At 60.4% G+C, this 40,407-nt stretch carries 42 protein-coding genes and 1 pseudogene; 16 read left to right on the plus strand and 27 right to left on the minus strand.

Translation table 11 applies throughout. The features are described from left to right. Positions 1-102: 102 nt before the first annotated feature. The 8 genes from FS320_RS13305 to FS320_RS13345 form a co-directional block, all read right to left on the minus strand. Positions 103-465 carry an HU family DNA-binding protein gene (locus tag FS320_RS13305; protein WP_152712251.1) on the minus strand — a complete coding sequence of 121 codons (363 nt, stop codon included), beginning with the start codon at positions 463-465 and terminating at the stop codon, positions 103-105. Positions 466-1,384: 919 nt separating this feature from the next. After that, positions 1,385-2,371 carry a tyrosine-type recombinase/integrase gene (locus tag FS320_RS13315; protein ID WP_152712253.1) on the minus strand — a complete coding sequence of 329 codons (987 nt, stop codon included), beginning with the start codon at positions 2,369-2,371 and terminating at the stop codon, positions 1,385-1,387. Between the two features lie 366 nt (positions 2,372-2,737). Further along, on the minus strand, positions 2,738-3,478 hold the full coding sequence (locus FS320_RS13320; protein WP_152712255.1) for a glycerophosphodiester phosphodiesterase family protein: 741 nt from the start codon (positions 3,476-3,478) through the stop codon (positions 2,738-2,740). Between the two features lie 30 nt (positions 3,479-3,508). Next, positions 3,509-4,399: an ABC transporter permease subunit gene (locus FS320_RS13325; protein WP_152712257.1), complete on the minus strand. Its 891-nt coding sequence runs from the start codon at positions 4,397-4,399 to the stop codon at positions 3,509-3,511. 8 nt (positions 4,400-4,407) lie between these two features. Beyond that, on the minus strand, positions 4,408-5,415 hold the full coding sequence (locus FS320_RS13330; RefSeq protein WP_152712259.1) for an ABC transporter permease subunit: 1,008 nt from the start codon (positions 5,413-5,415) through the stop codon (positions 4,408-4,410). After that, positions 5,399-6,706 (minus strand): extracellular solute-binding protein, encoded by a 1,308-nt coding sequence (locus tag FS320_RS13335; RefSeq protein ID WP_244627120.1) that lies wholly within the window; start codon positions 6,704-6,706, stop codon positions 5,399-5,401. The genes FS320_RS13330 and FS320_RS13335 overlap by 17 nt, the downstream gene beginning before the upstream one ends. A gap of 155 nt (positions 6,707-6,861) precedes the next feature. After that, positions 6,862-7,809, minus strand: a complete 948-nt coding sequence (locus FS320_RS13340; RefSeq protein ID WP_152712261.1) for a sugar-binding transcriptional regulator — start codon at positions 7,807-7,809, stop codon at positions 6,862-6,864. 7 nt (positions 7,810-7,816) lie between these two features. After that, positions 7,817-8,494 carry an HAD family hydrolase gene (locus FS320_RS13345; RefSeq protein WP_152712263.1) on the minus strand — a complete coding sequence of 226 codons (678 nt, stop codon included), beginning with the start codon at positions 8,492-8,494 and terminating at the stop codon, positions 7,817-7,819. A gap of 390 nt (positions 8,495-8,884) precedes the next feature. On the opposite strand from FS320_RS13345, the gene FS320_RS13350 reads away from it, so the two are divergent. The 6 genes from FS320_RS13350 (at position 8,885) to FS320_RS13375 (ending at position 15,794) form a co-directional block, all read left to right on the plus strand. Next, the gene (locus FS320_RS13350) at positions 8,885-9,250 is read left to right on the plus strand and encodes an MbcA/ParS/Xre antitoxin family protein (RefSeq protein ID WP_244627121.1); all 366 of its coding nucleotides are present in this window, start codon (positions 8,885-8,887) and stop codon (positions 9,248-9,250) included. Then, positions 9,234-9,959 (plus strand): RES family NAD+ phosphorylase, encoded by a 726-nt coding sequence (locus FS320_RS13355; protein ID WP_338105327.1) that lies wholly within the window; start codon positions 9,234-9,236, stop codon positions 9,957-9,959. Before FS320_RS13350 ends, FS320_RS13355 begins: the two co-directional genes overlap by 17 nt. Before the next feature lie 671 nt (positions 9,960-10,630). Beyond that, complete coding sequence (locus FS320_RS13360) at positions 10,631-11,485, plus strand: hypothetical protein (protein WP_152712269.1); 855 nt, start codon at positions 10,631-10,633, stop codon at positions 11,483-11,485. A 107-nt stretch (positions 11,486-11,592) separates the two neighbouring features. Further along, a complete protein-coding gene (locus FS320_RS13365) occupies positions 11,593-13,497 on the plus strand; it encodes an N-6 DNA methylase (protein WP_152712271.1) in 1,905 nt (634 codons plus the stop codon). Positions 13,498-13,877: 380 nt separating this feature from the next. Next, positions 13,878-14,603, plus strand: a complete 726-nt coding sequence (locus tag FS320_RS13370; RefSeq protein ID WP_152712273.1) for a DUF1281 family ferredoxin-like fold protein — start codon at positions 13,878-13,880, stop codon at positions 14,601-14,603. 414 nt (positions 14,604-15,017) lie between these two features. Next, entirely contained in the window at positions 15,018-15,794 is a 777-nt protein-coding gene (locus FS320_RS13375; protein ID WP_152712275.1) for a hypothetical protein, read from the plus strand. A 349-nt stretch (positions 15,795-16,143) separates the two neighbouring features. Here FS320_RS13375 and FS320_RS13380 read toward each other — a convergent pair whose 3' ends face one another. The 10 genes from FS320_RS13380 to FS320_RS13425 all read right to left on the minus strand — a co-directional run bounded on the left by FS320_RS13380 (position 16,144) and on the right by FS320_RS13425 (position 22,767). After that, positions 16,144-16,455, minus strand: coding sequence for a hypothetical protein (locus FS320_RS13380; RefSeq protein ID WP_152712277.1), 312 nt, complete (start codon positions 16,453-16,455; stop codon positions 16,144-16,146). Between the two features lie 27 nt (positions 16,456-16,482). After that, positions 16,483-16,716 (minus strand): hypothetical protein, encoded by a 234-nt coding sequence (locus FS320_RS13385; RefSeq protein ID WP_152712279.1) that lies wholly within the window; start codon positions 16,714-16,716, stop codon positions 16,483-16,485. 2 nt (positions 16,717-16,718) lie between these two features. Then, the gene (locus FS320_RS13390) at positions 16,719-17,522 is read right to left on the minus strand and encodes a metallophosphoesterase (RefSeq protein WP_152712281.1); all 804 of its coding nucleotides are present in this window, start codon (positions 17,520-17,522) and stop codon (positions 16,719-16,721) included. Between the two features lie 6 nt (positions 17,523-17,528). Further along, complete coding sequence (locus FS320_RS13395; RefSeq protein WP_152712283.1) at positions 17,529-17,903, minus strand: hypothetical protein; 375 nt, start codon at positions 17,901-17,903, stop codon at positions 17,529-17,531. A gap of 14 nt (positions 17,904-17,917) precedes the next feature. Then, on the minus strand, positions 17,918-19,486 hold the full coding sequence (locus FS320_RS13400; protein WP_162002966.1) for an AAA family ATPase: 1,569 nt from the start codon (positions 19,484-19,486) through the stop codon (positions 17,918-17,920). A gap of 90 nt (positions 19,487-19,576) precedes the next feature. Next, positions 19,577-19,924, minus strand: a complete 348-nt coding sequence (locus FS320_RS13405; RefSeq protein WP_152712287.1) for a hypothetical protein — start codon at positions 19,922-19,924, stop codon at positions 19,577-19,579. Next, positions 19,924-20,250 carry a hypothetical protein gene (locus FS320_RS13410; protein WP_152712301.1) on the minus strand — a complete coding sequence of 109 codons (327 nt, stop codon included), beginning with the start codon at positions 20,248-20,250 and terminating at the stop codon, positions 19,924-19,926. Before FS320_RS13410 ends, FS320_RS13405 begins: the two co-directional genes overlap by 1 nt. Next, positions 20,250-20,573, minus strand: a complete 324-nt coding sequence (locus FS320_RS13415; RefSeq protein ID WP_152712303.1) for a hypothetical protein — start codon at positions 20,571-20,573, stop codon at positions 20,250-20,252. The genes FS320_RS13410 and FS320_RS13415 overlap by 1 nt, the downstream gene beginning before the upstream one ends. Positions 20,574-20,818: 245 nt before the next feature. After that, complete coding sequence (locus FS320_RS13420) at positions 20,819-21,118, minus strand: hypothetical protein (RefSeq protein WP_152712305.1); 300 nt, start codon at positions 21,116-21,118, stop codon at positions 20,819-20,821. Next, positions 21,115-22,767, minus strand: a complete 1,653-nt coding sequence (locus tag FS320_RS13425) for a replication initiation protein (protein WP_192926281.1) — start codon at positions 22,765-22,767, stop codon at positions 21,115-21,117. Before FS320_RS13425 ends, FS320_RS13420 begins: the two co-directional genes overlap by 4 nt. 970 nt (positions 22,768-23,737) lie before the next feature. Between FS320_RS13425 and FS320_RS13430 the strand changes: the two genes are divergently transcribed. The 7 genes and pseudogenes from FS320_RS13430 to FS320_RS13465 all read left to right on the plus strand — a co-directional run bounded on the left by FS320_RS13430 (position 23,738) and on the right by FS320_RS13465 (position 28,709). Then, a complete protein-coding gene (locus FS320_RS13430; protein ID WP_152712309.1) occupies positions 23,738-24,139 on the plus strand; it encodes a hypothetical protein in 402 nt (133 codons plus the stop codon). 340 nt (positions 24,140-24,479) lie between these two features. Continuing rightward, positions 24,480-24,878: a hypothetical protein gene (locus FS320_RS13435; protein ID WP_152712311.1), complete on the plus strand. Its 399-nt coding sequence runs from the start codon at positions 24,480-24,482 to the stop codon at positions 24,876-24,878. Between the two features lie 234 nt (positions 24,879-25,112). Beyond that, positions 25,113-25,595: pseudogene (locus FS320_RS13445) on the plus strand (DUF4262 domain-containing protein). After that, on the plus strand, positions 25,592-25,924 hold the full coding sequence (locus FS320_RS13450; RefSeq protein ID WP_476738983.1) for a hypothetical protein: 333 nt from the start codon (positions 25,592-25,594) through the stop codon (positions 25,922-25,924). Before FS320_RS13445 ends, FS320_RS13450 begins: the two are co-directional and overlap by 4 nt. A gap of 425 nt (positions 25,925-26,349) precedes the next feature. After that, on the plus strand, positions 26,350-26,700 hold the full coding sequence (locus tag FS320_RS13455) for a hypothetical protein (protein WP_152712317.1): 351 nt from the start codon (positions 26,350-26,352) through the stop codon (positions 26,698-26,700). Positions 26,701-27,165: 465 nt separating this feature from the next. Then, the gene (locus FS320_RS13460) at positions 27,166-27,948 is read left to right on the plus strand and encodes a hypothetical protein (RefSeq protein ID WP_152712319.1); all 783 of its coding nucleotides are present in this window, start codon (positions 27,166-27,168) and stop codon (positions 27,946-27,948) included. Then, positions 27,945-28,709, plus strand: a complete 765-nt coding sequence (locus FS320_RS13465) for a hypothetical protein (protein WP_152712321.1) — start codon at positions 27,945-27,947, stop codon at positions 28,707-28,709. Before FS320_RS13460 ends, FS320_RS13465 begins: the two co-directional genes overlap by 4 nt. Positions 28,710-28,973: 264 nt before the next feature. Here FS320_RS13465 and FS320_RS13470 read toward each other — a convergent pair whose 3' ends face one another. The 4 genes from FS320_RS13470 to FS320_RS13485 are packed head-to-tail and all read right to left on the minus strand — an operon-like array spanning position 28,974 to position 33,473. Then, complete coding sequence (locus tag FS320_RS13470) at positions 28,974-29,774, minus strand: enoyl-CoA hydratase/isomerase family protein (protein WP_244627122.1); 801 nt, start codon at positions 29,772-29,774, stop codon at positions 28,974-28,976. Continuing rightward, the gene (locus FS320_RS13475) at positions 29,771-31,411 is read right to left on the minus strand and encodes an AMP-binding protein (RefSeq protein ID WP_152712323.1); all 1,641 of its coding nucleotides are present in this window, start codon (positions 31,409-31,411) and stop codon (positions 29,771-29,773) included. Before FS320_RS13475 ends, FS320_RS13470 begins: the two co-directional genes overlap by 4 nt. Positions 31,412-31,451: 40 nt before the next feature. Continuing rightward, the gene (locus FS320_RS13480) at positions 31,452-32,228 is read right to left on the minus strand and encodes an enoyl-CoA hydratase-related protein (RefSeq protein WP_152712325.1); all 777 of its coding nucleotides are present in this window, start codon (positions 32,226-32,228) and stop codon (positions 31,452-31,454) included. 30 nt (positions 32,229-32,258) lie between these two features. Beyond that, a complete protein-coding gene (locus tag FS320_RS13485) occupies positions 32,259-33,473 on the minus strand; it encodes an ABC transporter substrate-binding protein (protein ID WP_244627123.1) in 1,215 nt (404 codons plus the stop codon). A 142-nt stretch (positions 33,474-33,615) separates the two neighbouring features. Here FS320_RS13485 and FS320_RS13490 point away from each other — a divergent pair, with 142 nt between their 5' ends. Then, positions 33,616-34,389: an IclR family transcriptional regulator gene (locus FS320_RS13490; protein WP_152712327.1), complete on the plus strand. Its 774-nt coding sequence runs from the start codon at positions 33,616-33,618 to the stop codon at positions 34,387-34,389. 558 nt (positions 34,390-34,947) lie between these two features. On the opposite strand, the gene FS320_RS13495 is transcribed toward FS320_RS13490, so the two are convergent. The 3 genes from FS320_RS13495 to FS320_RS47020 form a co-directional block, all read right to left on the minus strand. Beyond that, positions 34,948-35,760 carry a hypothetical protein gene (locus tag FS320_RS13495; protein WP_152712329.1) on the minus strand — a complete coding sequence of 271 codons (813 nt, stop codon included), beginning with the start codon at positions 35,758-35,760 and terminating at the stop codon, positions 34,948-34,950. Between the two features lie 209 nt (positions 35,761-35,969). Then, a complete protein-coding gene (locus FS320_RS13500) occupies positions 35,970-37,049 on the minus strand; it encodes an IS630 family transposase (RefSeq protein WP_152712331.1) in 1,080 nt (359 codons plus the stop codon). Between the two features lie 230 nt (positions 37,050-37,279). After that, positions 37,280-38,017 carry a hypothetical protein gene (locus FS320_RS47020; RefSeq protein ID WP_202882856.1) on the minus strand — a complete coding sequence of 246 codons (738 nt, stop codon included), beginning with the start codon at positions 38,015-38,017 and terminating at the stop codon, positions 37,280-37,282. A 342-nt stretch (positions 38,018-38,359) separates the two neighbouring features. Between FS320_RS47020 and FS320_RS13510 the strand changes: the two genes are divergently transcribed. After that, complete coding sequence (locus tag FS320_RS13510; RefSeq protein ID WP_152712333.1) at positions 38,360-38,737, plus strand: hypothetical protein; 378 nt, start codon at positions 38,360-38,362, stop codon at positions 38,735-38,737. 269 nt (positions 38,738-39,006) lie between these two features. On the opposite strand, the gene FS320_RS45145 is transcribed toward FS320_RS13510, so the two are convergent. Continuing rightward, the gene (locus FS320_RS45145) at positions 39,007-39,174 is read right to left on the minus strand and encodes a hypothetical protein (RefSeq protein ID WP_153885302.1); all 168 of its coding nucleotides are present in this window, start codon (positions 39,172-39,174) and stop codon (positions 39,007-39,009) included. A 12-nt stretch (positions 39,175-39,186) separates the two neighbouring features. Then, positions 39,187-39,366 (minus strand): hypothetical protein, encoded by a 180-nt coding sequence (locus FS320_RS13515; RefSeq protein WP_152712335.1) that lies wholly within the window; start codon positions 39,364-39,366, stop codon positions 39,187-39,189. A 45-nt stretch (positions 39,367-39,411) separates the two neighbouring features. Between FS320_RS13515 and FS320_RS13520 the strand changes: the two genes are divergently transcribed. Continuing rightward, on the plus strand, positions 39,412-40,365 hold the full coding sequence (locus tag FS320_RS13520) for a DNA cytosine methyltransferase (protein WP_202882857.1): 954 nt from the start codon (positions 39,412-39,414) through the stop codon (positions 40,363-40,365). The last annotated feature ends 42 nt before the right edge of the window (positions 40,366-40,407 follow it).

Below are 40,407 nucleotides of genomic sequence, written 5' to 3' on the forward strand. Positions count from 1 at the left end.
CCGTCATGGCGGGTGTGGCACGGTGCAATCGTGGCAGGGGTTGGTGTCAGCAACCAAATCCTACGACACGTCAGTCACTTAGGCTACACTCGCCAACCCTCTTCAGCCGCATCGTGCATAAGATGGGCTAGCAATGTCAGCAACATACGATGCCATGAATGCTGTTCTGCTCTGGTACCGGAGCGATGTGGGATTGAGGCGTTGATGCATTTCTTTGGCAACCTTAAAGGCCGGAACAACCTTTTCTGGGACGGAAACTGGAGTTTTGGTGCGCGGGTTGCAACCCATGCGCGCCGCATACTTGCGCAACGCGAATGTTCCGAAGCCGCGCAGCTCTACCCGGTCGCCTCGGGCCAGCCCATCGCGAATGACGTGAAGGATGGCATCCACGACCTTTTCGAAATCATGTCGAGACAAATGCCGATCATGCTCGGCGAGCTTTCGGACCAGTTCGGACTTGACCATGATGGCGGAGTTCTTCGCTGTAGCGTCGTCCAGTCAGAAGACTGTCAGAGCACTGAGTGACCGTCAAGTCATCATCCGTAGCCATAAGATCTCATGCTCCCAGCGTCAGTCTGGTCGATGTGCCTTGTCTCCGTGCGATGAGCCTTCATCCCTACTCATTATGCCTACGAGGATTATTGACTCGGTCTGAGCGTCGTGAACTCCACCGCGCGGCGGGCTCTCCAAATTGGGTCCTGTGTCCGGCGCCGTCAGCTAACCTCAAAAGTGAAGCGATGTCGACGGCAGCATCAGTCTGCTCGATGCCAAGACAATCAAAGCTGGGAACGGGCAGCACATTGACAAGCACCTCAGGCGCTACGGCCCGACTCGATGAGATCATGACGATGGAGGATGTGCTCGAGATCCTCCCCATTCAGGCGACAAGTTCTTCTTGTTCCATTGCCTGTTCCGCCGGAGAGCCGCATAGACCCGCCCAGTTGCGGCGGATCACCGTGGCTTACGTTGGCTCTGGATCGTCGCCGCAATCTCCGGCCTGTGCTCCGCCAGCCAGTGCATGGCATCAGACTGGTTGACGCTGCAGGTGAGCCATCCCAGGTGGGGTCTTCGAGTGACTCGTCCCGAAGTCGGGTGGCGGCATAACCGACCAGTTGATGAAGACCTTCATAGCCGGGACGTGTTTCGAGGGCATCGGCAACCCACGTGCTGGACCAACTCTGCCCGGCAAGGTGGAGAATGCTCTGCCCGTCGGCCTCGCAGAACCATGGCGTGGCATCAAACTCGAACGCCAAGGCACTGTCGGCGGTGTGGCACGAGGCTCGGATCATCACGCATCTCCCAGATCAGCGTCCCCGAGAGCAAGTCTACCACACGCGGGTATCAGGATTGTACTGACACGACCGTGTGTTGATACCGGAGTGATTCAATCGGCATTGGCAGCCGTGTTCACAAGCAGTGTTGCATACTCGTTCGGATCCTCATTGAGCGGGTGCAGGTCCTGAACCATCTGGTGGAGGCGAGACGTATCCAGATGAGTGTAGATCTGGGTTGTCTCAATGCCGGCGTGGCCGAGCAGTTCCTGCAGCACGCGTAGGTCGGTGCCGCCTGAATGCATGTGGGTGGCAAAAGCGTGCCGCAGCACATGTGGCGAGACCCGCTTAGGGCTGGAGAGACCCGCGGCCACAGCAGCCTCCTTGATCTCGAGCAGGGCTGCCTGGCGCGTCAGCGCCTTCGTGCCATTGCGCACCGAGTGGAACAGCCATGGGCTCAGCTTGCCTCCAGAATAGGCGCTGGCCAGCTTCTGCCACTGCACGATGGCTGCAATGGCTCGCTCATGCAGCGGCACCAGCCGCTGCTTGTCGCCCTTGCCGCGCACCAGCAGCATGCGGGTGCCAGGAGGTGCTGCATCGGAGGGCAAAGACAGGGCCTTCCTGATGCGCATGCCCGAGGCATAGAGGGTCTCGAACAGAGCCGCCCTGCGGGCATAACCGGCCTGACGATACAGCCCGACCGAAGGGTCAGCAGCAAGCGCATGAGCCGTCTCCAGGAGCGCCTCCGTCTCGGCAATCGACAGAACGAAGGGCAGCTTCCGGGACCGGCGCATGCTCGACAAGTTGCTTGTGGGATCTCGGGAGCCGAGTTCCTCGGCGATCAGGAATTTGTGCAAGCCGCGCGCCACTGTGATCCGCCGGGCCATGGTCGATCCGGCATAGCCGCGCTGATCGAGGGTCGCAATGTAGTCTCGGATCTGCTCCAGGCCGACTTCGTTCAGGCCGAGGCTGTTCTCCTCGAACCAGGCGAGATAACAGTTGAGATCATCGGTGTAGGTGTCGATGGTGCCTGCTGCGGCACCCAGTTCCGTCGCCAAAGCGTCGAGCCAGAGTTGAGCCAGCCGCTGGTTGGTGCGCATGAGTTCCTCCTGAAGGAGGAGCCTGCCATGGCACCAGTTACAAACTTCTTGTCAAAATGTTTGTTGCCGGTCTTTTCTATGTAGCCGCAAAGTTAGAATGTCCTGATCCCACAAAGTAGGAATGTCACACTTCCCGGCCGACCGGTCTCACTCAGTTGAACGCGTACGAGGTCGAGGGGACACTGGCATCATCGTGAGGCTTGTGACCGAGCTGTCTAAGAGGGATGAACATCTGCGGACCCGCAAGGCAACCGTGCACATCAACCGGGCCGCCCAGCTGGACGCCATCATTCTCGCCAATGTGAAATAGTTCACTCTGCCGATCGATAGCCCGAGCGTCGCGCGGGACAGGCGTACAGCCATGGCTCAACCCTTCCGTGCGGTGCGCAGGTGCAAGGCAAGGTCGGGGCGATCGCTGGTGATCTGCGAGATCGGCTGGCTGAGCCAGTAGTCCAGCTCGCGCACCGTATTCGGGACCCAGACGCCGAGCTTGTCGCGCCCGACGATCTCGACGGCGCGGTCGACCGTCAGCCGCAGCAGCGATTGCTCGACGGCGACGATGCAACCGAGATCGACGAAACGCCGCAAGGTCCGGTCGATGCTGCCGAAGGCTTCACAGGAGCGGCGGTCGACAGAGGCGAGCCGGCGCATGCCCGGCGCCTTGGCCCGGATCTCCTCAATGACCTCCGGGACGAAACAGGTTAGGACCACACGAGACGACATGTCGTGGGCTTCGACGAGCGCGATGACCTTGTCGAGCAGGCCCGGATAAGGATTGCCGAAGGCATCCGTCTTCATCTCAATTTCGAGTTCAATCCCGGTCGGGCCGAAGACATCAAGGACCTCTGGCAGTGTCGGGATCGTCTCGCCGAGCGTGTCGTTGACCCTCACCCTGGCGAGGGCGTCTCGCGACAAGTTTCCGACAGGCCCCTTGTGGTCCGTCGTGCGGTCTAGCAGCGGGTCATGGATCACCATAATTTCCCCGTCGCTCGACAGATGTACGTCGAGCTCGACGGCATCGACGCCGAGCCCGCAGACGTTGCGGAAGCCGCTCAGGCTGTTCTCCGCCCAGATGTTGCGCGCGCCGCGATGACCGATGATCCGCATGTGGATGAGCCTTGATTGTTTGTGGGCCGGTTACTTGCCGCTGTCCACCAGCCCCTTCACGAACCAGCGCTGGAGGATGAGGATGACCAGGGTCGGCGGCAGCATCGTCAGGAAGGCCGCGTTCATCAGCAAATGCCAGGTCGGCAGGGAGTCGCTCTGCGGCATCAGCTTCTTCAGACCAATCACCGCATTGGCCATTGCGGGCTCAGTGGTGAGCAGCAGCGGCCAGAGATACTGGTTCCAGCCCATCAGGAAGAGGATGATCGCCAGCGCCACGATGTTTGATCGCGACAGCGGCAGCAGGATCAGCCGGAAGAACTGCCACGGGGTGGCGCCGTCGATGCGGGCGGCCTCGCAGAGCTCGTCCGGGACGGTGAGGAAGAACTGGCGGAAGAGGAAGGTCGCCGTTGCGAAAGCGATCAGCGGCAGGATCAAGCCTGAATAGGTGTTGACCAGATTCCAGTCGAGATCGACCAGCGCCTGGATGCCGAGCCAGGAGCCGAGGATGTTGAGCGGCAAGGCGACGTTCGCCGCCGACTCGTACGTCGGAACGATGCGCACCTCGATCGGCAGCATCAGCGACATGAAAATCAGCCAGAAGACCGTCATCCGGAAGGGGAAGCGGAAATAGGTAACGGCGAAGGCCGCGATCACCGAAACAGCCAGCTTCCCGACCGTGATTCCCGTGGCGATGATGAAGGAGTTGAGCAGCAGCTGACCGAAATTAGCATTGCTCAGCACGGTCTGCATATTGGCGAAGAACTGATTGCCGGGTAGCCAGGACATCGGAACGCGCATGATCTCCGGCTGCGAGAGCGAGCCGGTGACGAAGACGAAATAGATCGGCAGGCAGACGAGCACCGCGCCCACCAGCAGGATGAGATGGCAGACGGCATCGAGGATCGGCGTACGTTCGTTCATCGCCGGCCCTAGACGCTGTAATTCACGCGGCGCTCCACAAAGCGGAACTGCGCGAAGGTCAGAAGCAGCGCGAGCGCCATCAGCACGACGGATTGCGCGGCGGAGGAGCCGAGGTCGAGCGTGACGAAGCCGTCCAGATAAACCTTGTAGACCAGGATGGAGGTCGCGCCGGCCGGGCCACCCCGGGTCATGGCGTCGACGATGGCGAAGGTCTCGAACAGCCCGTAGACGAAGTTGATCACGATTAGAAAAAACAGCGTCGGCGTGATCATCGGCAGCGAGATGCGCAGGAAGCGCTGGATCGGCCCCGCACCATCGAGATAGGCGGATTCGAGGATGGACTGGGGCACCGAGAGCAGCGCCGCGACGAGGAAAATGTAGTTGTAGCAGATGTGCTTCCACGAGGCCGCCATGACGATTAAGGCGAGCGCATGCCAGGAATTGCGGTTTGGATCCCAGTCCAGTCCGAGCCCCTGCAGCATGTGGGCAACGGGACCGACACGGGGATTGAACAGGAAGGCGAGCATAATGCCGGCGATCGCGGGGGCGATGGCATAGGGCAGCAGCAGCACGGTCCGGTAAGCGCCACGGCCCCGCAGGATATGGTTTGAGGCAAAGGCGAGCAGCAGCGCGAGCGACAGCGTCAGCACGTTCTGGACGATGGTGAAGATCAGTGTGACCTGCGCCGAGGACCAGTAGACGCCACTGCGGAACAGTCGTTCGAAATTCTGGAAGCCAACCCACTGGATGGTTGCACCGAACGGGTCGGTGAGCTGGAAGGCCTGGATCAGAGCCCTGATCGAGGGGATGAAGAAGAACAGCAGCAGGATGAAGAGCTGCGGCGCCAGCAGCCAGAACGGCAGGCGCCATTCCCGGAAATGCGCACGCTTCAGCCCACTTTCGGACTGTGCGTCTCCGGTGCCCTTGACGAAGAGGCGCCTGAGCGGCCAGCGGAGACGCAAACCGCCACCGCCAGCCGCCGCGGGGAGGGCAGCCGTGTTATTTCTTGCCGGCATTGAGCTGCTCGTAGCGGCGCAGCGCCTCGTTGCCGCGAGCCACAGCATCGTCAAGCGCCTGCTGCACCGGCTTCTTGCCGAGGAAGGCGCCCGAGACCTCTTCCATGATCGCGACGTTGATCTGGTTGCTGTTGCCGATGCGGAAGCCGAGCGAGTTGTCGCTGGGCGTGCCGCGCATCAACTGCACCACGGCAATCTCGCGCGTCGGGTTCTTCTGGTAGTAGCCTTGCGCCTTGGCCGCTTCATAGGCCGCAGTCGTGACCGGCACATAGCCCGTCGCCTGATGCCACCAGACCTGCGTGTCGGTCTTCGCGAGGAAATCGTAGAAGGCGGCGACCGCCTTGTACTTCTCCGGCGTATGCCCCTTCAGGGTCCAGAGAGCGGCGCCGCCGATGACGCTGTTCTTCGGGGTGACACCCTGCTCATAGGGCAGCTCGGCCGCGCTCCAGTCGAACTTCGCGGCGGCGACGACTGCGGCGTGCGAGGCGGTTGAGGCGATGATCGTCGAGCATTCACCGGAGGTGAAGAGCTGGATCGGAATGATGCCCTGGCCGGCGAGCTGCATCACACCGGAAGATACCAGCCGCTTCATGCGCTCGACCTGGCCGACGAGCTTGCCCTTGTTGAAGACGAAGCTGGTGTCGAGGCCATCCATGCCGTTGCGCTTGGTCGCATACGGGATGTCGTTCACCGCGCTGTAGTTCTCGAGGAAGCTCCACTCATAGTCGCCGGGAAGCACCATCGCGCATTTCGAGACGCCCTTGGCCTTGATCGCGTCGAGCTGCGGCTCGAGCTCCTGCCAGGTCGCGCCGGGCTTGTCGAAGCCGGCGGCTTTGAAGTGGTCGCGGTTGTAGAACAGGATCGGCGTCGAGGAGTTGAACGGCATCGCCTGGAGCTTGCCGTCGATCGCGTAGTAGCTGACCACCGGGGCGATGAACTTCGAGACGTCGATCGGGTGGCCCTGCTCCGCCATCAGCTCGGAGGTCGAGACGATGGCGCCGGAATTGACCATCGTCAGGAAGGGGCGCTCGTTCGACTGCACGATCTCGGGCTGGCGCTTGGCGCGATAGGCCGCGATCGTGCCGTTCAACACCTCGTCATAGGTGCCCTTGCCGATCGCCTTGACGACGTATTCCTTCTGGGAGTCATTGAACTTCTTGACGAGTTCCTCGACGCGCTCGCCGAGCGCGCCGCTCATCGCGTGCCAGAACTCGATTTCCGTCGCCGCCTGCACGGGGGAGAGCCCCGCCAGCAGCATTGCGCCCGCCAACGTACCGTAGAAAGGTCGCATGTAAAGCCTCCCTCATTAGGTTATGTGAGCATATGCTCTTTATTGAAGCATATGCTCGCACACTGGCTTGTTATGTCAACCGCTGATGACGGATGGATGACAGCCGCGCGCCGGCTTGCGCGCAGAGGGTGATGGAGCAAGCTTGGTAAGCGGGGTCAGTCCGCGAGGAGGGCGCGGGCCGTATCCTCGTCGGTGACGAGGCCATTGACGATCCTCCCGCTCAGCGCGGCGCGTAGAGGCGCGACCTTGGCCGGGCCCTGGCCAATGCAGATGCGCCGCCGGGCGCTGCCGGGCTCCGGCGGTACGCTGGTCACGCGCAGGTTGGTGCCGCGGTCGAGGAATCGGCCTTCGGCATCGAAGACCCAGCCGGTCACCTCGCCGACGGCCCCGTGGCGGACCATGTCGAGCAGCTCGCCGCGCGTCATGAAGCCGTCCCGATAAAGTACGGCATCCTCGCCGATCTGGCTAATGCCCATCACCCAGAGGTCGGCCTCGCTGGCGATGGTGCGGATGCGCCTGATCGCCTCGATCTCGATGAGCTGAGCGCGCTCTTCGGGGCTCGACACATAGAGTGGCAGCGGCATGGGAAAATACTGCGCCCGGGTGATTTCGGCGAGCTTGACCAGCGTATCGAAGGGGCTGGCCGAGCCATCGGGCGAGATGGTCCCGACCAGCGAGACGAGACGGTGCAGCGGGCAGGACATCGGCGGAACGCGCTCGATGCTGGCCCGCATCGAACGGCCGGTGCCCAATGCCATGACCAGCGATTTGCGCGAGCGCAACCAGCGCTCGATTAGCACGCCGCCGAGCGCGGCGACGCCGGCCGCGCCCGTCTCCGCCGAGCCGTCGGAGGGGGCAATGTCACAATGCAGCAGCTCAAAGCGATCGCGCAGCCGCGCTGCGAGCTCCATGCAGGTGCTGATCGGGTGGTTCATGTGGAAGCTGATCAGCCCCTCGCTGCGACAGAGTGAGACGAGACGCTGCGCCGCCGGGCGCGAGATGTTCAGGATCTGCGCGATGTCGTCCTGCGTACGACCGGCGATATAGTAGAGCCAGCCTGCCCGGGCGGCGTCGTCGAGGCGGGCGCTGTCGTTGTCAGCCATCGGAAACTCAGCTGGTTGCGGGCATCGGTGCCAGATCCCGCCAGGATTCGAGCACCTTGTCGGCACCGGCATCCAGAAGCGCCTGTCTCTGGTCCAGGACTGCGAAATGACTGCCGGCGGCCAGGCCGTAGGCTGTCATTCGAGCCGCCTTCGCAGCAATGACGCCGCTGACGCTGTCCTCGATCACCAGGCAGCGCTCTGGCGCCACGCCGTGCTCACTGGCGGCCAGCAGGAACAGGTCGGGCGCCGGCTTGCCGCGCCGCACGCGCGTCGTGCTAAAGATCCGCCCCTCGAACAGATCCCACAGCTCGGCTTTCCGGAGGCAGATCTCAATGCGCTCCTCATCGCTGGACGAAGCCACGCAATAGTCGCTTGCCAAGGCCTCGACCACGCTGCGAACGCCTTCGACTGGCTGGAGCTCGTGAGCGAATGCGGCAAACAGACGGGCGCGCCAGTCCTCCGTGAAGTCGGCTGAGGCCGGTCGGCCGGTCATTCTCTCGTAATCCTCGACGACTGCGCTGGACGGGCGTCCGAGATAGCGGCGCATGACCGTCTGCAGATCATAGCTCGGATCGAGAGGTGAGAGAATATCAACCAGGGTTCGGCAGCTGATGACTTCGCTGTCGACGAGCACGCCGTCGCAATCGAGAATGACCAGGTCGAAGGGCGATCTTTGGACGGGCATGGGACAGCAACAATCTTGAGCTGATGCTCGCATGAAGAGCATCTACCCAATTATCTGTCAAATCCAATCCGCTTCACTGAATGAGTTGCCTGAGCAAGTTACAGGGATGCCGGCTAGGACCACAAAGTTCTTGTCAAAACGTTTGTTATGCGAAATGTTATAATAGCTATTGTTGGCTTATCCGTAAGATCTTAATAGCAGGGACAAGCTAACTTACTCCCCCTGTCGTTCATCAGCCGAACTTAAGACGTCTCTCGACGGCACCCCCAGATAATGATCTCCGCTGTGAAACACCGGAACCTACTTGCAGATCCGCAGTTAATGCCCTAAGTTGTGCAAGATTGCAGGGGGAGCAGTATGAGCGGAGCTCTACATGCTGTTGCCGAGAGAATGCCCGTCGACAGACAGCGACTGGCGCTTGAGGGCTTCTTCAGCATCATGGAACACTGGGGTGTCGACAATACCGTCGCCCGCAGACTTCTCGGCTCGCCTGCCGAACGAACCTTCTATGAGTGGAAAAAAGGTAAGGCCGGGCGCTTGCCTGAAGATACACTCCGCCGGATCGGCTACATCGCCGGCATCTGGAAAGCCCTTCAGATCGTGTACTCGCAGCCGGATCTTGCGGATAGCTGGGTCAAGCGGCCGAACGCCTTCTTCGGAGGCCAGACCCCACTCGAGCGCATGGCCGCCGGCGACGTGACTGATCTTGCCGCCGTCCGCACCTACATCGATGCTGCCCGTGCTCCCTGGTCTTGAGATCGCCGAGGCCGCCGTCGATTGGGCACAGGCGTGGCGTATCATCGCCTCGCGCTTTCCACCAATCCATCTGTTTGAGCGCGTTTCGCCCAATACCGCAGTATGGGAGGCGCTGATCGAACTTGAGGAGCTCACGAACCCCCGTGTGCGGGATCAAGTTGGCCAGATCAGCCTGGTGCCGCCGGAGCGGCGCATCAGTGGCATCAATGCCTCATGGGTGATGGCGTCCTTCACCCATGTGAACCCAAAAGGTTCGCGCTTCTCCGATGGTACATATGGCGTGTACTACGCAGCAGACAGTCTTCAAACGGCCATCGCCGAGACTGTGCATCATTTCGTGGCGTTTGCACGAGATGCGAATGATCCGCCCCGGCGCGAAGACATGAGGGTGCTGGTCGGCCCCATCTCAAGTAGCTTTCATGATGTTGAAACCCTCCTGCCGGAAGAGCACCGCGCTGCGGTGATGGATCCAAGCTCCTATGGGGCAAGCCAAGCCTTTGCGCGTTCCCTGCGGGACCAGCAAAGCAATGGTTTGCTTTATCCAAGCGTGCGACGTCGACAAGGCCACTGCGTGGCGGCTTTCTGGCCCGACGTCGTCGGGATCCCACGTCAGGAGCGTCATCTTCAATACGAATGGAATGGCCGGTCAGTCACACGCTACTTCGACTACAGCCTTAGTGAGTGGCTTCCATTGCCGACAGAGGCGTAAGGACCCCCTGCCCCACTCCCACCTGAGTGCCGTCACTGCGTCTGCAACGCATACCTGTTCTATGTGTGCAGCGCGCCGTCTAGCGCTCAGCCAAATTTACACCCAGCGGTCCATCAGTGCCCCTGCTGGCTCGCCTTGAGGCGCGACTCGATCCACTCCTGTGCCCTGTGCATCAGTGTGTCCCGGTCCTCCGCCAGCGAAATGCCGCACACCGATCGAGACCATTGGTGACGCCCGTCCATCCGCGCGCGGTTTGCTGGGGATGGATTACGCATCCGTGGATCTCGAGCATTGAGAGCCGAAGTCTCAGGGTCTACGCGACGATGATGCTGATCCGTCTCGGCGTTTCAGCGGGAAGCGCTGACCTAAGGCCCTTGAGACATTTCCTTCGAACCCGGTCGCTGGTCGCATCAAGAGGGCTATAAGCGACCCAAACTCAGCGAAAACCATGCGTAAGTATTCGCTAAGACCAATAGGGGCAAGGAAATATTTTTCCGCCATTGATATAAAAGACATTTTCGATTTGGTCTCATCTATTGCCCCATTATCAATAGTATCTATAAGCTCTAATGAAAGCATTCATCACCGATATCCTTAAAGTACACTTCTGGAATCTGCTATCATGGGTATACGCGATGCGATTTTGCTCGCGGTGATGGAGACATCTACTCATGCCTTCCTGCGCAGATCAGAAGAACAACATCGGCTTTCGGCTGGCCAAACAGGCACCCATTCCAACATCCAAGCCTGACCCAGCCCATCGTTCAGTGCCACCGCTGCCCATCAGCGTTGCTGGGCACAAGCTGCGCGATGTGACCAATGACACCCGCTGGCACGCCTATTGCGGCCCCACGGCAGTCGCCGCCATCACAGGCGAGTCTCTCTCGCGCATTCGCGACGTGTTCCGGACAGTGCGCTATGGCAGTGACTGGACGACCTTGGAGCGGGCCCCTGCCGTCAAAGGCACGAGCACCCACAACGTCCAGCAGGTCCTCCGGATCTTTGGTTATGAGAGCCGCTGGCACACGATCGAGGGCAATCCGACTCTGCGCGCGTGGCTCGAGCGTTGCACCGGTGCGATGAGAACTCATCCCGGCGTCGTGATGGTGACAGGACACTGGATTGCCTTCAGCGGATGGACGGTTTGTGACACGTTCAGCGAAGGCGAGGTTATCGATGCCGAGGACGCGCGTTGCCGCCGCTCCCGCGTCAAAGGCGCTCTTCTGATCTCTGGCCGCGTTCCCCCGCGCGTAGAGGTTCTTGATCTGCAAGCAGCACAGCTCGCGCAGAAGACCAAGGTGTCCAATCATCGGGTTGCGTTCGCTCGCCTCGCCAAGCGGCTGAACGCCTCGGTCTCACGTGACGACATGTACCTGTGGGTCGAGATGCCGTCGGGCATCTGCCTTGCCATGCGTCATTGGGATTGGACGGAGAGCTATTCCAATCTCTCATCCTTTGCCGAGAACCCAGATCTGAGCCGCCTTGAGCGCGCCGATGACGGCAGCATCTATTGGTTCCCAAGGTAATTCCCTCCTGGCCGGCTCGGCCCTCTGAACTCCAGCCGGCCTTCTCCCAAGCGTCACAACCAAGAACTCCTCAAGTGCCACTGCGGGCACAGCACAAGGTTAGTCTCATGCCCACCCTCGCCAACAACGTCATCGTCAACTCCGTACCCGCCCTCGACATCACATACGCCCACCTTCATGGCTTCTCCGCCGGTTATCCCGCAAGTGATCTGAACTTTGACTTCAAACGCCTCAGGCTCACCACGGGTGAAGCCACAGTCGAGGCCGCACGCGCTGTTGCGCGTGCGGCGGCTGCCGGATGGTGGAATGCCCTTCTGCTGAAACATTCGTCTCCATCCGGAGCGATCCGGCCGGCCGAGGCTCCGGTCGAGAGTGTCATCAACGCAGATGTTCACGAGAAGGCCTGCGCATTCGGAGCAGAGTTGGCAAAACTGCGCCTCGAGGACAGCGTTGCCCGTCTCGGGCAGCTCTATACTCGGCTGCTGCCGAAGCAGCATCGTTCGAGCAACGGGATCTTCTATACTCCTGTCCCGCTCGTGCAGCATTTGGCGAACCGGGCCTCAGCGGCTGGGATGGACTGGCTCCGCGGCAAGGTCATCTCGCCAGCCTGCGGCGGCGGCCAGTTCCTCGTCGAGGATGCCCAGCGCATGATCACTGCCATGGGGGATGCCGACCCGGCGATCGTCATCGCGTCGGTCGGAGCCCGATTGCGCGGATGGGACAGCGATCCGTTCGCCTGCTGGCTATCACAGCTTGCAGTCGAGGCCTGCCTTCTCCCGCAGGTTATTGCATCGGGAAAACGGCTGGCATGCATCACAGAGTGCCGCAACAGCCTTCTGGACGACTGGTCGGACCATGAGGGTACATATGACCTCGTCAATGAGAACCCTGCCTTCGGCAAGGTCAAGGACAGCCCTGAGTTCAGGCGCCTCTTCGGCCGAAGCCTCCATGGACACCCGAATGTCTATGGGATGTTCATGGATCTGGGTGCTCACCTGGCGAAACCAAACGGCGGGATCATCGCTGTTGTAACGCCTACCTCATATCTCGGAGGGCAGTACTTCAAAGCGCTCCGGGGAACGCTGGCAGCGGTGGCGCCGCCGGTCACCATTGATCTCGTGGAAAGTCGCCGCGACGTCTTCCCGGATGTCCTCCAGGAGGTGGCGCTCTCCATCTTCGTTCGAGGCGCTCCCAGGAGAGCGACGGCCTGTTCGGTCGTGCAGGTGATGCCCGACGGCATACAGATTTCGGATACCGGCACGATTCAATTGCCCACCTCCCCCACAGCCCCGTGGTTGATTGCCCGATCACCCAAGAATGTTCGCCTAGTATCATCCATGCGCGCCATGCCGACCCGGCTCGCGGACTGGGGGTATTCGGTTAGCACCGGGCCACTGGTCTGGGATCGCGCTGAGAAGGCTGGCCGATTGCACGGCAACGCAGGCGCCGGCCGCGTTCCCGTCGTGTGGGCAGAAGCTGTGCGCAGAGCCGGACGCTTTTCCCCATCGTACGAGCAGCGGGCGGACAAGGCCTTTTATGAGCCAGAGCCAGGCAAGACCGCCAACCTCGTCAGCGAACCCTGCCTTCTGCTCAAGAGGACAACCGCGAAGGAGGAGGATCGGAGGCTTGTCGGAGCAGTCCTGCCGGAGGATTTCCTCAGGGCCCATGGCGCCGTGGCAGTTGAAAATCACCTCAACATGGTAAGGTCCAAGACCCAGCCGCCGAAGGTGCCGCTCCAGACCCTGGCCGCCTTTTTCGCCAGCGACATGGCCGATCGCATAATGCGCTGCATCAGTGGCTCCGTCGCTATATCAGCAACGGAAATCGAAGCGATGCCTCTTCCATCCGCTGATGACCTCTACACAGCCATGGCCAGCCAAGATCCTGAGGCCGCACTCCGCGACCTGTATGGTAGCGAAGATGTCGCGGCCGCATTGGCTGCCGCACGATACGGCCGGTCATCATTCCGATCCATTGCTCCCGGGGGAATCGATCCCGGGAGCACACCTTGATTGAGGCAGGATCGAGTCCTTCGCTCTTGGGAAGGACTCGCATGCGATGATCGGTGTCGCTCCCCCGCGACACCGCTTGCCACGATCAGCAGGGTGCCCGCCGCTGGCTTGCGCCGCTCATGTGATCGACTCACCATCAAGTTAGACAAGGAGGTCACGATGATCGCACGGAAGCCTTTTCAGCTCTCCAACACTCGTTACACAAGCCGCGATGCGCACCACTTCCATACCGATGATGGGGCGTCCCTTACCACGGTTGGGTGCACTTCGGACGCCGATTGGAACTCATCTCACGGCGGGCCCAAGCATACTGCCTGCCCCCCAAGCCCTGCACAACATCAGCAGGGTGAACCATCAACCTACTGAACGGAGACTCGTCCATGCCCAATCATGTCGGATCCAGCCTGATGATCTCAGGTAGTTCATATGAAATTCAACGCTTCTTGGCGAAGTGCTTCAGCCCGGACCCCGATCGACCGGGACAAAGGATTTTGGACTTTGAAAAAATCACTCCATCACATCCGACAGTATTGGCGCTAGAGAGTCTTCCTGATCAGATCTGGCTCAATGGAAAAATCTTGCTCAGGAGAGTCGGAGTCGACGCCGAAGCAAACAGCCGCAGTTCGCGCATTTCTAGTACGAAGCAGCTCCGTCGTATGAGCCAGGACGATATCCGAAGCATGCTCGAAGGCGGAAAGAGAGATGATCTGGATCCCTTCTGCGTTGGAACTGCCCGACTGATCCTTGAGTGCCGGTGTGCCACTGGCTGCTACAGCCCTTATGACTGGTCCCTGAGGAACTGGGGCACGAAATGCAATCCGCTCTACACAGAAATCATTGAGATGTGCCCGGAAGAGATGGAAGTGAGGTTCGACACAGCATGGAGTGCGCCGCTTCCCATCTTCCGGAAGCTTGGTCGTATGTTCCCCGAACTCGAATTCAGCATCGCTACGACAGATCCTGACATGGATTGGGCCTTGGCAGGGTCGGTCAAAGGATCATATTCCGACTTCTGGGATGCAGATGTCGACGAGATCTACGAGTCGGTTTATGGCGAGCCTCGACCTGATCCGGAGGATGAAGATGGCGACTGGGACGAAACCTAGTGATGTCACCTTCGTAACCTATTCCATCTCACCCCAACGTCCATCGGTGACAATCCTCCCGCGGGGGACTCATCGATGAGTGAAAGCGATTCCGGGTCCGACCACCTCGCCAACCCTTTACCAGCGGGAACCGCCCGGTCGGCGGCAACGAGCAATCACTCCGCAGTACAGACTGATGACCTTGCAGAGATGCTCAGAACCCGCGCGCAGCGCAGCCAGAGTCTTCCCGCCCGCCTCCGCGAGCAGCGTCAATCCTGCTGTGCTGAAGACATCGTGCACAGGGGACCCGTTCTCTGCCTCCAGATAAAGCATACCTGCTCGCGATCGGCCAATTCGCTGACACCAACCGTCACCCGGGGACTTGCAACCACCTGAAAGCGGCGACAGCATTGATATCAGCACACGGAGGACTCGATGTCATTACGCCCATTCCTTGAAATATCAGCAGTGCATCTTAACGATGGAGACGTCGAACTTCTCGAGAAAGGTGCAGCACCCATGGAGTGCATCAAGTGCGATGATGGTTTCATCGTCTGTACCCAATCCTTGCTATGCGAGGAGGAGCGAGAGGATAAAGCCATCGCACTACCCGAGATTGGCTTCTCCGAAGCATTTATCGCGCTCACGGTCCATGCAGCAAGAATAGGCGCATTCCTGATTAGGTTCGTGTCCGGCGAGGAGGCTGATGCGATGCTTCCCATCGACCGCCCCGATATCATAGATGAAATCAGCAAAAGCAACGGTACCCAGCTTGACCTCTTCGAAGCCAACCACGGCCTTGATCTGATGGCTGGACGATACTTGGAATGTCAATGGGCGGAGTTTGCCTTCATCTACGAAGCATTGCCTTCTGAGGACAGATACTGGCGGGTGATCGGGATTGATGGCTGCCCAAATCAATTGTCAATTATTCGCTGGGTTCTGGATCTCGCAACGATGGAAATCGTTGTGCTCCAAACCATCGATGAAAGGACAATGTTCTGGGAGGCTTCGAATGATGTCCAGCGGAAGCTCGTGTCCGCCGAGTTGCAACAGCTTCGCTCATCCTTTGCAGTACACACGGCGCTTGGTGTCCTTGGTCAGCACACCGCGATTCCTGCTTGGGCTCACCCATGCCCACAAGGCGAGAATGCCGACGAGGCTTTCTCTGTCGCCTTCGTCAGCCATCCAAACCTATCCTATCTACATTAAGGAGAGTCCCTGGGCGAGGCACTTGTCGATCAAGCCGCCAGTGATCTGAGCCCGAACGCAATTGACAATGCGGTCCCTGGTCGAAACGCCCACGTTACGGCGCACCAAACGATCATCGGACAGCACAGTCTGAACTGCTGTGATTGCTTCGGCGAGAAATGTCCACTCGGCCGTGAGCCCCACTAAAGTCCGACGCAGGCATTTCACCGTAATGCACAGCGCGGTGGAAAGTTAACCCCTAACAAGTGCTGTCACGAGCGACACGTGTGCGCCCTTTTTGCGGAAAAAAGCGCTGCATTAATAGGTCAGCATCCGTTTTGCTTGGATGAGACAGGCGATATCAGTGGCTCTATCCATGGTTCGCCTCCACCCGCTCCAGCAGTGCCTGCCACCGTTCGCGATCCTTCTTGTAGGCCCGCGTCAGCAGATCGTCTCCCCCGCCTCCTCGCTCGACGGGTCGCAGGATGATGCCGAGACCTACTCCGATCCTCGCAGCCTCCGGACTTCCTGCATCAAGGATCACGGCAAGCTCGAACCCAGTCTCCGCCGATCTCTCTCGAAGGACGCGCAGAAGTCCATCGCCCACCCCGGGATCGCGGCCATGGAAGCGGTGCACGGCGTCGAGTACCTGGAGAAGGATGCCTTGCCCGAGCAGGGTCACATCTCCCCCGCGATCATCAGCAGCGCCTCAGTTTCCGCGATTGACTGCCTGTACGCGCTGATCCGCTGGCGCAGCATCCGTGGGATACCCTCCGGCGACCGGACGCCCATCCGACAGCCTGACGAGGGCTGCGACTGTGTCCGATTCCCATCCGCTCCACAGCAGGGCGCATGCGCCGACGATCTCGTACTCGTCCACGCCGTAGGTAGTCCGTACGTACTCTGCGAGGCTTTTTTTCTCGTCCGGCGACAGCGTCGTCATCGTCACCTCCTCGGGACCGTGACAACTAGCCCGGGTTTGAACGCGGGGTTTTCGTTCCGGTACCCGCGCGGATTACAGACGATCCAGGTCTCGCCGACAGTGTATGCCGTCGAATGATGCACGTGTCCGTGGACCCAGAGTTCCGGCTGGTGATCCCAAATGGTTGAGGACAGGTCACTCGCGAAAGCCGGATTCAGAGGACTGCCATCGTACTGACGATCGATCGAGGCCGGGTGCGGTGCATGGTGCGTGACGACGACAGTCGGCCCATCGTGCCCCTTGCGCAGGGCAGAGTGGATGAACGCGCGAGACCGACGATTCGCGGTGAGTGCGTGCTCCGGCTGCCACCTCTCGAGCATGTCATCCTCGATCGCGATGGCGGTGTGATCCATCAGACGACTGCCGGCCATGTTCATCGCGTGGGCGATGTCGAGGTCGCGCTGCCTTCCAGAGATCGGCTCGGCGCCGAGGGCGTAGTCCGTCCAGAGGGTGCTGCCGATAAAGCGGACGCCACCGACGTGCGCGACGTCATCGTTAAGCAAGCAGACACCATCGACGGACGCGGCGGCTGCGCGTCCGCGCTTCATGCAGCCGGCGACCGATCCGCCGTAGTACTCGTGATTTCCAGGCACAAAAATGACGGGCATGTGGGGGGCGATATGATCCGCCAGCCACTGCACCGACTGCCAGATCGGGCGATGGATGTCCCCGGCACAGACGGCGACGTCCGCGTCGGGGAAGGTCAGGAAGGACTCGGCCTCGGGATGGGCGTCGAGGTGAAGGTCAGAGAAGATCCAGAGCCTCATGATCGCTCACCCCCTGTAGTCCACGTGCTCGTCACAGCGCACAGTGAGCCAGCCTGAGTTGCGCAGCCGTCCCCGTCCGCCACAGACGTCACAGGTGATTTCAGAAGCGTTCTCGGCGCTGTCGATGAGCGCATCAACGCGGTCATTTCCATTGAAAACGTGGCACCTTAACGTACCCAGCTTCTCCTTGATCTGGGTTACTTGGAAATCCTGCCTCTCCTCGTCTGACAAAGTCGCCGCCATGCGTTGGAGCAGGTCGTCAAGCAGAAAACGCCAGCCCCCGCCACATTCGAAACTCAAGCCGTGTCGGCCACCCATCCATCCGAAGCGCTCGTTCAATTCTTCGCGCCAGGTGCTGTCCTTGATCTGATCTGCGCTCAACAAGATCCTCTCCCTCAATTCCTCGATGAAAACTTCGGCCGCGCGTCGAGCACGACCTCGACGAGCTTTTGCAGGTTGCGGATGCTCACGGTGTCCCCGCACGCCCGCTGGATTGCGTCCAGCTCCTCCCCGTCGAGGGGTGGCTCAGACCACTCCTCCCAAATCCCGCGCTCACGGAGCAGATCGCGGAGCACGCCGTTGGCGAGCGCGGGGATGTGTTCCCTGGAAGGCAGCGGCACCCGCAGTACCCGCAGGCGGTTCCGCAGTGGCCCCGGGATGCCCTTCAGGTCGTTGGCCGTGAAAAGCCAAATCACGTGGGAGAGGTCGACCTCGGCATCGACGTAAGCATCCCTCCAGCGTTTCGCCGTAGATTTCTCTAGCAGGGACAGCAGCGAGTCATGCATCGAGCCGGCCGTGCTCCTGCCCGCTTTCTCGATCTCGTCTACGAGGATGCCGACATTTGCGATTTCCTCCGCGTGGATGGCCGTGATCGGGAAGGACGGATGTGACCCTGACCACCGACGGGGAGTGCCGGAGAACGCCTGGTCGGCGGACGTCCCAGCATCATACATCGAGACGGGCACCTGCATTGCGACGAGGCAGCGGCGAACGAGACACGATTTCCCTGCGCCGGGAGCGCCGACGAGGACGGTTGGGCGCACCCAGGCGGGTTCCCCGGGGCGCAGGTCTTTCAGCAACTCCGTGATCACCCCGTGAGCGTGTGGGAATTCTTCCCAGAGCATTTCCCGAGCCATCTGGATCTCATACTTCGACAGGCGCACGAGCGGCAGCGGCTTGCCGAGGATGGACTCGAGGGCTTTTGCGGCGTCGCGTCCACCGGGGGAAGCCGGCGAGCCAACCGTCGGCAGCACGACCACACCCGCGGCCTCCGGCGGCTTCGTGGCGCCCATGTCACGAGCCTCGACAGCCTCGGACGGGAACGGTGGTCCCTTGTCCTCGTAGGCGGCGATCCTCTCGTCGATCTCGGCCCTCGCCTGGGCCATGCGCTTCAGTTTGCGGATGCCTTCCTTCTCGCCGACCCTCACGCCCTGCTCGAAGGCCGTCCGGAAAATGGTCGACCACAGCATCGCGTCGACCTGTGCAGCGACCCTGTCGGCATGCCCTGAGGATCCCGAGTGCAGATCGGGTGCGCGCCGGCCGGCCGCGACGGCACCCCATCCGATGGCGGCATTTGACGCGGAGCGCAGGCGCTCATGGAGCCTTTCGATCTCCTCGTGATCCCCGATGGATTTCGCCTCGCCGGCATGGCGGTGCAGCCAGTCCGCGATCTCTGCGGCGAGTGCAGCGTACCGGACAGCCACAGCGTCGATCGCTTCCGGAACCCCGGCGCATGCGCACGCGAGCCACACGTGGTCGTGCCACTCGTGGTCCAGCATGTGGAAAAGGTCGCGGCGCCACCGCTCGGCGCTGCGCAGATCCTTCGCCTCGAGCGCTCCGTTGAGGCGATCAAGGAGGGTCACCTCGGCGTCCGAAATGTTCGCGGAGACCGCTTGCAGGAGAATGTCGCGCGGCTGGTGCGCATCGAGGAACTCGAGCGGGCGCAGCTTCGTGATTCTCTTCAAGGCTTCTTTCATCGTGCACCTCTGTTGGCAGGGACGCCGGACAGGAGGTGTCCGGCGGTCAGTCGGCGGGCGTGCTGGGTCGTATGAGCGTCACTGCCTGTCCTCCGGGGCGGTCTCGCCTTGACGTAGGCCGAGGGCGTAGAGGCGGCTGCGCGTACGGGCGTAGCCGCGGGCTTCGTTGATCACCTCGACGTCAGAGGTTTGGGACAGCCGGAGCTGCGGAATGTGCGGATGGCCTTGGATAAGCCCTACGAGGCTCGGAACCTTCCGCTCAACGACGATCCACTGGTCGATGCTCGGCGCCATCGCCAGTTCTGCCGGGGACGGATGCTCACCGCGGCGAAGGCGCAGCAGGTCAGCGAGGAGCGCTTCAAGTCGAGCGATCTCCGTGTCGAGGCCGTGGCTGTTTAGCAGTCCGGACTTTGATGCCATGATCATCAGTGAAGGTCCCTACCGATGCGGCTGTACTCGATCGTTTCCTGACCGAGGCGGTACCAAGCGGTCTCGCTGCGCGCCACGCCACGCGTGCGGTCGAGCAGCACCAGTGGATCGGTGATCGCAATCATCCCCTGCGTGGATGACATCAGGCACAGACGCTGGTCGAGCGCATAGTCCCAGTCATGGAGGATGGCTGCCTCATCGCCAAGCAGCGGAGCACCGTGCCTGAGAAGGCGGCGCAGATCGCGGGCCAGCGTCTCAAGGCGCCTGATCTCCTGCTGTACGAGCGCGGTATCGAATGCCCCGTTGGGCCCGATCCTGATCATCAGTGGTCCTCCCGTCTCAGAGGAATCCTGCTCTGCTCGCCCAAACAGACGGCGCCTCCCGGCGTCATCGCCCACGTGCAATCCCGGGCGAGGCACCAGACATCGAGAGAGACGACTTTGCCTGTCTCGTCGATACCGACCAGATGGGGACCTTCAGCGATGGACCAGTGAGAGAGCGTTGGAGCCAGTGCGAGTTCGACGGCGTCCGGCGCCTCGACGTCACCGTCGGCATGGGTTTGCACGAGGTCTGCGATGAGACTGGATTCGCGAAGCTCGGTAAAATCGAGGGAACGGCGGCGACGCCGACGGTGGGGATTGATCACGAGTGGAAGTCCTTAAATGCAAGCGCGCTGCCCGACTGATGCGGGCGGTTGAACGATCAACCGATGCGTATGCAGAGGACTTTCATGTGGTCGTGATCTCCCGAGACGCTCAGAGATAAAGAGCCCGCGAACGGCTTGTCAACGGGCTCGGGGAAAAGATCCCACAAAGGACTCGCTGGCTTATAACCGATCGGTCGTAAAAAGTGGACACTGACGACCTTATCACGAGCGATTGCCGAACCCCGTCACTTTTTGAAGACCCGAACCTTCCTGAGTTCGACCCGGGGCACCTCTTCCCGTGGTGTGGAGTAGATGATGGCATCGACCTTCTCCAAGGTCGCTTGCAGCGCGTCAGCGCTAGCGCGGTCGAAGAGGACGTCACCGATTGGAAAGTGACCGATATTTCCCTTAGTGGCCGCGAACTCGATCCGCGCCGGGACGACGACGTTTCCTCTCCAATCCCATTCCTGCACGCGCCGGATGACGGCTTTCAGCTCATCGGTCGACGGGTAGCCCGTTGTCCTTACCGTCACGACCTTGCTCATCGCACCATCTCCACTTCCTCGATCAGAGTTCTGAATTCCTTCTTGAGCCGTGTCACGTCCATCTCGGTCATCGGAAGCTTCCCAAGCGAGTAAGGAACGTGAACCAATCCGTCGCCGTACTTGACCGTCACTTTCACTGGGGCTTCCTCGTCCCCAGCAAATGTCCGCCTATTGAGGACGTTGACGAGATCCTCCACATCCGTGGCATCGGCATCGAGGTCGCACCAGACGACGATCTCGGTCACGGGCCCCCCGACACCCATGACCGGAGCGGTGTCGACCTTCGGCTCGACGACGGGCACTAGGGCGACGGGTTTTCGCTTCTGCCGACGTTTCCGCTCCGGTCCTTGCTGGAAGTCGCGCCACCGATTGTAGCGTGCGATCCGAGCCTCGCGCTCAAACCTGCGCCAGCTCTGCCCGATGCCGGTTGAAAGCTTCAGCAGATCAGGGTCTTTCACCTCCTCTACGAGCCAATTCCAAGCTGCATCCTCAGGACCTTCCTCATCGATGGCCTCGAGCAGGCGCTGTCCGCGAAACTCTCGGGTATTGCGACCGTCGGTAACGGGAACCTCTGTCAGCGCCTCGTTGATGGCGACCAGCCAACTGTGGAGAACACCGTGGTGGCCGCTGGCAAGACCGTTGTCCCGGGCGAACTTGGACGCCCGCAGCCAGAAGGATTGCGGCACGCGGAACCGCAGGGCGTCCGGGGCCCCCACGGACCACATCAATTTCGGGTTGAGGCCCTGTTGCGCGACATGATACCGGCGCGGCGGACTGAGCTTCAGAATGAACTCCCATGCCTCGACCGGAGCACCGCGCTTCTCGGCCCGCGCGACCCCCACCCACTTGACGACGTCCTCGTCGTCCCTCTTCGGCCTCTCACCGTCAGCCGGCACGATCTTGAAGCGCCGGACGTGTCTCAGATCCCGAATGGCGGGGTCGACAGCGCGAAGCTTGAGTTGGCCAACCGGTCCGATGAATCCCAACCACGACCTCATCTGATCGACGGGCACGCGAATCGTGTGCAGGTTGTCCGAATCCTTCGACCATCTCTTCCTCGCCATCGCGAGCGCGAGATTGCGGTAGAGCCTGATGCCATAGCGGCTCTTCATCATCCCGAGCGGTGCCAGTTCCAGATGGGCGTAGCGGTCCTGAGAGGCCATCAGGATTTGGATTGGCTTTGGAATAATGTAGTGGATCTCCTCACCGATGTTGTCGGTTTCGGACCACGGAACCAGGAGCTGCACGCCCTCGTATTTGCGGCCACCAGCCACGCCGAAGGAAACGGTCGTTGACCGCAGCCGCTCGAGCGATGCCTTAAGCCCGCGACGTCGCGCGTTCTCGCCGAGGAGTGACAGCGCGTAGGACGTCGGGATCGAGTACTCTGAGCGGTCCATGAGCCTGTCGGTCTGCTCGTACGCATGCGCGACCAGCAGCACGTGTAGCGCTTCATCATCAGCCGTGAGATTGTCCTCGCCGACGATCGTTATGTGCTCAAGCATCTCGGCGGGTTGCGGGGACTCGGGTGCGATCTTCGCGAGAGAGGTTCCATCGACAAAAGCACGAGCAAGCTTGCCCCGGGGCTGCGGACGGAAGTTCCCCTTCTCGGTCCAGTTGTTGTTCCTCGGTGCGATCGCAGCAGCCGCCATCTCGTTCACGGTTCTCGGCTGGTACCTCCTCAAGTGCCCCATTTTCATTGCATCCCCCACGTCTCTTGTAATGAAATCGTGCGGTGCGGGCGCGAACGGCGCAAGCCGCTTGGTTGCCTATTTGCCACTCGACGCAATCTGAAGGGCTCGGCTCACATTACAGGTCCGTGAATCGTGCAATGAAATGATTGGGGTTCGGGCAAAAGCGCAACGAAAACATTATGGACGAGCCGATGCGGATCAACGAGTTAAGGGTCCAATTGGAGGCGCCCTAACGCCGATTCAGATATGGTAAGGAAGCGGATTCCGTTGGAGTGATGATCTGCTCGTCCCGTCCAAGGACCGCATCTCCTGCCATACTTTGTGAATCCTTCAACGAAAGGATTCAGCCGCTGGCAAACCCGCAACGAAAAGACTGATGACAGCACCAATGTTTTCAGTCAGTTAGCCCTGCGTTTTGGCCATCCGCTCGCCTGATTCAGATATGATAAGAGATCGGTCTCCTCCTGCTGGCGACCTTCGGTTCTCGGAGCCCCGGGGCATCCTTGAAGGAAGGGACCGCCGCCTGCCGTATTTTTATTGTTTTTCCGTGAATGGGCGCTTCGCGCATGGGCTCAGGTCGAGGCTGACCAGAGAGTAGTGTCGGTCCTGGACCGTCGCAGGGAACAATTGGCCGCTGTGGCCGGACGGACCGGGGGCCGGCAAGAAGCGGGCCCTTCTTCGAGAGCACGCGGTAAACCTTGGGATCGTCCGTTGCCGAGGACCGACTGGATCTCCAGCATCCGAACGAGAGGAAGCCGCCAGAGGCGCTGCACGCCTCCCATACGGAGCAACACACTTGCAGATCGACATGTCGATCTGAAGCACTCCTGCCAGACTCAGGTCTCAGGATAGTAACTCGACATGTCGATTTTTACTTGATTCCTTCTCGTTGGCAACCCATGCATCGTTCTGGGAAAGGAAGCAGACCATGGCAGATTTAGGGGAAAGTGACGCCGGAAGGCTGATGCAGCTCTACAAGGTGCTGGCCACGAAGGGCGGCACGGAGGGCAAGGCCCTCGCCGACATGACGGAAGAGGAGCTGAGGAGATACAAAACTGAGAGCAAACGCCGCTCGCGCGAGCGACAACGCCTCGCAGCGAAGTGCGGTTCCCCGGAGCCGACGACCGACAATGTACGGAACGCACTGGCCGACGCTGCCCTCATGATCCTCGCAGCGAATGCCCCGGGGTCGGCGGAAATCAAGAAGATCCTGTCCATGGTCTTCGCTGGCCGCCCGGGTGTTCCTGGCAAGGTCCAAGCGGACGCATGCAAAGGCAAGATCAAGCCGCGGATGATCGTGGTTCATCCGCCGGCTGACGAGGCCCCGTAGTCGGTCGTGCTGCGGCGTTTCAATTTTCGGGAGAAGCGTCATGGATCGCGGCATTCGGATCCTGCGGGCTGCTGGACCAGAATGCATACGGCACCACCACCAATGGCCGTTCGACCGGTGGGGCAAGGAGGTCCACCGCAGGCTCCTCCAAAGCGTCCGCTGGGTCGATGCTGCTCGTCACGTCGCCGACGCAGGGGTCGCCTCCCAAACCGTTGCGGTGGCGTTTCCCTGCGTAAACCCGTTTGATCGAGTTTCTGTTTTGCCGGATGATGAGGAATAAGGGCTCCCCAGAGGCGCAGGACCTGCTACGGCAGATCTCCTAATTCTTAGGGGATTATCCATGAAGCTCATTCTGACATTGGCGGCAATCCTGATTGCGTGCCTGATGCCGTTCTCGGCGATGGCGCGGGATCCGTATGATGCGGACTGGAACGGCGATTGCCGACCTGACCTCGCGTGCATGATCCAGATCCGGCCAGCCGGAAAGGGCGCCTTCAGGCTTACATACATCGCGATCATTCGGGGGTCTGGGAAGACACTTTGCCGTGCCACAGGCCTCCTGCGTCGGTCCAAGGACATTCCCGGAGTGCTATCGGGAACGTTCGGCCCGGGACAGCGTCAGCAGATCGAGGTTATTCGCGACTCGAAGAGGGACGCGATTCACGTCACCCCCTCGGACAATTCCCCGTGCGGCTCTCCGCTTGCCGTCGGAGGATTGTATGACCTGATGGCCCACTAGCAGTGAATCCATAGCCAAAAGAAATCAGGGGCGCCCCCGGGGGGCCCTAATCTTTTCCGCACCGGCAAACGATGTGTTTGCAGGCCGATGCGGGAACGTTCCCGCCAGAACCGTGCGGTCAATGAAATACTTGATGATGGAGACATAGCACCAAACCCTCCTGGTCTTTTTGACGGGCTCCGCGAATCCTTCAACCGCGGCATACGTCCCCGGGGCACCGGACCGGAGGACTTCATGGCAGGACCGTTCGACGACTACATCAAGAAAGGCAAGCAGATCATCCAGCGGCATGGCTGGATGGTTCAGGCCATTCTCCCTGACAAGAAGCAGCCCTCCTACTCGTACACCGTCGGGCTCTCCCAGGCCCCGACTTGGCACCCTGAGATTTTCATCGTCGGCTTCCACCCTGACTAGGCACGTCCACTCCTGAACGATGCAGGCGAGCACGTCAGGAGCGGACGTCGCTACGATAGAGCGGCGTTCGCAGACGAGATCATCGAGGGCTATGCGGTCGCTTTCATGCCAATCCAGAGCAGGTCTGCGGTTAGGCACTCGAACGCAGGCAGGGCGATCCTCGGACGCGCTTTTGACGGTGTCCAGATGATCCTGCCAGATGCCCGAGGCCTATTCCCTTGGGATGCTGGGTGCGATCCACAGTATGCGACCGTCCAGATGTCACTCCTCGACCTCGCTGGCGATCTCCCGGCGCGGCAGTGAGGGTAGAAGTCTATCGGAATCTCAGGAAGGGCTGCTGGAGCGTGCGCAGGGAGGGACGCGTTGTGGCCCACGAGCAGCGCGTCATCCTCCGCTCCTGCGTTATGCGTGTCCGCGAGGGCGGCAGGCGTCGCGCAATCCGAGAGGGACAGCGCAACGTGCACGCATGGGTCGCAGGCGAACTCACGGATGTCGTCGACGGCGAGTTGATCGAGATCGGCTACAGCCCTTTCGTAGCAGGTACCTTCACTGTTAGACCAGACTACGCTCCAGTGCATGAAGCCAAGTTCGTGGTGCTCGGCCGGAACGGGCAGACGTACGCTGTACTATGAGGCCTCTTCCCTCTCAATGTCGGTATTTTTACGGAAGTTGATCGTCAGAAGGACCGAGCGGCAGCAGGACGACCTGCGCCGCGTCCGTACCACAGTACTTGGCAAGGATTGGTCGCGGTTAGACACGGTAGGGGACCCGAACCTGAGACCCCGGTACGCTGCCCCCGGGTTATTCCCCCTTTGGTCGCACGCAGCCCAAGCCAAGACGGACAATGGGTAATAGCATTAGAAAAAATGATTGTGCCGCCTCCATAGGACTTGACCATACCGACCAAGCGGAGTGGTCAACCAAGCAGCTGTGGAATTGCGAACGTTCATCGCCTTATGCTGCGGTAAAGGATTCATGGAAGGCCCCCTCAACGCCACTCGCCAGTGTGCCTTGCCAGTACCGGTCTCATACTCACCGAGTGATGGAGAGTAGGCAAATGACAACGGGAACGAGGAAAATGACGTCAACGGAAGCCAGTCGAGCAGCTCATCGTGAACGCCAACGCAAGTACAGAGAGCGGCTCAAATCCGAACGTCATCCGGAAGCGGATGATGTGCAGCGTGCGATCTTCCGCGCCGTTCGCACGGCAATCCTCAATGTCCGGCGCGGTCGGCGGACAGGAGATGAGCTATTTGACGGATTCATAGAATCCTTCCTGAAAAGCGTCGTCGAGAAAGCGATCGCTGATCTGGAGCGGCAAGGATTCCGTCGTAATCCTATCAAACGACGGCTGCATCTCGCCCTGATTCCACCTCTTCCGGGACCAGACGATCCAGACGGGTTGTGATGTCCTAGAGGCCCCTCCCCGCATTACTCCGGCGTTCACGGGCGATTCAGAGGGTGATGATCCCGGGGACCAGACTGCCGGTGTTTCGAATGCGCTTTCTCGTGCCTCCCACCGCCGTATCAAGGACATTTCGGCTCTTACACTGCGCCTTAAAGCGCCAAGTCAGATCACGAGCCGCTGTACGCGACCCATCCTGATGTACCGGCAACGCGATATCATGCGAAATCAATTACCGAAAAACGATTCAAATATCTGAGATTGCGTTTCAAAGACCCAAATGGTCGATTCGTCGTTTTCCCTGGCCCGGTTACGGACACATCCACGGCATCTGCTTCTCTATCAAAGCGCACGGTGTCACTTGCACACTCGACCAATCCGGGAAACCCTTCACTCAGGGACATACCGATCAGCAACTCGTGGAGGTTAGCGGTGAGAAGGATAGAACCAATAGGATTCGATTTATCGATGGATCTCGACACCATTGAAGAGGCCAACACGTTCGATGTTGTCACCTTCGTTGATCAATGGCTCGCTGCCTTCACATGCGAGGACGCGTTGACTTTCGAGTGTACGCAGAGCAGGGTTTTCGGCGCCGTGTATCGGGATCACGACGTGATCGGGTTTGACGATATGATCTCCGATAATCTCTGGGAGAAATGGAACAACGATCTCCAAGGGTTCTGCCCCTTGTGGCTGTCGAAGCCGCAGAAACAACGTCAACTTCCGAGCGCCGTTGCCGCCGAGGTACGGATGATCGCACAGGCTCGCAGGGCGATTGGTCCTGTTCCGGAAGGCGACCTTTGGAGCATGGTCTGGCGGGAATTGTCGTATCAAGCTATCAGTGCGATCGGCATGCAGGTGTCTGCGGACCTCGTGAGGTCATCGGCGCGCGCCGAGATCCGTGAGGGAGTTATCGATTTCTGTACCGAACTCGCTGAGGAATACCGCGAGCGCATGGACGAGTACCTCAGATCCTACGATTGGAAGACCGTCGTCTTAATCAAGCAGAGCTCACGCGAGGTGTGTGCTCAAGGCGCCGATCTCCCAGATGCCATCAGCGACCTCACTGCGTTCATGCTGCCAAGGTACAACTTGGAGGCGACTTCCCGCGACACAGCAGGTGATGGTGTCTACCATGCTTACCTTGTCCCTGAATGTCTGGGATTCGACCTTGAGGACGCTCACCTCGTCGAGAGATGGGGCATATACTCGCAAAGCTTCATCAATGTAGCGTGCAAAGCTGCATGAACCTCTTTGGGTTTGAATCCAGGGCAGGCTTAGATTTTCTCCTACGCGAGTGCTGTCCATACGAAAGGAATTCTCTTGCAGACCCGACCGTTCCGGCGAACCCTTTCAATAGGGCACCTGCTGCAACGGTCGATGCCCGACTGAGGGGCCACAGGGAGATCATTATGATACTGGAACCGAACATCGACTGGGGTCAGCAAGGGCTCACCGATTGCATTGAGTTGTTTGAGGACTCAAGAACCACAAAGCTCGTCAAGGAATCGACCCACGGATTCCTGGAGTGTGTCACGAGCTGTGACTGCTTCGTTCAACCCCATGGCTATGGTAACGGATACTCGGCCGTCCCCGAGTTCGAATTCGACATCCATGGCCTCGAGGTCAAGGTCGCTGCCGGCTTCCCATGGGGTAGCTGGATGGAGGTGCTCGAACGTCGGCGCCCACAGTGGCTGTCGAATCCTCGCGACAAGGACTCGCTCAAGGACGAGATTGTGGATGAAATCCTGGCGATCAGGCGGGAGATCAAGGATACCGCCATCGTTCCTGAGCATGATCGCTTTGATGATATCTGGAACAGGCTCTCGGACGCAGCCCGGGAGGCGATCGACTCAGGCATCTCAGAGGAGGAATGGCGTGTTTCCGGCCGGGACAAGATCCGGGCCTCACTTATGGCCTCGATTTTAGAGATCCTGGACGGGACCGTCGAAGCCTGGAAGCAGGAGTTGAATGCAATCAAGCAGATTGAGAGCCTCGCTCAGGTGTGACAGAATGCTTCGAGATGACGGTTGGTTGAATGCGGCCTTGAAGAGGTAGCCGTGATCAGGCACTCGCTGCCCCTTAGGGTACTTAAGGCCATCCCGATCTTTTACCAGAGAAAGGTGTTCTGACTCCGCTATCCGGCAGGTCAAAGATATCTACGGCATTGCATAGCCCAAGTTCGTCAGTCTCAGTGTGAGACCGATCGGCATCCATATCGGAAATTATTTCCGATATGGATGGGTCTTCGCTGATGGAGCCACGTGCCTGCCTCACCGACCCGTGAACTGGGGCTTCCGTTTCTCCCGGAAGGCGTTCACGGCTTCTTGATGGTCCGCCATCTCGTTCGTGACCGTCTCGTACCCGAGGGCCGCGTCCGTCATCAGGGTGGAGAGCCGCTGGAGCTCGAGGTTCATGACCGTCTTGGTCCAACGGATGGCCCAGGTCGCCCCGGAGGCCAGTTCATCTGCCAGGGTGTTCACCTTGCCGTCGAGTTCGTCTGTCGGAACGGCATAGTTGATCAGGCCCATTGCGGCGGCCTCGCCCGCCTTCAGCATGCGGCCAGTCAGGAGCAGTTCCTTGGCCCGCGCGAAGCCGATCAGTTGCGGCCAGATCACCGCTCCGCCATCGCCCGCGACAAGGCCCATCTTCACGTGAGGGTCGCCGATCACGACGTTCTCGTCCGCGACGATAATGTCGGACAGCAGCGCGAGCGATGCCCCCAGGCCGGCGGCGGCTCCGTTCACGCGGCAGATGATGGGCTTCTCGAGCTCGAGCAGTCCGGAAATGATCCGCTTGGCGGCGGTGACGTTCCTGCGCCACTTGGCGGGATCGTCGATGCATTCCTGGAACCAGCCCATGTCGCCGCCCGCGCAGAACCAGCGACCCGTTCCGGTGAGGACGATGATGTCGGAGTCCGGATCGTCATGCGCGTCGTAAAAGACCCGCGAGAGGTCATGATGCAGGTCGTCATCGACGGCATTCCGCTTGTCAGGCTGGTTGATGACGATGGTCAGGATCCTCCCCCGACGCTCGAATGCAAGTGTCTTGTAATCCTTGAAGCGTTCCATCATGCGACTCCTGACTTTGATTGTTCCTGGTCCTTGACCGGTGTGGGAGGGAGCCCGGGCTGCGCCGCGTCCCGATCCCACCACGCGACGGTCCGAATGAGTTCCCTGAGTTCGTTCTTCTGGATCTTGCCGGTCGGCGTTCGCGGCAACTGCTCCATGACGCACACGTAGCGAGGCACCATGAAACGGGGGAGCTGACCCGCGACGCGGGCGATCACGGCCCCCTCGTCGATCGTGCAGCCGGCCTTCGGCTCGACGACGACGAGCACCTCGTCCTCGCCATGCCGATCCGGCACCGCCAGCGCGGCGGCATCCTGGATGTCGGGATGCGTCTTGAATTCGGTCTCCACCTCGAACGAGGAGATGTTCTCTCCCCGTCGCCGGATCACGTCCTTGAGGCGGTCGACGAAGATGAAGTTTCCGTCGGGATCCTCCCGGAACACGTCGCCGGTGTGGAACCATCCGTTCAGCCAGGTCTTCGCCGTCGCCTCGGGGTTGTTGACGTAGCCATGGCTCATGGCCCAGGGACGCTCGCACCGCACGACGAGCTCGCCAAAGGTGCCCTGCGCCACCTCGCAATCGTGCTCGTCGACGATCCGGACGCTGACCCCCTCGCGGGGGCGCCCGCACAGCGCGGACCTGTCGGGGTTCCTGTCCGAGACCAGCGGAGCGCAGATCTCCGTCATGTGGTACATTGTGAAGACATCCAGGCCGAACCGGTCGGACACATCCCGCGCATCCTCACCGAACGGGATGACGAGGGCCTTCCTCAGGGAGGTGCCGCGATCCTCGGGCGTGGGCGGCCTCTTCAGCAACAGGGTCGCCATGCCGCTCAGCATCGTCGCCGCCGTCGCACCGGTCCTGCGGACGGTGCCCCAGAACTCGGCCGTCCTGAACGGACCGGACAGGGCGATCGACCCGCCCCTGAGCAGCATCGAGTAGACCGGCAGCATCCCTCCCACGTGGAACAGCGGCAGATTGCATAGATACCGATCATCACCCGTCAGGAAGGCGTACGGCTCGTCGACGATGCCGTGCAGGTGGACATAGGACGACAGGGCACCCTTGGACGGCCCGGTCGTCCCGGATGTGAACATCACGGATTGCAGGTCCCACGGCCGGATATCGGGGTCGGGAACGTCCGCGCCGTCGATCCCCGACATCAGACACTCGAACGAAAGAGCCCGGAGGTCTCCCGCTGCCATAGGATCGCGGCCAGTCACGATGACCGACTCCAGCGATGACCCGTCGACTTCGTGCAGTTGCGGCAGGAATTCGGGATCGACGATCAGGAACTCGGACGCCGATCCCTGGATCAGCCGCTCCAGGATGCTTCCGCGGTAGTGGTGGTTGATCGGCACATAGGCGGCGCCCAGATGGTTCAGCGCGAACCAGACGGTCAGTGAATCCTCGGGTGCCCGGGTCCAGCACAGGACCGCATGGCCCTTGCGGATCCCGGCCGCCTGGAGGGCCGCAGCGCTCCTCCTCACCCTCTCCAGGGTCTGCCCGTAGGTCCAGGTCTCGACGTCCCGGCTTGCGCGATCGATCACGGCGAAGACCCGATCGGGGGACTTGGCCGCCTGGTCCTCGAGCAGGTATCGCAGGACGCACGTCCGGGACGATGGCACTTCCTTCAGCATCACGTTGGTCCTGGTGATGGGTCGGTTTCGTCCCGGGATGTCAACGGCCCGACCATTGGGGCTCCCGCTTCTCGACGAAGGACCTCGTTCCTTCCACGAAGTCTTGGGATCCGTAGATCCGCTTTTGCTCGACCGTCATCTGGACCACGAGTTCGGATGCCGGCAGCTCGTGCGAGAGCTCGGCGAACCTCAAGGAGGCGTTGACGGCCAGGGGTGCGTTCCGGCAGATCGCGTGGGCGATCTCGACCGCCTTGGCCATGGCTTCACCCTCGGGGACGAGGTGGTTTACCAACCCGATCCGGTAGGCCCGCTCGGCATCGATGAGCTCTCCCGTGCACAGGAGCTCGATGGCAATCGCGTGCGGGATGAGCCGGGGCAGGCGATCAACGCCCCCTGCCCCGGCAATCATGCCGTACCGTGGCTCGGGGAGCCCGAGCCTCGCGTTGCTGCCGACGACCCTGATGTGGCACGCGAGGGCGATCTCCAGCCCACCCGCAATCGCATGCCCATCCATGGCGGCGATCCATGGCTTCGTCTTGGGCTCCCTGACGAAACCTGCAAACCCTCCGGTCTCCGTCACCAAGGCGTCCTGGTTCCCATCCGCGACCTCCTTGAGATCCGCGCCCGAGCAGAAGATGGACGGCGACGAGGAGGTGAGGATGGCGGCCCGGATGGACGGGTCGTGCTCGATCCGTGCATGGATCCGGCTCAGGGCGGCCGTCATCTCACCGTTGATCGCGTTCTTCTTCGTAGCGCGATTGAGCGACACGACGGCAATCCCGGGTTCGACGATATCAAACGAGATCAGGTCTTCCATTGATGAAGGTCCGTTCGGAGGTGCAATCGATCAGCGGCGGTCGAGCGGGCACCCGCCCTGCTCCAGCGGGCGAAAGACCTCCGAGGCAGGGACCTTGGAGACGATGGCGAGCAGGTCGTCCGGTCCCTTTGATTCATCCGGCTTCTTCGCCTGGAGAAGGTACATGTCCGTCATGACGCGTCCGTCCTCGCGGACGAGAACCTCCTTGTTGAGCATGTCGTTCATGGGCGTCGCGTGCATCAGCTTGGCCACTGTCGGGCCGTCGTCCGTCCCTGCTGCCTTGATGGCCTTGAGGTAATGCAGGACGCCGGCATAGGTCATGGCGTGGATCCGCGTCGGCAAGAGGCCGCCAGAGGCCGCACGGAAGCGCTCGGACCACTTGCGGGTCTCGTCGGTCATGTCCCAGTAAAAGGGAAGCGCGAACCGCACACCGCCCGCGGCTTGCAGGCCGAGGGCCTGGATGTCGGGCACGTCGAGCAGGAAACTGGCGAGCTTGGTGTTGCCCGTCGCGACCTGGAATTCCTGTGCCTGCTTGAGCGCCGTGACCAGATCCGTTCCGGCATTGGCGAAGGCGATGACGTCGGGACGCAGGCCCTGCGCTTGCAGCAGGAAGGATGAGAAGTCCGGAGTGTTCAGGGGATGCCGGGCGCTGCCGACGACCTTGGCCCCGAGCGGCCCGATGACGGAGCGGGCGTCGTTCTCCAGGGAGATTCCGAACGAGTAGTCGGCTGTGATGAAGTACCAGTTCTTGCCGCCGTTCTGCACGCTCGCGACGCCGACGCTTCGGGCAAACGAGTAGGTGTCCGGAACCAGGTGGAAGCCGGTCGGGGAACAGTCCTTGCCGGTCAGGTCGGAGGATGCGCCGCCGGTGATCAGGAAGATCCTCTTCCGGTCCCGTGTGATGCCCTGCATCGCCAGCGTGGCGGCCGACGAGGCACCGTCGATGAAGGCATCGACCTTGTTGACGTCGATGTACTGATTGGTCAGGGCACTGGCGACCTCGGGCTTGTTCTGGTGATCAGCGGCAAGAATCTCGATCTTCTTTCCAAGCACCTGGCCGCCCATGTCCTCGACGGCCAATCGGGCCGCAACGGCGGAGCCCTTTCCGCCATGTGCGGAGAACGGACCCGTCTGGTCATTGATGACGGCCAACCTGATGGCATCGGGCCCTGCGGAGGCGGTGGTTGCGAGCAGGGTCGCTGCAATGGTCAAGGCCGACGGACCAAGCCTCATCGAATTCAGCATCGTCTCTCTCCCTAACTTTCCACTATATGGAAAGCGATCGTTATTGGTTGCCTTATTAAGGAGAACGTCGCCGACCGGAGGACCGATTGTCAATCTATGCATTTTCCATATTATGGAATTGAACTCATAATAGGACTTGCTCATGACCGGCGGAACCCAAAGCCTTGAGAGGGCATGCGGATTGCTCAAGATGATTGCCCGCCACGGCACGCGCGGCACCAATCTCTCGTGGTTGTCGGCGAGTTCAGGACTGGCGCCGTCGACCTGCCACCGGATGTTGCAGGCCTTGGCCGATCTTGGCCTCGTTCACTTCGAGCCCAGACGAAAGGCATACCGTATCGGGCCACTAGCTTACGAACTCGGACTGGTTGCAGTTACGCCCTTTTCCAACTTGGAGCATCTGACCCCGATCATCGCTCGCGTAGCCGAGGAAACCGAGGATACGGCCTACCTGATGATCAGACGTGGACTCGAGATGGTTTGCCTCGTCAGGGCCGAGGGCACCTTCATCATCAACGCGAATGTCATCGAGGTCGGCGTCAGGCGACCCGTCTGCGACAGCGTAGCCGGGATCGCGATCGCCTCGGCATTGCCGGAGGAAGAGGCACAGGATCTGGTCACCACGTCGGCGGGGCTGCCAAGCATTCGCACAAGGCTCGGCCTTGACCAAGTCCAGGCTATGGTGCTTCGCGCCCGGGCGTCTGGCATTGCATACTGGAATGGGGTCGTCATGCCCGACGTGGCAGGAGCGGCAGTTCCGGTTCCGAACGAATTCGGAAGGCCGCATCTGGCCATTGCGGTTTCAGCCTTGGCCTCCCGGCTCCCGGAAGCCAGGACCAGGGAAATCCATCCGATCCTCAGTGCAGCAGGACTTCAGGTGGCTGAGCGGATGTCCACCTATCTCGCGTCTAAATAGCCTGACGGGCGGATCATGGCTGCGATCCCCGAGCGCAGCATACCCTGGGCTAGGACAAATGCCCTCGCGCATGAACTCGACGCCGGCATGTCCCAATGCCCCGGAAGCGCACCGGATCTGATTGCCTCGGTCAGAGACCGCCCACTGTGAAAGTGGGAACCCGGCTCCTCAACAATTCAAAAAGTCACTGAACCTTCGCGTATACAGATTCGCTATGGCACCTCGCGTGGGAAGCACACCATGGGAAATCGCCGACTCCCGAATGCCCCATGTTGGCGCCGCGAGTTCAGGTGTTGCAGGCGATCTCGACTGAGTCATCAGCATCGTCACGACTAGAGGTATCAACTAGCAGGTCCCTTCGGAAAGGCGGGAAGCAACCCCTATAGTGTCCAATTTCCAGCAGCACGCCGACGTTAACGCCTTTCGCAAGCAATAGACGCTCGCTTTCGTTTGAGAACATGGTCGTTGCTCATCTCAAGAAGGACTCGTGCGAGTACACGACGGCTACCCCGGCGCCAGGATTGGATGACCTGGGAGCTCGTTTCAGAAGGACTGGTATCATGCTGCCCACCTTCGTGCTGTTTGGTCATTGGCGCACTCCGGCCGTACAAGTGCTGTGCTCAGGATCCCATCGAGCGGACCACGCATGTGCGGGGCGATCCAGAGCAGCCGGCGCTGGCTGTATTGGGAACCATAGGCCTGAAGCCGGAAGTGTCCGCGAACCTCGGTTCGGCGTCCCAGCTTCCTTTCAGACCCGCAGTCCCTGTCCATAGACCTCCTGATAGTCCCGGGAGCGGCACTCACGCGCTGCGCTCTGAACAACGAGAACTTCTTCGCGGCCTGTTTAGCCTTGCGGCCGCACCGCCTCGGATCATCAAGGTGCGCGTAGGGAAGCGTAGGCCATGGCGCCTCAACCTCGTGGAGGCTCATGTAGGTGAGAGCAAGAAGCGCAAAGGATTCGATGTCCACCAGCATGTCTCGAAGATTGCGACCGGATCGTTCTACCACGTCCAGCAACGGCTCAGTGTGGGTGCTTGCGCCAGGTACACTGAGCACTTCCATGTATGCTTGATCTGCGGCGGCTAAGTCATCGGGAAGGATATCCGAACCGCCAGAATACCATTGTACTCTGCGCCAATTCGTCTGCCCGGGGATGATGAGGATCGCCGTATAAAGCAACCGCTCGTGGTCTCTAGCTCGGTCAGTGAGAATGAAAAGACTTCTTAATTGAGCGCCATTACCAATATCGAGCGGTTGAGTAGGGATATCAAGGTAAGTAAGTCCGTGTTGGATCGCCTCGGCATGGCCTCGCTCGCGAATTTCATCCGAAATTGCAGCACCGCTCAGTACCCCTGCGATGTCGCGATCCAAAAGCATCGCTCTTGGGGGAGGCTGCGTCGGAAGGATGAGTTGGGCAACGAGCGAGTTCCAAAGCACCTGGGAGGAGACCCCAGGTGCAGGCCACGCTTGACGAGCGCGGATACCCAAGGTGAGGGCGACATCAAACTCGGCCAGGAGCCTGATGATCCGCCGATTGTCATCTGCGGCCGCTCGCAACTCCGCCTGATATTGGGCAGGCACTAGTGTTGTGACTCTAACGCTTGTTTCGCACGGGCGACCTTCTCCAGGATAGCTGAGGCCGAGGCGGTCCAGACAAAGGGTCGAGGGTCGGCATTGTGGTGCTCCAAGTAGTCTATGATCGCGCTTTCCAGATCGGGCACGCTCGTGAAGGCGCCCCGCCGGATGCGCTCCTGGGTGATCAGGGCAAAAAAGCGCTCGACCAGGTTGAGCCACGAAGCCCAAGCCGGGGTGAAGTGAAGATGAAAGCGCGGATGCTTTGCCAGCCAAGCCTTCACCTTCGGGTGCTTGTGGGTGGCATAGTTGTCCACGATCAGGTGCAGGTCGAGGTGTCTTGGCGTGGCCCGGTTGATCTCGCGCAGGAAGCGCAGGAACTCCTGATGGCGATGGCGCTTCATGCAGGTGCCCAGGACCGTGCCGGTCGCCACATCGAGAGCGGCAAACAGGGTCGTGGTGCCATGTCGTTTATAGTCGTGGGTCATGGTGCCGGCACGGCCCTTCTTGAGCGGCAGGCCCGGCTGGGTGCGGTCGAGCGCCTGGATCTGAGACTTTTCATCAACCGCGAGTACCAGGGCTTTGTCCGGCGGATCGAGATACAGGCCGACCACATCCTGGACCTTCTCGACAAAGGGCTTGTCGGTGGACAGCTTGAAGGTCTTGACCAAGTGCGGCTTGAGGCCGTGGGCGTGCCAGATCCGCTGCACGCTGGTGTGGGACAGGCCTGTGACAGCGGCCATCGAGCGCACGCTCCACTGCGTCGCTCGCGGCGGCTTCTCATGCAGGGTCATGTCGACAACCCGCTGGATCACCGCTGCCGTCAGGGGCTTGCGCCCTGGCGGGCGGGTGGCGTCCTTGAGAAGCCCGTCGACGCCCGCCTGCGCATAGCGGCGGCGCCAGCGCCGTACCGTCAGAGTGCTCGTGCCGACGCGAGTTGCCACCTCGGTGGCGCGCAAGCCCTCGTCCGTCAGCAGAACGATCCGAGCCCGCCAGACAACCTTCTGGGGCGTGTTTCGGTCGCGGACCAGGGTCTCCAGGCGATCCCGATCGGCGGCGGGAACCTCAATGCGTTCGATCTTGCCCATCAGAGCAGCATCGCACGTCAGACCAGATTTCGGAATCACCCGTCAGAGACACAACACTAGGTACCTACCGGCCGCGCTGCTCAATATAGTACGCGCCCGCAGGTGGTAGCGGTTAACATAACCGTCAAGCCAGGTCTGCATTACATGACTCCAGGGTCGAGGTTGTACGCCTCAACTGAGGCTCGAAAATCCGTGTCTGAGTGGGTTGGGACTTGCTGGCTCAATCAGCATCAGTCCCCAAGCCGTATCGACCAGTTCCATGGGGTCGTCTCGTCGGCCACGCGAACTGAGTGCCAGCCGTCGCTGTCCGCATAGATTGCGTCATGTTGGCCTTTGGTGTGGTAGATGGCGGGATCAAGCGCGAAGAGGTGCTTCGGTCCCCGGATGAAACAGCGCGCCTTGACGAGGTGAGTTGCGGCAACAGTGGCCTCGGTACCCTCGACGCACTCGCCTTTTGGCGTGCCGCGCTCCTTCACAAGCAGAATATCTCCTTGGCGGATACCTGCCTCGAGCTGTTTGTCAGTGACACGCCACATCCATCGTTGAGCTCCCCGGACACCGGATTTTGGGTTTGCGCCAGCTGTCCTGATCGCGGCCCGAACGCTTTGAGCGGAGATAGGGTGTCGAAATGCGGCTCCCGTAATCTCGTTGAAGCCGACAAGGACATAATCTTTGTGCACATTCATGAATCCGTTGCGATAGCGCCTGAAGGCATGGCGGACTTGAATGACAGCGACGTCCTGAACGTCGTCGTATCCGTAAAGATCCAGATTCAGAGCATCGCCACGCTGCTTTGCATCGAAGGACACGAAGGTTTCGGGAAGCGCTGCCTGGTAACGGCGGATGATCGTATGGGGCTCGATCCTTGAACCGTCAGTGCCCTCCAAGGCGGTGATCTCGTCGTAGACTCCCCGGGTAGCGACCAGAGGGCCGATGGCATGTCCGCTTGCGTTGTGTTCGATGTGCATCTCTCAGTTTCCTTCAGGCTTCCGTATGAGCCACTTGATGTCGTCAACGGATCGATCGTGGTCTCAAGAAGGAAATATCCGCAAGCGTCTTTGAATACTTTTTGAGTATTTTTTTATTTTCGTGTTGCGGCACCAAAGTACTTTGAAATTGTTATTCCTTCCGCGAATCCGCAATTAACAAATTTACTCGTTCGTCAAATGATAATTAAGCCACATTCTCTGACCTGATTCTCAAGAATATACTTTTCTTTCTTGCTTATATGCGCTTCTCATTCAAAGATTATCGGGTGCTGTCAGGATCCACCATCCTGACTAATCCGTTTCGATCTGAGGAGTTCACACATGCCTGACCGGACCGCCCTTCACGATCTTCGTGCGCTGCTCGATATCCAACCAGATAGCCTGCCACGCCTTCCGCGTAAGGCGGCTGGCGCATTGAACAGATGCACATCGTTAAGGGATGAGAGCGCTGCTTATGAGCAATCCATCGAGGTGCTCGATGCCGACGTTCGCGAGCGCGACGCCAATGGCAATGCCGGGTCTCTGGACCACCGTTACGACCGAGAGAGTGAGGCCAACTGTCGTTCGACTGGCCGGAGGGAGAGCAAGGCTGAGGACGAGGTGAACCCATGCGAGCAACCGAACCTTGCTGATGCACTCAAGGTGAGACGACGTCTCCTCACGCTTCTGAAGCAACGTTACCTGTCAGGCGCAGAATGACGGCGGCTGCGAGGAAATTTGCCGGGAATTAGCTGGTGTTGGCTCTGATGTTCAGAGGACACGCGCCTTCATCGCCTTCTGTGATAGCCGCACAGGGAAAGGCAATCTTTCAGGAGGGCGATATTTGATCACTGTTGCAGGCGTGTCCTTGGCGGATCCGAGAAAATCGCGCATCTAAGCGACAAGGGACAACTGACGGGCTAGGGGCGTTGACTACCGAGATTAAGGGAGCTGAACCGACAAACCAGCAGGCGAAACATCTTCGGGCGCTACGCGATCGCGCCAGACGGATCGGTAAGAAGAGCTCGTCCGACCTCTTCGAACTGGGTGCAATTCTGGAAGAGGCTGCGGACCTGTTGCGAGGTCGCTTCGGCGTCTGGGTCGAGCACGAATGCGGGATCGAGCCGCGAACCGCACATGGCTATCGACGCGCGCATACTCGTCTCGGATCACACAAGAACCTGCTGATCGAGCAGCGAGTCCTTCCGACCGTCATTGTCAAGCTGGCGGGCGCGGGAGAGGACGTCCGGACCGAAGCGATCCGCATGATCGACTCCGGGCGGCGCCTCCGGGTCAGGGATGTCCAGTCTCTCATCAAGGACAAATCGGGTGCGGATCCAGACCGTCATGGTCCCCGGGAGGCTCGGCACACACTGGGACATTCCCTGAGGGGATTGATTGCCAATGCTGTAGAAGACGCAGGAACACGGATCGAAGCATTCGCGGCCCAACTTGAACAGGGTGATCTCAAAGGGTCAGATCGGGCCAAAGTTCTGAAGAGCGAAGCTTCTGCACTGGCTGGCGTGCTAGCAAGCATGCTTGATTTCCTTCCCGAGAAGAGCGGCGATGCTGTTGGGCCTTGGTCCATCATGAAGGACGCCCTGGCGGACTTCAGTTCGACGTCCGGTCCCAGGAATATGCCAGCGGCTGCCGAAAGCGTGCTGATAGCGTACCAGGCGACACGTCACCCGGAAGCCATGGCGACTCGGAGCGTGAACAAGGCGGTCAAGAGTTCTGTTTGGCCCCTTTCCTTCTCCACGTCCGAGAAGATCAGACCAGCCAAGCATTCTCTCACTGCACTCGAAGTATGCGCCGGTGCAGGTGGCCAAGCGCTGGGAATCGAAAGAGCCGGCTTCAGGCATGTCGCTCTTGTTGAGATGGATCGCCACGCATGCGAGACGTTGCGGGCCAATTTCCCAGGGTCGAACGTCATCGAGCAGGATCTGCGAACATTCGATCCCACTCCTTATCATGGCGTCGACCTCTTCTGCGGCGGCGTTCCCTGCCAACCGTTCTCCCAAGCCGGGAAGATGAAGGGATCTGAGGATGACCGTGATCTCTTCATGGAAGCAATTCGCATCATTGAGCAAGCTCGGCCCCGGGCGGTCATGCTCGAGAACGTGACCGGGTTACTCCAGTCCAGGTTTGACGACTACCGGCTTGATATTCTTCAGCATCTGAGGCGGCTTGGCTATGATGCGGAGTGGCATACCCTAAACTCGGCTGATTACGGCGTGCCCCAACGTCGGGTACGATCCGTCCTAGAGCGCGTTGACATTCATTTGGTCCAGATGAACGCGCTGACGAGGCAAAGGATTGACATAAACGCCCGTGGGGTCTGTTCGTAGCGCGTGGCGATGCGTCTGAAGTGCTTGATTTTCAGGAAGAAG

Origin of the sequence: Microvirga tunisiensis, assembly GCF_009296175.1 — a bacterium.
Lineage (GTDB): Bacteria > Pseudomonadota > Alphaproteobacteria > Rhizobiales > Beijerinckiaceae > Microvirga > Microvirga tunisiensis.

Coding starts and splice junctions, on each gene's coding strand:
- FS320_RS13305 (WP_152712251.1), bottom strand. CDS start 465: ATGGTCAAGTCCGAACTGGTCCGAAAGCTCGCCGAGCATGATCGGCAT.
- FS320_RS13315 (WP_152712253.1), bottom strand. CDS start 2,371: ATGCGCACCAACCAGCGGCTGGCTCAACTCTGGCTCGACGCTTTGGCG.
- FS320_RS13320 (WP_152712255.1), bottom strand. CDS start 3,478: ATGCGGATCATCGGTCATCGCGGCGCGCGCAACATCTGGGCGGAGAAC.
- FS320_RS13325 (WP_152712257.1), bottom strand. CDS start 4,399: ATGAACGAACGTACGCCGATCCTCGATGCCGTCTGCCATCTCATCCTG.
- FS320_RS13330 (WP_152712259.1), bottom strand. CDS start 5,415: ATGCCGGCAAGAAATAACACGGCTGCCCTCCCCGCGGCGGCTGGCGGT.
- FS320_RS13335 (WP_244627120.1), bottom strand. CDS start 6,706: ATGCGACCTTTCTACGGTACGTTGGCGGGCGCAATGCTGCTGGCGGGG.
- FS320_RS13340 (WP_152712261.1), bottom strand. CDS start 7,809: ATGGCTGACAACGACAGCGCCCGCCTCGACGACGCCGCCCGGGCAGGC.
- FS320_RS13345 (WP_152712263.1), bottom strand. CDS start 8,494: ATGCCCGTCCAAAGATCGCCCTTCGACCTGGTCATTCTCGATTGCGAC.
- FS320_RS13350 (WP_244627121.1), top strand. CDS start 8,885: ATGCCCGTCGACAGACAGCGACTGGCGCTTGAGGGCTTCTTCAGCATC.
- FS320_RS13360 (WP_152712269.1), top strand. CDS start 10,631: ATGCCTTCCTGCGCAGATCAGAAGAACAACATCGGCTTTCGGCTGGCC.
- FS320_RS13365 (WP_152712271.1), top strand. CDS start 11,593: ATGCCCACCCTCGCCAACAACGTCATCGTCAACTCCGTACCCGCCCTC.
- FS320_RS13370 (WP_152712273.1), top strand. CDS start 13,878: ATGCCCAATCATGTCGGATCCAGCCTGATGATCTCAGGTAGTTCATAT.
- FS320_RS13375 (WP_152712275.1), top strand. CDS start 15,018: ATGTCATTACGCCCATTCCTTGAAATATCAGCAGTGCATCTTAACGAT.
- FS320_RS13385 (WP_152712279.1), bottom strand. CDS start 16,716: ATGACGACGCTGTCGCCGGACGAGAAAAAAAGCCTCGCAGAGTACGTA.
- FS320_RS13390 (WP_152712281.1), bottom strand. CDS start 17,522: ATGAGGCTCTGGATCTTCTCTGACCTTCACCTCGACGCCCATCCCGAG.
- FS320_RS13405 (WP_152712287.1), bottom strand. CDS start 19,924: ATGATCATGGCATCAAAGTCCGGACTGCTAAACAGCCACGGCCTCGAC.
- FS320_RS13410 (WP_152712301.1), bottom strand. CDS start 20,250: ATGATCAGGATCGGGCCCAACGGGGCATTCGATACCGCGCTCGTACAG.
- FS320_RS13420 (WP_152712305.1), bottom strand. CDS start 21,118: ATGAGCAAGGTCGTGACGGTAAGGACAACGGGCTACCCGTCGACCGAT.
- FS320_RS13425 (WP_192926281.1), bottom strand. CDS start 22,767: ATGGCGGCTGCTGCGATCGCACCGAGGAACAACAACTGGACCGAGAAG.
- FS320_RS13430 (WP_152712309.1), top strand. CDS start 23,738: ATGGCAGATTTAGGGGAAAGTGACGCCGGAAGGCTGATGCAGCTCTAC.
- FS320_RS13435 (WP_152712311.1), top strand. CDS start 24,480: ATGAAGCTCATTCTGACATTGGCGGCAATCCTGATTGCGTGCCTGATG.
- FS320_RS13455 (WP_152712317.1), top strand. CDS start 26,350: ATGACAACGGGAACGAGGAAAATGACGTCAACGGAAGCCAGTCGAGCA.
- FS320_RS13460 (WP_152712319.1), top strand. CDS start 27,166: ATGGATCTCGACACCATTGAAGAGGCCAACACGTTCGATGTTGTCACC.
- FS320_RS13465 (WP_152712321.1), top strand. CDS start 27,945: ATGAACCTCTTTGGGTTTGAATCCAGGGCAGGCTTAGATTTTCTCCTA.
- FS320_RS13470 (WP_244627122.1), bottom strand. CDS start 29,774: ATGATGGAACGCTTCAAGGATTACAAGACACTTGCATTCGAGCGTCGG.
- FS320_RS13475 (WP_152712323.1), bottom strand. CDS start 31,411: ATGCTGAAGGAAGTGCCATCGTCCCGGACGTGCGTCCTGCGATACCTG.
- FS320_RS13480 (WP_152712325.1), bottom strand. CDS start 32,228: ATGGAAGACCTGATCTCGTTTGATATCGTCGAACCCGGGATTGCCGTC.
- FS320_RS13485 (WP_244627123.1), bottom strand. CDS start 33,473: ATGCTGAATTCGATGAGGCTTGGTCCGTCGGCCTTGACCATTGCAGCG.
- FS320_RS13490 (WP_152712327.1), top strand. CDS start 33,616: ATGACCGGCGGAACCCAAAGCCTTGAGAGGGCATGCGGATTGCTCAAG.
- FS320_RS13500 (WP_152712331.1), bottom strand. CDS start 37,049: ATGGGCAAGATCGAACGCATTGAGGTTCCCGCCGCCGATCGGGATCGC.
- FS320_RS47020 (WP_202882856.1), bottom strand. CDS start 38,017: ATGCACATCGAACACAACGCAAGCGGACATGCCATCGGCCCTCTGGTC.
- FS320_RS13510 (WP_152712333.1), top strand. CDS start 38,360: ATGCCTGACCGGACCGCCCTTCACGATCTTCGTGCGCTGCTCGATATC.
- FS320_RS45145 (WP_153885302.1), bottom strand. CDS start 39,174: ATGCGCGCGTCGATAGCCATGTGCGGTTCGCGGCTCGATCCCGCATTC.
- FS320_RS13515 (WP_152712335.1), bottom strand. CDS start 39,366: ATGACGGTCTGGATCCGCACCCGATTTGTCCTTGATGAGAGACTGGAC.